The sequence below is a fragment of the Paraglaciecola sp. MB-3u-78 genome, from assembly GCF_002835935.1.
In the GTDB taxonomy this organism is placed as follows: Bacteria; Pseudomonadota; Gammaproteobacteria; order Enterobacterales; family Alteromonadaceae; genus Paraglaciecola.
The window spans coordinates 1-57,671 of sequence record NZ_PJCF01000004.1; the positions used below are offsets into that span (position 1 = coordinate 1).

The window sequence follows — 57,671 nt, forward strand, 5'->3', positions numbered from 1 at the left end:
CGATTGTTCTGTACCGCAATCACCTTTTTGCCTGATCCTGTAGGATAAAAAATCATGTGGTGGGCGCCGGCATCTGCTTTGATGTCGGGGCCTGAACTAACCAGTTCTGGCAGGCTCGCCAAATCATAACGCTTAACAATGCCAGGCACAGCATGACTAATAAATAGTTCAGACTCATTGCCATAAAACTCTAGTGGCACCCCTGTACCTTGCTGCGCCCCGTCATACAGTTTTACCGGAGTAGCAAAAGTTTTGCTGGCTTCATCGTAGGGGATTTTCCATGTTTCAAAGCCAAACATGGTGTTGACGAGTACCGCTGGTGTTACGTCTTTGACTATGGCCGGACGTAAAAATAACACCTCAACAGGAGATGAGGGAAAACCAACGGGTTTGCTATCCTCCACCACTATGTTTTGAATTGCAGTAAAGCTATTCAAATCAATGACGGTAATGCCGTTGCCTACGCCGGTAGCCAGGTCAGGGTGCACAGTGGAGGAGACCACCATACGATCGCCAAAGGCAGATATACCGTGGGGATACATAATAAAGGGCTGCCCCTCTTCCACTTGGCTTTTCCGGGCTTCAATGATTTTGATTAAGGCATTACTCTGTGGGTCAAATACGCCGACAGAACCACCATCTGCTTGCTCGACTCCTGTACCGCCCATAAAGGTCACAAACATATATTCGGTGCCATTGACTGTATGCCACATCATATCTTCACCCACCTGTTGACCGCCGGTATCCAGGCAATCCAGACCCTTGACCACAGCAGAACCTGAAGCATCCCTTGTGAGCGCTATTTCAGATAAGCTGCAGGCAGGATCCAGGGCAGTAGCGTAAAGCCGACCAGTCGGACTGTAATAAAGGTGATGCAAAGGGGCGTTAGGATTGATATTGGGTGTTTCAAACTCGCTGAGAATAGCACCAAAATTTTCTGATTCAGGATCTAACTCAATAATGGCAATACTACTGATGGTATTCAAAGTCGGCAATCCACGCAATAAGGCGATGGCCTGGGTTTGTTCGCCAGTAACAGTTTGTGGCTCAGCAATATCTGCTGCGCCAGCGCTTGCTTGTTCAACTTGTTTTGAACAAGCAGACAGTCCACAGACCAATATTGAACAGAGGAAAGTACTCGCTATTTTATGCTGCATGTAAGACTCCTTCGTAGTTTTTTATTTTCCAAAAGTGCTAGGGCGGTTTTATCTTGTGCATACTCAACAGTGGTGAATATGAAAGACAAATACGCTCTAATACCCTCACAATTTATAGACTAGTTTGTGGGTATTACAAGCTGAAGAAAGCCAGCAGTGGCAGAAGTATGTCTTATTAGAAATAACCGGGGTTAGGGTTGAATGGCACTAACAAGCGCCAGATAAACGGATCGGCAATTGCTTGAGCAATATTGTATGGTCAATGGACTCATAATAGCGCTTCACATCGGTTTTCATCACTTAGCGGTAATCAGGTAAGGCTGAGTGCAAGGCACTCACGGTGGCTTTTAACCCGCCATTTCCTTTGATATGAGTACAAAGTGGGGACAATGCAAAGGCAGCGGGTAAGGCCATGGCTAACATCTTTAATACCAGCGCATCTTGTGATGACCACAAATGAAGGGTTTCACCATCGGCTTTGGTGATCACGCTCAACGGCATGAATGTATAATCTTGTTTGTTGAGTGTTTGCAGCATCTCACCACGGATAGTGTGCCAGTGAAAACGCAGGTGCCAGATATCGGCATTGGCGGGAAAGTTACGCCGCTGCTTACACAACCATGAATAAGCAGTATCGAGAGTGGTTTCAGTGAACACATGTTTAGCATCTAGCATGGCTTAAGCATAGCTGAATGGCGGCTAAGGGAGAAAAATTAGGTTGTTTTTAGAATAGCTGAATGACTGGTGTTGGCACAAACTTCCCGTACAAATTTGAACGACGTATGACGGTTATGGCCGTATTTAAGACCGAGTTGACCAGGCAAAAATTGGAAGATAACTGCCTATTATTTTTCACATACAAACTGATGGTAGGCCTTGTGTTACCAAACAAAATTCAGTGTTGCTAAAAATAAACCACCTCAATTTGAGGTGGTTTAAAATCGCAATAGACTCCTATTGAAAATTATGGCGCAACAGGCAAAGGCAAACAACTAGCGAAACGATCGCCACTCACATGACTGTTGTGATCCTGTATTGAACTAACAATGATATTACTACGGTAATGGTTGTCAGCACTATTAACGGTGGCGCGAGGAGCCAAAATTGATGCTCCCCAGTCAGCGTTGCTTATCGTTAAGGTATCGGCTTGTGCAAAATTAAACAATATATTGCGGCTGGCAATACCAGTAGATTTTACTTTTATACCACTTAAATTCACTTCATCCCCAGTTACGTTGATTAACACTGTGGCGGTTTTGGAAGCGCGTACTTCAATCATTTTCACGCCGCTAAAATCTGCAGGGCTTACATTAAACACGTTTAGTTCATCATCTCCCTGAAGCACAAGCTTGCCATTTTTTTTCAGTGTGCTTTGCGCCGACACAGACGTTGGTAAACTGGCCCATAATTGCGAACGCAATTTAATTTGCGCATGTTCAATACCAAAAGCAATCGGATATGCTTGTAGCACGCTGCCTTTTATCTGAACATTATCGATTTGCTTCAAGCCCGCATATACAATATTACCTCGATTAACCGAACCTTTGTTATATTGCACGTTACTGCCTACAACCAATGCGTTGATATCATTTGCATTTTTATTGCGTGGATTGCCATTAAGGTGCACTTTATTCAACAGTGCATTTCCTCCCACAGCAAGTTGACCCTTAGCGTGATGATTGGTCAGCTCGCTATGGCTATATGACAGCAGCGCAAAATCAGTTGCAGACATCAAGGGTCTGTCAGAGCATTGGCCAATATCCAGCGTCACAATATCAATACTACTGTAGACGATGTCAGATTCGTTGCCATTTGCATCGCGGAATTTAGCGAAAACCTTAGCTGAGTTATTATCTGGTAGTAATGTCCACAACTTGGATGTGCTATAGGGCTCCCAGCTTGCATCTGCTAGCGTTGGATTGTTGCTGATCATCATGTCACTCACGCCGCTATTAGGAGCATCGGCAGGGAATAATGTCTCGTAAAATACTAACTCGCTTTCAGGATCAACCGCATCCGACGCCCATAATGTTAAATTTACGTTTACACTAGCGCTTATCGCTTGGCCATCGTTAATTCGAATGTAACCGTAAGGGGCGAAAGGATCATCACTAGGTGTTGCACAGGACGGATTCAGTGGCGCAGAACGGGCACCTTGGCTGTTTTCGGCCACTACTAAGTAACAGTATTGCTGGGAGTTAATAACGGTTTTATCAGAATATAGCCCTTCACCTGTATATAGCGAGTCGACCAGTGTATAAGGTCCCGTCGCAGAAGGACTGCGGTAGATATCGATTTGTATATAATCAGGACGATTAACATACAGCAGATGCACGACATTCACCCCAGGATAGGCTTTGCCCCAAGTCGCTTGAATACGATCATCGCTTGGATTGTTAGGATCAATATCAGTATTGTCACCTTCACCGCCATCATCTGAATCTGGGTCGAGTGGCAAAGTACCTTTTTCAAATTCTTTCCAATTAGGCGCCCCATCATAGTCTGGGTCAGCGTTACCATCTGCAATAGTCACATCAAGATGTACCCACAATCCGCTCATTTGGCGGCAAAGGAAAATACATATCCATGCGCGTTTCGCTGCGCAGCGCCGCATGAACTAGATAAGGAGATAGGTATTCAGCAGATTGCGCATAAGCAGGTGAAATAATTAAACCGAAAAAGTTTTCGAGCAATTTCAGAATAATAGGACCTTCAGGTTTCGCCAGTTCTAAGGTCCAGTTGCCACCAAGCGGGTTGCTTACGCGCCAAATTGAATGTCGTAGATTCGATTTAAACTCAGGCACGGGAAAACCATTGGGATCACGAAGCACAATATCAGCATCTGTCACGCCATCAAAACTGAGTGACAAGACTAACTCAGCCCCCCCATTTTCAACCGGTATGGTCACTACATCTTTGTCTGGATTGCCATCTGCAAGCATGGGTCCAACCAAATTAAATATCTGTTGTAAATTATCCATTTTTGACGCAACTACACGGTAGCGCTGATCAAAATTCAACTGCACGCTGCTTGATGTAATCGCAGAGGATGTGGATGATGCCATAGTAGACCTAGATGCTGCCGCTGCTGATGCAGGAAGTGCAATGTATTGATAGGTGCCATTAGTAGCAGTCGCTGCCCGCTGCATTTCACGCTGATCAGCATCAGGACCTACCGCCACTGCGTGGATAACCGGTTTACTGCCGCTGCTGCCTCTAATCGCTGATACTACATCTGGGAAATTAGCGGCACCGGACGTTTGTAATCCATCACTTAATAATACAATGGCCCAGTCATGGGCAGAATCCCCATTGATATCGAGTTCATCCCAACTATCTTGCAGTGCATCGCCTAGCGCTGTGCCACCATCAGGAAGAAGTAAATCTATTTGATCAAAAATAGCTTGACGTGAACCGCCTCCGGGGGCGTCTGTCCAAGGTGTTAATGAGCCCACTGTTACCCCATCTGCGAATGACACCAGAGCAATTTGATCGCCGCCACGCCAACTGTCGATGAACAGTTTTGCGGCATCTTGAGCACTTTCAAATTTGTTAAAGTCATCCATGCTGCCTGAGCGATCTAGGGTGATCACAGAATCCACATCATTACGCGATGCGTAGTTTACTGAATCATCTTCCACATCAGTTTGGCCGCCAGCATAATCGGCTTGAAGATCAAATAAACCATTAGTGGTTTGTGCCGGAGCACGTATCACGAACCAATGCTGGTCCTGAACACTAGAGGCTGTGATGATATCGGCAGGCGTTACCGCATTGCCGCCCACAGTAAATGAAAAATCGTTTAAATCTACGCCTGTAATAGGCTCTCCGGCACCATCGATTAGTTCAAGCGCGACTAAAAACTTATCTGGGGCAGCGGGGTCGCCAACTGCAACCGAATTTCCAGTGGTGGGGCGCTTAATTACTAATACAGGATCAATACCATTAATACTTATCCGGTAATTAGCTAATTGCTCCAGCGCGGTGACAATCACCACGACTTTATCGAAACTGTCGTTGGGTAAGCTTATTTCAAAGTTTCTACTCTGATCATGCTCTTCAAAGGTGATATCGCTACCTTGAATGCCTAATACGGTAAAATAGAGCGTTGATAGACTATCTTGGGTAACTTGAATATCAACATTTACTACTGACGGATCAGGCTGAATTTCGTAATAGTTCGCCCCCCACTGCTCCACAAACTCACCCGTTCGAATGATCTGGTCAGCGTTAGTTATTGCTTGATTGACGGTCAACATTACGGGATCATAAGTGCCGCCGGCTTCTGCCATATCGTCGTACTGATATTTGCTGTTGACCCCAGGCCCAGATAAATCCTTTGCGTAATTAGCAACACTGAAATCTTTCCAGACATCCTTAAATTTCTCAGTATGGCCAAGAGTGGCCAAGGCTTTGTTAAGTGCGGATATACCGTCAATCTCACCGTCAGCTTCTACCTCCTCCCAGAATGTCACCATCAAATTCATACCGTTTTCGACCGTATCAGAATCATCGGGATCGTTACCATATTTCTCAGTAAGATAGGTCCAGAAAAGAGCTGCATCATAGGAAGACTCGTTGATGGCCCTGAAGGTTGATAACATATAACCATCAACCTGCGGTACGTAACCTGCGTAGCCTGTGTCGATATCGTCAAAATCATAACAAGTTGACCGATTTTCTCCCATACAGAATTTATCCTGGGTGGAGCGTGCCTGACCTTCCGTTACCCATGCACCAGAGGGATCTTTCAACCCCGGATAATCCCGTTGCAAAAAATGAAATACTTCATGAAGAGAGACAATGTACGCTACCGGATCGCCAACACGACTTGTAAAGTCGAATGCTGTTTCTAGCAGTAATGGCGACAAGCCTAATCCACCACCACCAGCGCAGCCACCACCGTCACACCACACTACATTAACCGGAATTCTATCTAGGTCGCCGGGAGCTTCGGTGCCTTTACTAGTCCCAAATCCTACTCGAGGAAAGGCTTCAAGTGAATCTTCCATGGCATCACCAGCAAGCTTCACATAGCGGTTGGTGCTGCCATCATTAATATTATCTAAACATACATCGTTGCCATCTATCTGCGGGCAGTCATCAGATGTGCCACGCAAGCCATAAAAAATACGGAAATGCTCGGTAGTGTAGATTTTTCGATTATTACAAATGGCGCTTGTGGCGGAGGTGTCATCAACATCGTTGAAAGCGGTAACGCGATACCGATGATTCTTTTCAGTATCGATTCCGGTATCAAAATATCGTTTGTCATCATCTGATGCGACCGTCGTTACGGTATTCCAGCCGGCGCCATCAACATTTTTTTGGACTCTGTACTCGGTGACATTTTCACCGTCGTGCGCCCAATAAAAACGCGTTGTATCAGCTTCCCAGCCTTGACAAGATATATTAAAAGGAACGGTTGGTGGATCGGCAAAAGCCAAAAAAGAAATTAACAGTAAACTTATGCAAGCGCTGGGCAGCCTAAGAAATGAACGAATAGTCCAATTACACATAGCTATCTCCTGATATTTTCAGTGTAACGCCTAAACGGCTCAGGGGACATGGGGTCAGATTCTTGAAACATTTTAATGCCCAGCTATATCGGGAATTGGCTCGGAACAGCCCTACACTATGTGTCACCTTAACTTATGTTTATGAATCAAACTTCTCACACAATTTTGAACGGCGTGTGACTATAAATGCCGAGAAACTGCCTTACCTGATCAGGCAAAAAATGGCATGAAGGAGACGTAGCTATTTTCGCGTATTTAGTCTCCTTTGAGCGAAAAGCAGACAAACAAGTAATCATCTTAAGGACGGCAATTCCGACAAAGCAGACATACGAACGAAGAATTATATTGCTGTATTTTGCTGCTAAAACCTTCAATATCAACTTCCACTATCCGTCAGCAAATGTGCCATTAGGGGACGTAGCGGTGGCTCGAAAAAAATGGTTTTGACGATCTTTTTGCCGCCATAGCCGCCGTTGGGAATTTTTGTCTTAATCTATCGGGCATCGCAAAAGCGGACGGTTGTTAATAATTAACATGGATGTCTTGTTAACATTAGATGTCTTGTTAACATTATTCTAAAGGATACGGTTCAATGTGCGAGCACAGAGTCCTTGTTCTAGAAGAGCAGGAAAGCACTCAATAACCCCAAAAGAATAGGTACAATCAATAGTGACGCGGTAGTATTGGGTTGACTAGGTCACTCTTTTGAATACTTCTTACGTGATGTCATTACCTATCCCCACCAGTTAAGGGTATTATGTCCTAACTTAGGTAGTCGGATCTATTCAACCACGTCACTTCCGTTTGGTCCGTCATTCGTGGTGGGCTTTTAATATGCTAAGAAATATAAATCAAGGTCCTGACATGCCCACCCGTTACCTATACTTACTGACAATATTATCTTGCTGTTCATTCGCGAACGATTCAACCTATAACAAAATTAGAGACAAGGTTTTCTGGCCTGTACTTTACAACAAGGACTATAAGACCCTTTATTGTGCTGTAACAAAACATGGCGGTGATAAGGTGACACTTGAACACGTTTACCCAGCAAGTTGGATTGCGAGCGCCAATGGCTGTCAGAATCGAAAGACGTGTGACGTTGACTCATACTTAAAGGCAAGTTCAGACTTGCACAACCTTTGGCCTGCTCTTGGCCGATATAAGTCTAGCCGTGGCAATTTACCATTCACTGAATTGGAGGGGGAAACACAAAGGTTTCCAGAAGACCAATGCGACTTTGAAAGAAATAAAGCAGGCGTAGAACCTAGAGATTGGGCTAAAGGGGAAATAGCTCGTTCGTTCCTCTACATGGTGAAAACGTACAATCTACCAGATCATGAGCTAACAGCATTAATGGAGAAGTGGTCGACGATAGACCCTGTATCCAAAGTGGAGAAGTTACGGAATGAGCTGATTCATGTGATCCAGGGGACCGGTAATGAATTTATCAAGTGACGATTGAATAACCATAGTGTGGGAGCATATTAATGTTTGAAACTCAGTCTTGCCTGAAAAACTGAATAGCGGGTCTGAGTGATCACCGGGCAGTCAACATCATGACTGACATGCCATCAAACGCCACACTTTCACCGCCTTATTAGCACACCACGGCAAATCAAGTGATGGCAGTGCCCTTGGATGGCACGCGCAATCTCATGACAATTTAATCCAAATGGATGAGTCATGTTTTTTTACACTTCTATATGTTGGCAATATTAAAATTCAGCTAACACATTGTTTTATATTGAATAAATATTTCTGGCGTGATTGTTGCCTTACATTTATGTAGGCTCAGTATCAGTATATTGTACCTAATATGAAGGTATAGGCTGTTGCCTCTTGAGGAAAATAGCGCTCATTCACTTCACATCATGAGCGTTGATTAATAGGCAGTTGTTACCTCACACCTTGGTCACCCCTCAATGGGGCTATCACATGACATTAAACGGAAGTAGATAATGAAAAATATAGTGTTAAAAACCTGCTTAACCGCTTTGGCTTTGTCTGTCGCTGGTTTAGCCAATTCACAAGCTGCAGACATGACCCTTGACGATATGCTCACGTATTCTGTCATTTCAGGAGGTGCGGTGAATATAGCAGCGCAACCTGATTATGTGACAGCCCCCAATGTTGGCGGACATCTCGCTGGACAAGCGGCCGTTACTATCGGTGCCTTTACGACCGTCAATGACATTTATGCTGGCGCTGCGGTTACTACAGGTGCCTCGTCAAGAGTTAAGCAAATCTACGCTGGTGCTGCCGCTGGAGTGGGGGCTAATGCCTTCGCTCATGACATTACGGCGGGGACCGCAGTGGTCGTCGGTGCCAATGGGCAAGTCGGCACAATAACAGCTGGCGCAGCCATCACATTGGGCGCTGGTGTGGGTCATAAGGTCGGGAACGATTATACAGGCGTTGTCACTCGTGGTGCGGGTAGCACAGTTATGCACTATTTAGGCGACTATTCAGACACATACCACGATTGGGCAACGGCAGCAGGTACATCAACAGGCAAAATAAAGAAAGCCGACGATATGGCAATTGCTAAGCAGAATATTGAGACTATGCTCGCGAAGACCGCACTCGTCACTCCGGGGAATGTCGATACGAATACGGACCTGTCCAGCTCTTCTATCGGAAATGATGGGACTACTGAAACTTTTCACTACAGTGCGATAAATCTGCAGGCGGATACTGACCTGACGATAAGAGGCAACGTCACTGTCATTATCAGCGAGAATATGACTATCGGGGCTGGGGCAGAAATCGTGCTGGCTCAAGATGCGATTGTGACATGGATATTGGGCGGTTCGCTCAATCTAGGCGCAGGGTCAACGTTTAGTGGCGAGACGTACGTGGATGGCGCGATAAACGGTGCCACGAGCGATATTGAATGCGGCAATTTATACGCGACGGGCGCGGTAAGTGTCCGTACTATCGGCGACAGTTGTGCGCAACCCGCCCCGGACGCCGTTTGCCCCGCGTGGACGTTAGCTGAGTTAAATTTAATATTTTCGGCCCAACAACAGCGTACGCAAGAGGCGACGTATAAGCACTCCCGTAGCAGAGGCGTTGGGGGTTTTGCAGAGGGTAGTTTACGTAATATCGAAGACAATCGCAAATATCCAATGATATGGAGAGTAACAACACATGCATTCGATAATCGAATTAATTACGAAGAACAGATAGGTGATTTTGTAATATTTAAGCGGCAATACCACGTGTACCCGGCACATCCACTGCACATCCCAATTACGAGCAGCCAATATTCCGCATGTCAGGAGATTGTCGGCCAAGCATGGCTTAACCTACCGTAGCGGGGGGGGTCGTAGTTTAAGGTATCTAGGTAGAACGACCCAACTGAGTTAGTGCTCCCCAAGGTTACCCTTGGTCTTAGGCCAGCCTTGACCCATTGCTGCCAACGTTTCACATACTGACCTAAGGCTAAAGCCATCTCATCTGAGGTGGCTTTTTTCTTTCTTAGTTGCTCATAAAGCTGCCTGTAGTGTAAAACGTGTTTTTCTACCGTCTTTGCTGCGACGGTTAATTGTTTGCCATCAAAATGATAACCGAGAAAATCACCAAATTGTCGGGAGCAATTTAGAACATATTTAATACCAGCGCATCTTGTGATGACCACAAGTGAAGGGTTTCACCCTCGGCTTTGGTGACCACGCTCAGTGGCAGGAAGGTGTAATCTTGTTTGTTGAGTGTTTGCAGCAGCTCACCACGGATAGTGTGCCAGTGAAAACGCAGATGCCAGATGTCGGCATTGGCGGGAAAGTTAGTACGCTGCTTACACAACCATAAATAGGCTGTATCGATAGCGTCCTCAGTGAAAACATGTTGGGCATCTAGCATGGTTTAAGCATAGCTGAATGGCTGCTAAGGGAACAAACTTAGGGTGTTTTTAGAAAAGCTGAATGATTGGTGTTGGCACAGGCTGTATAAAAAATCCAACGGCCAAATTAATCTTTTACTGCTGCGTGAAATGAAAGTCTGATTGGTTAGAAAACACGGGTAATGACACCGTGATTATCAGTATCATGAGTGTGCAATGGGATTGATGTTCCTGCAGGGTAAGAGGCAAATAAAATATTATACCAATCCGTATAAAGAAGTGACCACTCAGCGATTCTTTATACGGATTGGTATTACTTTCTTTTGCCTCAAGTTTATAAGCATCAAAATGTCCATCATATAATGGAAGGGTTTTAATTTTATCTGGATATTTTCCTGGCACTAGATAGTCCTATTTGAAAATATATTTATCGTAATTGGTTGTTTAAGCCTGTGGCAATTTTCTAATTTGATTAGCGCAGTCGGCTAAGACAATCGCGCCAGCAGTGGAAACATTCAAAGAATTGCCCATGCCAAACATTGGAATATGTATGTGTTGGTGGCTTAACTTCAAGGCAGCTTCACTCACGCCCTTACGTTCATTACCTAAAACTAATACGCACGGTGACGGGTACGTCACATCACTATAATCAACAGACTCATGACATAACTCAATACTGTAAAGCGTATACCCCTCATCCAATAGAGTTTGTAAGCTTGATGTGGTGCTATCACTGTATTCAACACAAACCCATTTCGCTTCATTTCTTGAGGCTTTATTCAATTTTTTATCTGAAATGGTGAGCTCACCACAAACAATGACTTTTTCAATAGCAAACGCATCAGCCAAGCGAATAAAAGCCCCAATATTGTGGCTGCTAGTGACATTATCTAATACCAATACTAACGGGATTTTAGGCTGTGTTAGGTATTCATCTCGAGCGGGCTTGGTTTTTCTAAGATCTTGTTTGGTTAATTGTATTTTTAAATCCAAGGTTTTTACTCTTTTGACTAAATTGACATGCCTGTATTACTTATCTTATCAAGAGAGGAAGTCACCTCCATAATTTTTGCTGGATTATTTTAGTGTATAGCGTGTCTGTATCATTATTACGGAATAGGGTTTATTTTCTAATAGTTTGTAAGATCAATGAGTATTATTGTAGTTTCGATAAATGTCCTCGCAACCGAGGACAGATTAATTTTACAGGGTACTTCAAGCGTTGCCTTCACAGGTTTAATAAATCTATTCGGTAAAGCAACGTTTGAGGCAGGTGACATTTGGTTTTTATCTCAAGCCTTTCTTAATGGTTTTGCCTTTCTTCTATTACCCAATCCGATTAATCCCATTAGACCTAAACCCACAAGGGCAATACTATTTGCTATAGGTGCTGCAGTAATGGCTGAAACTAAAGAACTAGAACTTAAATAGACAGGTTCTGCATTGTTAAAAGAAAACCTAACAGTGTTAGGTCCATTGCAACAAGATTCAGCCCAAAATAAATTCACCACGTTTTTCCCTGCAGAAAGTACTGTATTCTCTAATTCAACCACACTTTTGTGGCTCCAATTGTTACTCCACCACAAGTCCTTATATTCTAACGCGTCGTTAATATAGATCTCTGCGCCATAATGAGCATCTAAGCCAGCAAATACGTTAAACAGTGATGTTGATTTTAAATCGAATTCGATGGTTAACAGATTGAAGTTGTCTCCCCCTGATCGGATGTTTTCAAAAGCATCAACTTCGAAAACATCTGGCGCATTAAGTCCTGTTGCATTTGCATTCCAATATGTTTTGAAACCGTCTGAATAGTCAAAGGAGCGATTAATATCCAATGACTGAAGGGTGACTAACGAAGCGTTAGCCTGACTACTTAATCCAATCCCACAAGCCAAGGGAAAAATCTTCAAATAAATTAATTCCGAGTGCTGACTTCGCCAAATAAACAATCACTAAACCCAATGCGCAACTAAATAGTAAAAAGATCATCGTTAGTAAGAACATGGATGTAATTGCAATTGATTTCTCTTGTCTTGATAGGCTACGAACGTTGCGGCCCATGAGTAATACAAAGTAGATACGAGAAGGATAGAAGGGCACTGGTATAGTGCCGCGTAAATCGATTTTATGTTTGCGATATTGACCGCTACCAATGGTCACTTTTAAATGACTGAGTTGTGTGTCCGTGAGCGTCAACGCCGTCTCCTGCGGTAAACGGCTCAAGAGGCTCATAATATCTGGATCTTTGCGAATGGTGTGTATTGGTTTCACGGTCATTTCACCTATTGATGATTGTGAGTGGGATGAGATGGCAACATACGAATCGCAGTCTGTTCAATCATTCGATAAAGGTTGTGCGGTAACATCGACATCAGTGCACATCCATAGGTCGCTAAAGTTCGAGCTGGTTCTTCAATGATGATTTTAGGCTGGGTAAGGAGTGCTTTGTGCACTAGTTTAATGGCTTGCCAAGCGTCACCTGAGCGAATAGCTCGACGTGCTAAATATCTGAGTTGATAGGCTCTGGCTAAGGGTAAGTAGTGTTTAAAAAAACGCTCGTGTCCTGCTTGGTTTTTCTGCATGGCTAAACACCAACTTGCATATTGTTTACTGAGGTTAGAAGACAGGCCTCCATCGTTAACGCGGTAAAACGTGAGAGGGGTTTTGATCCCTTCGAATTTCCAGTTGCCGAGTAGAGCAATGCGCAACCATAACTCAATGTCTTCAGATTGGCGTAAATCTTCATCAAAAATACATTTTCGGCCGGTTTTATAACTAACAAAGGCGACTTCTTTTAATAACCGCCTTCTGATCACTGGTGCTGAGCCATTGCCAACTGGGTTTCGGCAAAACACGTCTTTGGCAGTTATATTTTTGAGTTTTGGGTATTGCCCTATACTCATAGAATTGCCATGTTCGTTAACAAACAACGATGGGCAGTAACTCACGCCCACATCTGAACTAGTGTTGAGGTGATTAATATGCAAGACTAGTTTTTCTTTGGCCCAAAAGTCATCGGCGTCAAGCAGAGCAACATACATACCTCTTGAAGCTAGGATGCCAGTATTTCTAGCACCCGACAAGCCTCGATTAGATTGCTGAATCAGTTTGATTCTGGGGTCAGAAAATCGTGCAAGTTTATGTAATGTATCGTCTGTGCAGCCATCATCAACACATATTACTTCAAAGTTTTTAAATGTTTGTGCTAACACTGATTGTATACATTGCTCAATATATTGGCCGACGTTAAACATTGGAATAACGACAGACACCAAGGGTAAAGATGATTTTTTCATAGTTAGCTCCTACTAAATAATGGGGATGTAAATATGTGTTCTAATTTGTGCCAAGGGATCAAAGCTAGCAGCCACAAAAAGCTACACGTTAAAATAGTTAAAACAAAGTTTTCAGGGGTAGCTGCTTGAACGACTAACAAGCCAACCGTAGTAACAATTAAGCAAAATAATCTAACGTATAGTTCTTTTTGATATTCTGCCCTAGCGCGCAAAAGGTTGCATTGAGTGTCTATAAATACCGCGGGTAATGCCGCTAAACATAACACCATCACTATCATATAATTCTGTTGCCAAGCTTGGCTGAACAATAGAGGCACGTAAATAGGTACTAAAAACGCTTGGATTAAGAATAATATGCTTACCGAACACGTAAATAGGTACACCATCGGGATATGTTTTTTGAGTTGACCGCTTCTGTGTTTGTCGCAAAGATAAGGATATAGCGCGGTATTAAATGCATTATTGATTGACTGGCTGAGGCCCACACCAGCACTTTTTGCAAAGCTATATAACCCAAATAACTCGGGGCTTAGTAAACGTGCACCAATTAACATATCTGACTGCATCCGCAGTGCTCTTACCAATTCGGTAGATAATAATTGGCCTAATGTTTTGGTGAGTTTAAGAAAAACCTTCCGCTGAAAGCCGATCCCAAAATGCTGCACTGGCGTGAAGTAAAATAAACCTATCCAAAGTAGCGCGAATACCCATTTGCCATAAACAACCGACATGATGCCACAATCCAAAACAGCAAATAATGCAATGCTAATATTTTCAGCCACGATGCACATTGCATTGCGTATGCTGTAAAACTTCATATCCCCTTGGCGCTGGATAAGGAATACTTTGATGCTGACTAAGGGGTAAAACAGGTAGACAACAGCCATTAAGCTTATCAAGGGAATGAGTGCTGGGTTGTCATAAAAGTCAGCTATGGGTGACGCCAGGCCTGCTTGTGTTGCAGCCAGGAATAAACATACCAGCCACTGCAATAATGCTCCGTTTCTTGCGTATTTAGGTAACTGTTTTTCGGTGCATTGAATAATCTGCGCGCCCGCGCCAGAGCGCAATATCAGTTTAAATATTTCATGGCAAGCCAGTGCAAGCATCACTGTGCCGTACTCGACAATACCCAAGCTTGCCGCTAATGCTAGTATCACTAATACTCTTGAAATTTTTGCTGCTATCTCAGTGGCAAGGAGCCAACTGGTATTATTAAGTAATCGTTTAGTTTCATCTTGCAGAGTTGTTAACATCGTTTTCATCGCCTAATCAAAAAACACAACTTAGTATCTTCAAGATTTAGGCCATAAAATAAAAATTCATAACATGTTGAAATATATGGCTATATTTTTATATTTTGGGAGGTGAAGTGTTGAATTTGCATCTTGCGACAGTTTTATTCGCAAGATGCAAAAAAATAAAGGTTAAATTATCAATCTTGCCATTGTTGCACTTTACGGTACAAGGTGGACGGACTGACCTCAAGTAAGCTGGCCGCTTTAACAACATTGTCGTTACACACGGCTATGGCATGTTCAATCGCGGCTCTTTCTACTTCCGCAAGACTGCGCACTGCACTGGTGTCATGCATTATGTTGTCTTGAAGATGATTGATAGTGTTACCAGAAGCTTGAGATATTGACTCAAGCTCAGCGGCTGGGCTTTTCTTATGCAATAACTCCGTCATTTGTGTTTGGTTTAACTGTAATTGCCTAGCCAATATTTGTTCAGTTAATAAGGGCCCTTCTGACATCACCACTGCACTGTGTATGGTGTTTTCTAGTTGCCTGACATTACCTGGCCATGGGTAGTTTTTGATGAGGGTGCCTGCATCCGACGACAAACCAACAAACACTTTTTGTTCAATATCACTGAAGCGATTCAGAAAATACTGGGCTATTTGACAGGCATCGTTTTCCCTATCTTTCAAAGGCGGAATATGAATAGAAATAACATTGAGTCGATAATAAAGGTCTTCTCTAAGACGGCCTTCTTCTATCGCTTTAAAAGGCTCTCGGTTGGTGGCACTGACAAAACGAATATTGACCTTTTCTTCTTTATTGCTGCCAACTTTTTTAAAGGTCCCTGTTTGTATAAAGCGTAATATTTTGGCTTGAAGGCCTATGTCCATCTCACCCAATTCATCTAAAAATAATGTGCCACCGTCGGCCAAGGTTGCTGCACCATCTCGATGAGCAACTGCGCCTGAAAATGCGCCTTTGATATGGCCAAAAATCTCTGACTCCATCAACTCACTCGGAATAGCCGCGCAATTTAAACAAACAAGAGGGTGATCTTTGCGCGAGCTGAGTTTATGCAGGGCATCCGCCGCTAACTCCTTACCGGCTCCACTGGGTCCAGTAATAAATACAGAGGCATTGCTAGATGCACAGTTTTCAATGGCATCATAAACAAATTGCATGGCTGTTGATTGGCCAATGAATTTCATAAAATTGCGTTTACGTTTGGTTTGTACTTGTTCTAGGGTATGTCGCAATAAGCTTCGTTCGGCTAAAACCTCACTGTAGTTGAGAGCCTGCTGGATATTCAGTTTGAATTCTTCATTATCCCATGGCTTTTTCATATAACTCCAGACTCTCCCGGAGTTGATGGCAGCGATAACATCGTTTAATTCGGTATAGGCGGTGAGCATAATACGTACTGTTTCTGGCCACTGCTCAGCCACTTTCTGTAAAAACTCGTTGCCATTCATGCCTGGCATGTTTTTATCGGATACAACAATATCAATGTTTTGTTGTTCCAGTATTTGTAACCCCTTTTCACCAGAATTGGCGGTATGCACAGTGATATCTGTGCTGCGAAGTAAACGGGTTAAGGCAGTTAAAATTTCTGATTCATCATCAACAAACAAAATGCTGGCATGAGTTTCATTCGGCATCGTTAATATTCATCCTAAACAGACACAATTAATAATGTGCAGCATGGCAGATTTTTTCGCCATTTTCACTCATCAATAAGTATTAATTTACCGTGATGTTTTTATCTAAATATTGGAAACTGTTGGTCTTCGATTCAATATTTTTCGTGGTGTAATGGTAAATCTATTAATACAAGTAAGGCCGCTTGACCTCCCCATTCTTTTGGTGCTTGGTGAAACCCCATTACTGCTGGGTGTTGTATTAACCAATTTGGGATAGATTTCTTGAGCGCGTAAGTGCCTTTGCCGTGCATGATGGAGACACAATAAACGTGTTTTTTTTGGGCTACATGAATAAGTGCCGCAATTTCGTGTTTGGCTTCTTCTTTTTTAACCCCGTGTAAGTCCAGAATAAGATCGGGGGGATAATCACCTCGGCGCAGGCGTTTAACTTCGTGACTGTCCGTTTCTGGTTTGACATATTTGAGTGGTTGGTCGATATCAAAATGGCCTTCAAAACCATCTGAAAACTCAAATGCAGCAGCAGCTTGTTTAATTATTGCTAAATCTGTCTTATTTTTTTGCCTAAGTCCCGAATTCTGCTTGCTGGAAAAGCGCTGAGGCGGTATTTTGTCCTGCTTAATTGGCGCTACATCTTTGAACTCATCTTTAAAGAGATTAGGTTCATCAATCTCTTTTTGAGTTCTTGGGTCAAATGGCGTGTTTTTCATTCATTACAAGTACATATTTGCTATGGCATCAGCATAACAAAATTTGCTAACAGAGAATATGTATTCAAGGTCTGCGGGCCTAGATTTATTAAGCGATATTATGACCACAGTTACTTTTTCCAAAATAGACGCCGAACAGATTGCAGAAGACTTACACACTATCTTGGATATGGTGAGATGGTCGGTGAGTTGTTTTAACCAAGCAGGATTATTTTATGGTCATGGTACCGATAACCCTTGGGATGAAGCGGTTAGTTTAGTGTTACAGCTGTTGCATTTGCATCAAGATTTGACGTTACAAACCGGCGATCAATTATTTCATAGTCGCTTAACCAAAGCCGAAAAATTAAAAATTATCAAAATAGTGAAACGCCGTGCTGATGAACGCATTCCGGTGCCTTATTTGACTAATCAAGCATGGTTCTGCGATCTCCCTTTTTTTGTGGATGAACGTGTGCTTATCCCGCGTTCACCTATAGCAGAATTGATTCAAAACCACTTTGAAGAGTGGCTTGGCGATAGGGAGCCACAGCATGTATTGGATTTATGCACCGGTGGCGGCTGTATTGCTATCGCTTTAGCCTATGCATTTGAAGAGTCTCAAGTGGATGCAGTGGATATTAGTCAAGATGCCCTTGATGTAGCAGAACTGAACATTATTGAACATGAATTGAGCCACAGAGTTTATCCCATTAAGTCTGATTTGATGGCGGCCTTACAGGGACAGAAATACGATTTGATTGTAAGTAATCCACCTTACGTAGATGCTGAGGACATGGATGATTTACCAGAAGAATTTCAGCATGAGCCAGAGTTGGCTTTGGCAGCAGGCCAAGACGGACTGGATTTAGTTGACAATATTTTACGTCAGGCGCCAAGTTATTTAACAGACAATGGTTGGTTATTTGTTGAAGTAGGTAATAGTGAAGTGCATATGTACACACGTTATCCAGAGTTGCCTATTCAATGGGTAGAGTTTGAAAATGGTGGTCATGGTGTGTTTGCTATAGGCAAGAATGATTTACTTGAATACTGGCGTTCGGTGGATCATTAAACTGACCACATTAAATGTGTATTAGATTAAGCATAAGTTTCCACTACAAATTAAATAATTAAGACAATAGGACTTTAAGATTATGGCAGGTAACACCTTCGGTAAACTATTCACCGTCACCACCTTTGGCGAAAGCCATGGCATTGCTATTGGTGGCATTATCGATGGCTGTCCTCCTGGATTAGAGTTATCTGAAGAAGATTTACAGGGTGACTTGGACAGACGTAAACCTGGCACGTCCCGCTACACCACTGCCCGACGGGAAGAAGATGAAGTGAAAATTTTGTCTGGGGTGTTTGAAGGTAAAACCACAGGTACCAGTATTGGTCTACTCATTAACAACACCGATCAGCGCAGTAACGATTATTCAAAAATAAAAGATACCTTTAGACCTGGGCATGCAGATTATACCTATCAGCAAAAATATGGGCTCCGTGATTATCGTGGAGGCGGCCGTTCGTCTGCGCGGGAAACGGCAATACGTGTTGCTGCTGGTGGTGTCGCCAAAAAATATCTTAAACAACGACATGGCGTTGAAATCCATGGTTTTCTGTCGCAGTTAGGGCCGATTAAAGTTGACACTATTGATTATAAATTCATTAACACCAATCCATTCTTTTGCCCTGATGAGACCAAGATAGAAGCCCTTGAAGCTTATATGCGTGATCTTAAAAAGCAAGGCGATTCCATTGGTGCGAAAGTATCAGTGGTGGCTACTAATATGCCTGTTGGTTTGGGCGAGCCTATTTTTGACAGATTAGATGCCGACTTAGCCCACGCCATGATGGGCATTAACGCTGTTAAAGGCGTAGAAGTGGGTGATGGTTTTGCTACCGTCGAGCAAAAAGGTAGTGAACATCGGGATGCCTTGACCCCAGCAGGATTTGCTTCAAATCGTTCTGGTGGTGTGTTGGGTGGCATATCAACAGGTCAAGATTTAGTGGTGCATATGGCACTCAAACCGACTTCAAGTATCAGTGTGCCCGGCGAAACTATAGACGTACATGGCAAAACTGCTGAAGTGATCACTAAAGGCAGACACGATCCTTGTGTGGGGATCAGAGCAGTGCCTATTGCTGAAGCTATGATGGCTTTAGTTGTGATGGATCATTTGCTTAGGCATCGCGGTCAAAATGCTGATGTTAAAAGCGCTACCCCGATTATTGCTGCGCAAGTCCCGCCTCGCTAGGTCATGCCTATTGCCTAGAAAGACTTGAGGGTCTTTCTAGGCTTGATTTGATGTTTTTCTATTACTCAATTTAAGTTTTCTCATTGTCTAAATCTGCATTTTCCACCTCTAACTTAATTTTACTCGCGATAACCTATCTGTTTTATTTCGGACAGTTTGGGGTGCTGATGCCATACCTCGGTGTTTTTCTTGATGGAAGAGGGTTTTCATCAAGTGAAATCGGCGAGCTGTTTGCACTGATCACTGTTGCCCGAATAGCTGGGCCTAATTTGTGGGCGGTGCTTGCTGATAAATCGGGTAGGGCGCTCAAAGTATTACAATTAGGCGCATTGTTAACTTTTGGTACGTTTTGTTTAGTATTGTTCGTTGATGGCTTTTGGGCGCTGACTCTTAGCCTTGCACTGATGATGATGTTTTGGACCGCTATATTGCCGCAAATTGAGGGGTTAACTCTAAATTGTGTCCGAGGTAACGCCAGTCGTTATGGGCGAATAAGGTTATGGGGTAGTATCGGATATATTTTGCTGACTATCTTTACCGGCAAAATGATCGATGTATTTTCTAGCGATGCACCTATTTACGTGGGGGCGCTAGTGTTGTTCAGCTTGTTTGCTGTGACTTTATTACTTAAAGAGCCAACACTTGAAAAAAGCACTGACCAGCATCAATCATCGATTTGGCATAAAATTAACACACCTGTATTTTATGCGTTTTTAGTTTCAGCTGCTTTGTTACAGCTGAGTTTTGGTGCCTATTATGGCTTTTTTGCATTATACGTTCTTGATTTAGGCTACAGCGGACAAACAACCGGGTGGCTTGTTGCATTAGGGGTGTTGGCAGAAGTTGTCATTTTTTTGCAAGCAGGAAAGTTGATTACAGCGTGTGGCGTAAAGTGGATTTTAGTGATCAGTATTTTACTCACCGCACTGCGTTGGTATTTGTTAGCTGTGTCTGCAAACTATCCTGCAATATTGGTGTTAAGCCAAGTATTACATGCATTTAGTTTTGGCATGACACATGCTGCGTCTATGCATTTTATTCATCACTATTTTGGTAACAAGTTTCAAAGTCAGGGGCAGGCAATATATATCAGTGTTGGTTTTGGTGTAGGTGGTGCGATAGGGGCTTACGGAGCTGGTTATTTTTGGCAACAAGGTCAGGGCGCTGAATTAACATTTACCTTAGCTGCTGTTGCTGCTGTTCTTTCCTCCCTGAGTCTGGTATTTGTTTCGTCAAAGCGTATGTAATTTACAAGGTTTTGGAGTTGGTAACTGTTTTATATTGAAGTCTGATTAAATTGTTGCCAACAATTTTTGGGCAAGATATAGGCAGGTTGATTGTTATACAAACAGTTATTCGAGTCTAATGACTCTCAGTAACGACCCTATATTTATGTCATATTTGTGACTAACTACTTGAAACAAATAGCCTTGTTCGACCAGTTTTATCGATAATAGTTGTTGACCTGCGATATGTTAGAGATATACTACTTAAGCTTGAAAGTAAGTTTGATATTTATGTACATTGTTTCGACGTTCCATAGCAGTACCCGGTCTCGTAGCTCATAAGTAATTGCAACACTCTTCAGCACAACTAACGTCTCTTAGGAGACACAATTACTCTTGAAAAATATAGGAAAGACTATGTCTGCAACTACTGGTACAGTAAAATGGTTTAACGAATCTAAAGGTTTCGGTTTCATTCAACAAGAAAACGGCCCTGATGTTTTTGCTCACTTCCGTGCTATCACAGGTACTGGCTTTAAAACTTTGGCCGAAGGTCAAAAAGTTGAGTTCACTGTAACTCAAGGCCAAAAAGGCCCTCAAGCTGAGAACATCGTAGTACTTTAATTATCGAATAATTAGAATTCTATAAGAAAAAGCAAACCTCAGGGTTTGCTTTTTTTATGCCTGAAGAAATAGCAGTTGCGAGCTACTAGCTTCGCGCTAAAAACGAAAAAAGCGAATTTGAACCACAGGGAAAAGGTGAGCACAGAGGAAAGACATCGTAATAATATGCTTTTCTTTTTCTCTGTGGAGCGAAGCGCTCTATGTCCTCTGTGGTAAAATTTTTTAATCATTTATTGTTAGCTGTTAGCTGTTAGCTTTTCTTTTATTAGCCATTGCTTTGTTATTCAGTTAACTCACCGCGTAAGTTGGCAATCAATTGTCGTTTGATATGGCTTGGTGGCATGTCTTTACTGAGTAAATAATGTAACTTGGCCAATGCGGCTTCTGGGGTCATGTCTTGGCCTGAGACAACCCCAACTTCTCGTAATACATGGCCGTTAGCATAACCGTTCATATTGACTTTGCCACGCACACATTGGGTGCAGTTTAAGACAATGATGCCTTGTTGATCTGCAATGGATAATTGTTGCAGCAAGCTTGCGTTTTGTGGTGCGTTACCTACCCCAAAGCTAAGCAAAATTAAGGCTTTAACTGGTTGCTGCAAGGTATTTTTAATTACATCAGTACTTATGCCTGGGTACAAGGTCACTACACCAATAGGCTGGGATTCAATTTGACTAACATGTAGGTTTTTAGTGGTGTCTATACCCAATAATTTTTTGTTAACCTCAATGTTAATCCCCGCTTTGAGTAATGGTGGAAAATTTGGTGAATCAAAAGCATTAAAGCCATCGGCATCAAGTTTGCGGCTACGATTGCCTCTAAAAAGCTGATTATTGAAAAATAAGGTGACTTCAGCGATAGGATAGTTAGCTGCAATGTACAACGCATTTAGTAGGTTTACCTGTCCGTCAGAGCGCAACTGGGCAAGGGGGATTTGCGAGCCCGTGACGATAACAGGTTTCCCCAATTCTTCTAGCATAAAAGACAACGCTGAGGCAGTGTAAGCCATAGTGTCTGTGCCATGTAGAATAATAAAACCGTCGTATTGTTGGTAATTTTGCTGGATATCATTGGCGATTTTTTGCCAATCAGAGGGACTCATATCGGAAGAGTCAATTAGGTTGTCGTATTCTTGGATGGTAAAATTGGGCATTTCGCTGCGATGAAACTCAGGCATCTTAGCTAAGGTTTCAGATAAAAAACCTGCGGCGGGAATAAAACCTTGAGAAGAGGGGCGCATTCCAATGGTGCCGCCTGTGTAAGCCACATAGATGTGTTTTTTCATAAAGTATGCTTTTTATTATTTTGAACCACTGTAACCCTTGCTCTCGAAATTAACCAATAATTCCATTAAGTTATAGGTTGAGAGATTAATTTACAAATATGATTAATATAAGCGAAGTGCTCATAATGGAAAATAAGAAAAGTGCGATGAAAAATAAGATAGTTGGATTGTTGTTATTCGTCTTTTGTACAAGTAGTTTGGCTGCTCCCAATGTATTGCCAATGCGCGAGCGAGCGCAGCTTATCAATCAGATTTTAGACGATAGGTTACAACACTTATTACCAGGCCTGATGCGCCGCGAAGGCATAGATATGTGGGTGCTGATATCACGTGAATATAATGAAGATCCAATTCTTAAAACCATGCTTCCTGCTAACTGGCTATCAGCTCGAAGGCGCACAATCTTAGTGCTTTTTGACCCTGGCGAAGGTAAACCAATCGAACGCTTAGCTGTTGCAAGGTATGCAGTAGACAGTTTATTTAGAAAATCTTGGGATAAAGAAAAACAACCCAATCAATGGGATAGTCTTGTCAAATTGATTATGCAAAAACAACCCAAGAAAGTGGCTATTAACAAATCTCAGCATTTTGCATTAGCAGATGGGATCACGGCTACAGAATACGAGGAATTTAGCCAAGCATTAGCTAAACAAAGTGGGGCTCAGCTGATGTCGTCGGAAAAACTGGCGATCGCTTGGCTTGAAACACGTAGTGAGATGGAAATGCAGGTTTATCCTAATTTGATTGAGTTAGGTCATCAGGTGATAGCTGAAGCATTTTCAAATCAAGTGGTTAAGCCGAGTGTTACCACTACCGACGATATAGTGTGGTGGCTAAGAGAGAAAGTCTTAGATTTAAGGTTACAAACTTGGTTTCATCCCACTGTTTCATTGCAGCGCTCAAGTAATCAAAAGTTTGATCATTTAAAGGCATTTAGTGAAGGACCGGAAGCACAAATCATCATGCCCGGTGATTTATTACATATGGATTTTGGTTTAAGTTATTTGCGCCTGCATTCAGACCAACAGCAACACGCTTATGTGCTTAAACCCAATGAAACAGATGCTCCTGATTATCTGAAAAAAGCCTTAGCAAAAGCCAATCGCTTGCAGGATATTTTTACCGCACACTTCAAGTTAGGCCGCACAGGTAATGAAGTGTTAAAACTCTCACGGCAACAAGCTATCAAAGAAGGGATCAAACCTTCTATTTACACCCATCCAATTGGTTATCATGGACATGCTGCAGGCACTACTTTAGGCATGTGGGATTCCCAAGGTGGTGTGCCAGTGCAAGGGGATTATCCCTTACATTTCAACACCGCATATTCTATAGAACTCAACGCCGCGACTTTTATTCCTGAGTGGAAAAAAGAAATCCGTATAATGCTTGAAGAAGAAGCTTACTTCGACCAATCTGGGGTTAATTACCTAGATGGTCGTCAGACCCAATTTCATCTAATAAAATCAGAACAATGAGACACATAATGAATAGAAAACACCTCGCCCTCGCCGTTGCTTTTTCGTTGGGGTTAGTCGCCTGCAATCAATCGAACACAGTACAAACGCAAAAAGTGGACAATGGAAGTGTGATAACAAGTTTATCTGAATCTGAAAAGGCCAATGTGCTGTTTCAAGCCTATTTTGATGAAAGTATGCAGATGAACCCTATATCGGCTACTTATGTGGGGATAAACACATACAATGACCGCTTTAGCCCTCCCATTAATCAACAAAACCTTGCTCAGTCTTTGGCTTTTGAAGAAAAGTATTTAGCTGAGATAAAAGGCATAGATGCATCCGCTTTGAGCGGACAAGACTTACTCAGTTATGAAATATTTTTGCGGGACAGAGAAATTGCCATCAAAGGTGCGCAATTTCCGGCACATCTTATGCCTATTCATCAAATGGGCGGCGCGCATAGTTATTTTGCCTCCCTAGGTTCAGGTAAAAGTGCTCAGCCATTTAATACAGCAGACGATTACCGTCACTTTATGAGCAGAGCACAAGGTTTTGCGACTTATATGGATAGTGCGATTGCGGCCATGAAGAAGGGGATAGAAAAGTCCATTGTGTTACCTAAACCCTTGATTAAAAAAGTGCTACCGCAATTACAGGTGCATATGCTGGAAGATGTGACGAAAAGTGTCTTTTATGCACCGTTAAAAACTCTTAAAGAAAATGAAAATATAGCAGATGTCGATAAAAAACAAATTACAAAAGACTACATTGATATCATAAAAAGCACCATTATTCCGGCCTATGGCCGCGTGCATCAATTTATGCAACAGAGCTACTTACCAGAGGGCCGTGATACTGTTGGTTTAAATGACTTACCTAATGGCAAAGCATGGTATGAGTATCGAATCGAAACCAATACGACCTTGCCCTTAACGGCTGATGAAATTCATACTTTTGGACAACAAGAAGTGGCACGTATTCTAGCTGAAATGACCAAGGTTAAAGACACCGTTGGGTTTGCAGGTGACTTACCGGCCTTTTTTGAATTTTTGCGCACCGATGAACAATTTTTCTTTGATTCAGAGCAAGCTTTAATTGATGGCTATACCCAAGTAAAAGAAAAAATAGATAGTCGTGTACCCCTGTTGTTTGAAGTCTTTCCCAAAGCAGACTATGAAGTCAGAGCCGTTGAAGCGTTTCGAGCCGCATCATCGGCAGGCGCCAGTTATCAGAGCCCCGCACCAGATGGTTCTAGGCCAGGCATATTTTATATCAATGCCTATAACTTAAAAGCTCAGCCTAAATATTTGATGGAAACCCTCAGTGTTCACGAAGCTGCACCCGGCCATCATTTCCAAATTGCGATTCAACAAGAAGTCGAAAGCTTGCCAGATTTCCGTAAATTTGGTGGATATACAGTGTTTGCCGAAGGGTGGGCGTTGTACGCAGAAAGTTTGGGTAAAGAAATGGGCTTATTTACCGACCCTTACATGTGGTATGGCCGTTTATCAGATGAACAGCTACGGGCCATGCGTTTAGTGGTGGATACGGGGTTACATGCTTTTGGCTGGACACGACAACAAGCGATTGATTTTATGATAGACAATTCGTCTCTTGCGCCCTCAGATATAGAGGCTGAAGTAGAACGTTATATCGCCATAGGCGGACAAGCAGTGAGTTACAAAGTGGGGCAACGACATATCCGTATGCTTAGAAATAAGGCACAAGAAGCCTTAGGTAAACAATTTGATGTGAAAAAATTCCACACTCAGATACTGATAGATGGTGCTTTGCCTATGCCAATTTTAGAGGCAAAAATTGATAGATGGATTGCGCAGCAAAAAATCTAAAATGAGGGTAGGGAGCTAAACTTGGATATTTGGCTTCTTAGTATTCAAAAAGGTCTTCGATAGACTCAAATAAGCGAATTTGGGACAGTCAGCACTTTCAAGTCATAGTGCACTGCTGAGTTTTTCACTGAACGTTTACTAAATGCAACTTGGCGTTCGTTTCTTTATTATGCTATCGCTTTAAACTCTACTGAGTTTTAAGTGCGAATTTTCAGTGATTTCGTGTTTAATTTGTGTTCATTTTGTGTTGAATTTATGGTTATTTTATGGTTATTTATGGTATTATTAGCGGTGGATGATTCATTAGCTGCCTACAATAAAAACTACAGGGAATTCCCTTAAATTTGTTTAGCTCAAAATGTTCAAAGGATGTGTATCTAAAAATGTCAATTATAAAGTATCCCAAAAAGCTAAACCCGCTGCTAAAAGAGGCTGAGGCCAGCACAAACCAATTGCCGTTCAAGTCAGTAGTATTGTCCGCCAAAGATGAACTTCTGCACGAACTCCAAGTACACCAAATTACATTGGAGATGCAGAACGAAGAGCTACAACGTACTCATGCTGAATTAGAAAATGCCAAACAACGTTATGCAGATTTGTATGAATTTTCCCCCGTTAGTTATCTTACAGTAAGCCACGAAGGGGTAATCACCACAGCGAATCTTTCTAGTGCAGAGTTGCTGTGTGAACCTCGGAAGAAATTGCTTGGTCGTACCTTCTCCCACTATATCAGCTGCGAAGACCGCGACCACTTGCATCTACGTATTATGCTTGCGTTTAAAACAGGTGAATCATTGCATTGCGAACTTAAAATGCAGAGTGCAGACAATTCGACTTCCCATGTTTTTTTAGAATCTAAAAGCAATGAGGTTGATGACAAGCCGAGCTTACTCATTACGCTGACTGACGTCACTGAGCGTAAACGAGCAGAAGAAGCGACCCAAACCGCCTCGCAATATTCTCGTAGCCTGATTGAAGCTAGCTTAGATCCATTGATCACCATCAGTGCCGAAGGTAAGATTACTGACGTAAACACCGCGACTGAAAAGGTAACGGGGGCAGAGCGTGCCAGCCTCATTGGCAGTGACTTTGCTGACTACTTCACCGATCCTGAAGAAGCCCGTAACGGATACGAGCAAGTATTCTCGCAAGGCTATGTCACAGACTATCCGCTAGCAATACGTCATGTATCAGGCAAGGTCACCGACGTACTCTATAACGCCAGTGTATACAAAGACCTCAAAGGCAATGTGCTGGGAGTTTTTGCCTCGGCACGGGATGTCACTGAGCGTAAACGAGCAGAAGAAGCGACCCAAACCGCCTCGCAATATTCTCGTAGCCTGATTGAAGCCAGCTTAGACCCATTGGTCACCATCAGTGCCGAAGGTAAGATTACTGACGTGAACACCGCGACTGAGAAGGTGACGGGTACACACCGTACCAGCCTTATTGGCAGTGACTTTGCTAACTACTTCACCGACCCTGAAGAAGCCCGTAACGGTTACGAGCAAGTATTCTCAGAAGGCTATGTCACAGACTATTCGCTAGCGATACGTCATGTATCAGGCAAGGTCACCGACGTACTCTATAACGCCAGTGTATACAAAGACCTCAAAGGCAATGTGCTGGGAGTTTTTGCCTCGGCACGGGATGTCACTGAGCGTAAACGAGCAGAAGAAGCGACGCAAACCGCCTCGCAATATTCTCGTAGCCTGATTGAAGCTAGCTTAGATCCATTGGTCACCATCAGTGCCGAAGGTAAGATTACTGACGTGAACATCGCGACTGAGAAGGTGACGGGTGCAGAGCGTACCAGCCTTATTGGTAGTGACTTTGCTAACTACTTCACCGATCCTGAAGAAGCCCGTAACGGTTACGAGCAAGTATTTTCGCAAGGCTATGTCACAGACTATCCGCTAGCGATACGTCATGTATCAGGCAAGGTCACCGACGTAATCTATAACGCCAGTGTGTACTACAATGCAAATGGTGAGGTTGCAGGTGTTTTTGCCGCGGCACGCGATGCAGAACAGGCCTTAACTGCCACCATTTTCGAGTCTCAAGAAGGCATGTTTATCACTGATGCCAATGCCGTGATCCGACGCGTTAATAAAGCTTTCACCAAGATTACTAGCTACACATCTGAAGATGCTATAGGCCAAAATTATGAGCTGCTTAGGTCAAATTTTCATGATAAAGCTTTCTACACCAAGAAGTGGGAGATTATCAATAACACCGGCATGTGGGCAGGTGAAACTATGGCTAAGCGTAAGAATGGTGAAATCTATCCACAGCATCTAAGCGTCACGGCTGTGAAGGATATTAAGGGCATTGTCACTAATTATGTGGCCACGTTGACCGATATTACCGAGAGCAAAGCCGCCTCGGATGAAATCAAGACTCTGGCGTTCTATGACATATTGACACACCTACCTAATCGTCGCTTGTTGATGGATAGACTTAAACAAGCCTTGGCTGCTAGAAGAAGAAGCGGCGCTGTACTGTTTTTAGATCTTGACCAATTTAAATCTCTCAATGACACCTTGGGACATGATATGGGTGATGTTCTGCTACAACAGGTGGCAAGTCGTCTCAGCAACTGCTTACGAAAAGGTGATACCGTAGCACGTTTAGGTGGCGATGAATTTGTCGTTTTACTAGAAGATTTAAGTGAACTGTCCATTGAAGCGGAAGCGCAAACTAAAAGGATCGCTGAAAAATTATTGAACGAACTGAACTTACCTTATCAACTGGGTACGTATGAGCATCGCAGCACCGCGAGTATAGGGGCCACGATATTTAGTGATCATGAGAAAGGGTTAGATACCATCATCAAGCAAGCCGATATTGCTATGTACCAAGCAAAAGCGGAAGGACGTAATACCATACGTTTCTACGACCCAAAAATGCAAGAGATCATCTCCAATCGCGTTAATATGGAACGTGATTTACGCCAAGCTATAGAGCAACAACAGTTTCAGCTGAATTACCAAATACAGGTAGATAGCTCGGGTCATCCATTGGGAGCAGAAGCCTTAATCCGATGGAAGCATCCTGAAGGCAATATGATTCCACCTATACAATTCATTCCGTTAGCAGAAGAAACAGGGCTTATTTTACCCATTGGACAATGGGTGTTAGAGACGGCTTGCGCCCAACTCGCCGTCTGGCAGAAAAATGCATATAGAAAACACTTTATACTGTCGGTTAACGTTAGCGCCAAACAGCTCCATCAAGCAAACTTTGTAACACAATTACAGGAAGCGATACAGCATAACGGAATTGACCCAACAAAACTCAAGCTAGAACTGACGGAGAGTATGTTGGTCAAGGATATTGATTCCATTATTAATAAGATGAATACACTAAGCAAGATAGGTGTTCGGTTCTCATTAGATGACTTTGGTACCGGCTACTCATCACTGCAATATCTAAAAAAACTACCTTTATCTCAATTGAAAATAGATCAGTCATTTGTGCGCGACATTGTTGTCGACGAAAGCGACCTAGCCATCGTAAGTACGATTATCGCCATGGCGCATAGTTTGAATTTGGAGGTGATTGCTGAAGGGGTTGAGACCGAGGAGCAAAAACAACTACTTATAGACAATGATTGTTTGCACTTTCAAGGCTATTTGTTCGGTAGGCCGGTGCCGATTGATGCATTTGAGGCTTTGCTTAGTTTACGTTGATTGGTATCTATGGTCGGATAAAAGGGCACCCACTTATTCAACTATACGTAACTTAAGATATAGAACCATCCCAATTTTCAAAGAAAATGGGGCAAAAAAGGGTCGGGTTGCTTGCTTCACAATATTCTTGTTCAATCCCTCAACTTGTTTTCTTAACTGGCTTTCTTTGCGGGTGAACTTACCGCTATGAGTAATAGATGGGGCCGTAGCAAAATTAATTTATTGAACAGAGGAGCATTTATCAAAATAGTGGATTTCAGCCACTCAACTAAGCAGCCACTTTCGCCCTCATTTAATTTTAATAGAGCAGGTTCCCAAACGGTGGTAAACGACATCGTTAAAACCCGTTTATTCGAGTCACCGCTACGGCTCCTTATGGCACAGGCGTTGTAAAAACTATTAGAAGTAATAACTTGATGAAATAATTCTCCACCGGTCCTCAAGAATTCGACTTTTCACACAGCCTAGGCACAAAGCACTCAGCCAGTTCTTCAGGTGCTGCTAGTCTATTGACTAAAAACCTCAGGGTACAACTTTTTAGCGGGGACGTTTTTGAATTCATCCATCAAGTGAGTAAAAAGCTTGTCCTCTATCACGGCATCAAGTGAGGCAAGTACCTCTTCTATAATGTTCGCTCAAGTCACCCTTTAATACGCCAGCTTGTAGCATAATCTGGTATTGCATAAAACTGGCAAAATCTTCTGATAACCAACGGTATTCTGGGCCTAAATAGGGCAGGGCCATATGCGCAAGCTCATGATAAAGGGTCCAGTCGTCAATAAATTTGGTTAGACCAAAACGCGTGTCTACATGAAAATGTACACTGCCTTTTCCACCTCTCCTTGTATAAGCCCAAGGTACAGGTTGATTGGATTTTTTTTGGTAGAGGTGCAATGACAGTGGTGTTGGGTAAATACCTAATGTGGCACGAGTCGCATTCACCCCCAGAGTTAGCCAGCTTTGTAGCATCTTGTTTTGCTCTTCATTAAAAGCTGATAACCCATGTACTTTAAATTGATCTTCTGTCAGCCAGAATTCGACACGAGTGAACCACTAAAAATATATAGATGCTTAGTTTGAGCCATTTTAATGTGTGTGATCCCGTCATTATGAGTTTATGAACCTAAGGTATGGTGAAAAAATCAATCGCCATCTTATACATTTGTATGGCTAATGCTGCGTCATATCTGTCACCTTCATCACGCATAAAGGCATGCTGGGCGTTCACTTCGTGCCAGCTGAAGTCACATTTATTTTGGCTGAGGGTTTGGTGGATCAGAGTACGCCCTTTTGCTGAAACATGAGGGTCTTGCTTACCAAATACCAACACCATAGGGCAGCGAATATCGATACTTCTGGTTAAAGTGTCATTGCCTAGTGTGCAAGGCAATGTATTGGAATGGATATCGGTGGGGTACAAACAAAAAGCCGCCGTTACTTGTTGATTTAATGCCGCCCTAAAAGCCAAGTGTCCACCAATACACACCCCCATCACGCTCACCTTATCTGTGCAGTAAGTCTGCTGTTGGATAAAAGTAACCATCGCTTGGGTATCAGAGTCATGATGCTCTAGGGGTTTTGTGAGTTTATCTGCGTTGCCTTTGTCTTTCCCTGCATCGTCATAAGCCAAAACATTTCCCTGTGGGTTCAGTTCGTGGAAAATTTCAGGTACTAACACCACAAAACCATGACTTGCCAATATTTGCGCACTGCGAGTGATAGGGCTGGTTTGTTGAAATATCTCTGAGTAAAAGATAATAGTCGGATATTTCCCTTCCTTTGAAGGGCGAAATACCGATGTACGCATTAGGCCCGTTTCAGTTTGAATATCGTTAATGTGATACTGAATAATCATGTTTATCCTTAATAAGTCCGGCAAATTCAGGTCAGTCATTATAAAGACCTGATTGAGGTAAATTTTATTGCTTGTATTTTTTAAATCTGCCTACACTTCATTGTTATGAAAGTCGTATATATCAGTCATTTATGAATCGTGGGTTAGGAATATTTCTGACCTTGTTTTTTGCGGCCTGTTTTTTGGCGTTACAGTTGCACTCAGTCGGTGAGACTCAGTCTGAGTATAATGATAAACGAATCCTTCATATTGAAGCAGTCAGTGCAAGCCTAATAGATAAGAGTATTGATAATAGATTTATCTATATTCAACATCGCTCATCAAAACAAACTTATTTATCTCAACAAAAAACAAAACTTAAACAGCAACGCCAATACCTTTCAGGAATAGAGCGACAAGTAGAACATGCATTTCAAGTGTTTATGCTCGAATGTTTCGCTGCTATTTGCCTAAATTACCAAGAAAAGTTATTCACATCATTTAAATACCTACAGAAACTTGAACTCTCTTTTGAATTTAATCCTATTTTAATCTCCAATCTTATGCAGGTTCACAACGATGAATCTGACGCGTCAATCTCTCTTAGTTAAACGTTATTAATCGGCAAATATTTTTTGCCTAATGTTAGATTATTTTGGTTCGCTGCATATCGGCTAGCCATTTATTGAGAGATATGATGGATATTTTAATTGTTTTATGGCATTTGATGAAGCCTTGGTTGTGTTTTATTGTCTTTATTTACTTATGTATAAAAATGACGGGTTGGGCAAAAAACAGGAAAGCGGGAGCTATTGCTTTTGGCCTGTTTTTTCAAATGATCTTGCCTGATCCTAGTGCGAAAATCACTATAGATGCAGTGGTAGAGCGTAAACAAGAGGCTAAAAAGCAACAGGAAGGAGACAGGGAACCAAAAGACGAAAATGATACTCAGGACTTATCCTAGTTCTTTTGCTTCTAAATTAGCTGTTGTTGGTGGCTTATTACTGTTCAAAAAACTGCTAAATTAGTCACCAAGTTAATATATATTTTAAATGAGAAATAGCATGTTTGATGTAAATGAATATTTTGATGGAAAAGTGAAGTCTATTGCTTTTGATACCGACACGTTACCCGCAACTATGGGAGTCATGGCTATTGGTGAGTATGAGTTCGCCACGAGTCAGTTTGAAACTATGACGGTAGTCAGTGGCGCTATGACTGTGCAATTGCCTGGCAGCGAACAATGGCAGACCTTTGGACCGAATGAACAGTTTACGATAGAAGCAGATCAACGTTTTAAGGTGCAAGTGAAAAGCAACACCGCTTATTTATGCATCTACGGCTAATCGTTTAGGTAGACCAGAACACATGAACAAAACCGTCAAAAAATTAGATAATAATGTGGTAAAGGCACTGACGATTGTTTGCGAGAATGCGAAACAAGACATAGTTGGTTTTGAGTGGTTAACCCACTCAGCCAATTATGCCAACTTTCCAGGGAGTTTAGTGATCACTTGTGTATTAGATCAGTCTGACTCACTAAATTCAATGCTCGTTAGCGAGCAAGATAAGGCGCTACGTAAGCAAATTCAACAGCAATTATTCAACGCTGGGGTTTTGCTAAAAGATGCGCGGCGCCATGTGTTTTTTGATACGGAACAGGCCTGTCGGTTGGAACATAATGGGGATTGGAAACGCAGGTTAGCTGTGAACTAGAGCCAATCACTCATTTTGGTGAAATTAACTAAACCATTTTTGGGATTGATGTCGCACATAGCTTACACCTGATTATTTCTCACCCCATAAGCACAAATGCACCTAGCGCCCAATCAATGCAATTCAGAGTATGCAAGCAATCTACTATTTAACGTAGGACGATGCAGCTCAATAACTTGATAGCGTCCCGTCTCTTGAAGACAATCTCGGCATAACTAACATTTTTTTGAGAGTACCTAATGTACTATTTTAAGGGATAATGCGGTTCAAAAATAAGAGACCCAGAGGGAGACAATCAAATTACAATACAAGGGTGAAATGACCTGTAGTGGGTTTTTATTTCCCATGAAAAACCAGATTGACTGACCGTGGGAATTTCATCGTATATGCCTTTTTTCCAGACATTACTATTTCAGGTAATTTAGGAATAAAATACAATTTTGAACAGAATTGCTCGAACTCTTTAGCGTGTTATGCGGCAGCAAGTGCCTGGCAAAATTTATTTGGCTCAGTTGCTGGCACTCCAGTTAATGGTGAGGATAAATCTTATCAGACCCGCTCATTTGGCCTGTATGCGGATGAGAATGGTTTGCTTCGTGCAGGTGGCTCATATTTAAATCGAAGTGGTAGCGCAAACATTTATGGGAGCGAATTTAACAGCGATTATTCTAGTGGCATAAGTGCTGCTGAAAAGCTTTATTATGGTACTTTCCTCATTAAATCGGATTTAAAAACCATGGCAAGTCTTGTGAATGTTGCTGTTGTCGACGCCCCGCATATTCATTATTATTGCTTGTATTTGGTGTTTTTTTAGTAAAAAGAAAAGTAAATTAATAACTCGTTCTCTTACTACTCATTCCGTAAGCAATGAAACAGTGCTTGGGATGGTTTAGCCTTTTTCTGAAAGAAATATCCTAAATTATTGAGTAAATTTTGTTTCCAATACTGCTTCTCTTTCTCTCTCCGTTAATATGCCAATCAGCACTGTTTGTCGACGGTATTTTGTGGTTTGTGGGCCGTTGTCTAAAAGACTTGCCATAAATAGTTCTGGTTGGTGAATATGCTCCATCAAACTCGACCAAAACAAATAAGCACCATGACGCATTTTACCGCATTCGTAACGGGCTTCTATTGTATCCAGCACTTGCGGGATATAGTGCTGGTTAGCGATAAGTTTTTCGGCCATAGCTTTATGTAAACACAGAATTTGTTTATCAATATTACTTTGCTGGGCGGTTTTTGGCCGGTCTCTCACAGGCTTCCGTGTGTGCTGGTAACCCATTAATCGTCTCTTAACAGCGGCGCCAGCATGGGCTCTAAACCATTAACCTTAACCTCATGCATCAATGCGAGTTGCTGGCCTAATTTTCCCTCAGGAAAACCTTTGTTATTGAACCAAACTAAGTAAGGTTCAGGTAAGTGCAATAATTTTATACCCGCGTATTTTCCAAAAGGCATGGTTTGATTAATTGCGTCCAAGAGCGCTTGTTTATCCATTGTCTGACTCGTGATGTTGATTTTGTTGAGTTTGCCAAAGCTGATTATAAGCGCCGTTTAAGTCTAGTAGCTGACGATGACTACCTTGCTCTAATATCCGCCCATTGCCCATCACCACAATTTTATCAGCATCGACAATAGTGGATAAGCGGTGTGCAATCACGAGACTCGTGTGGCCTTGTGATATTTCTTTTAGTGCAGTCAAAATTGCTTGTTCCGATTGACTGTCTAGAGAGGATGTTGCCTCGTCGAAAACCATAATAGGCGGACGCTTTAATATGGTTCTAGCAATGGCGACACGTTGTTTTTCGCCACCGGAGAGCTTAAGACCTCGCTCACCGACAGACGTTTGCTCACCATTTGGAAGTGAGGTGATAAAGGCGCGAAGATGGGCTAAGTCAATGGCTTGTTGTACTTCAGCATCAGACGCATCTGGCCGTCCGTAACGAATATTCTCAAAGATAGTATCATTGAATAACACCGTATCTTGGGGAACAATACCTATGGCCTTGCGCAATGAGTGTTGATTGACCTTACTGATATCTTGCCCGTCAATACTGATGCTGCCGTTTGCAGAATCGTAAAATCTAAATAACAATTTAACTAAAGTTGACTTGCCCGAACCACTTTCACCCACCACTGCGACTTTTTGCCCAGGTAGGATGTCAAAACTAATATCGTGCAAAATAGTGCGGTCGGGGCGATAACTAAATTGCACTTGGTAAAAGCTTATTTTTCCTTGGCTAATTTCTAAGTCTTTGGCACTTTCATCTATCGGCACATTAGGCTGTTTATCTAATAGGTTAAATAGATTTTCTATATTAGCTAACGAACCCCGTATTTCTCGGTAAACAAAGCCCAAAAAATTTAATGGCATAAAAATCTGCATGGTGAAGGCATTGATCAATACAAAGTCACCGATGGTCATTTTTCCCTGTGCAACGTTATAGGCGGCCAATGCCATCATACTGGTCATTGCAATCGCGATAATCGACGCTTGACCACCGTTTAATGCAAACAACGACAAGCGGTTTTTACGTCGTGCGTTTTCCCAGTTGGTTAAGTCAACATCATATCTGTTTGCTTCGTAATTTTCGTTATTGAAATACTTAACCGTTTCGTAGTTCAGTAAGCTGTCAATGGCTCTTGAGCTAGTGCTGGAATCTGCTTGATTAACTTCCCGTACATACTTAGTGCGCCAGTCCGTTGCTCTGACTGAAAAACCTATATAAACGACCACCGAAACCAAAATTATCAGTGCAAAACTTACCCCATAGTTGTAGAACAATACGCCAACAACAACGGCTATTTCAAATAACGTTGGTACAATATTGAAAACTAAAAAGCGCATTAAAAAACTGATACCGCTGGTGCCGCGCTCGATGTCTCTAGATAGTCCACCTGTTTGCCTGTTGAGGTGAAAATCTAAATCTAGATTATGTAAGTGACGAAACACTTGTAAACCTAAACGGCGCATAGCTCGCTCGGTTACTCGTCCGAAAAGGGTGTCTCTTATCTCGCCAAACAATACATTAGCTAAACGTAGCATCCCATAGGCTGCTACTAAGCCAAAAGGCACCAGTATTATAGCGTCGGGCGCGCGTTCTGCATTCAGTTCATCAACGGTATACTTGAGGATAAACGGCAGATAAATACTAGCGGTTTTGGCGGCAATTAAACAAAGCAGAGCAAGTCCTACTCTCAGTTTAAATTCAGTTAAATAAGGCCATAACTGAGAAAATATACGCCAGTTAATTGGGGTGTCGTCATTAATTGGATGTCGATTAGATCGCATGAGTTGAGTGTTTTACCTTAGGTATTCATTTCGTTTTTTGTCTAGGATTTAGCTAATAATGCAGCGATTTCGCCCTTGTTCCTTGGCTTTATAAAGGTTGGTATCTGCTTTTGTGATTGCTTGGTTAATCGTATCAGTTGCAGCAATTTGATGTAATCCAATACTAATCGAAATACTGAAGATTTTATCGTCTTGTGTATAGGGTTTTTTTTCAATTTGGCTTCTGAGTTTTTCTGCCAATTGCATCCCCTGGTTGCCATTGGTTTCAGGTAACAAAAATAAGTATTCTTCGCCGCCCCATCTTGCCAGCGAGTCTTGTTTACGCAGTCCAGATTTAAAAATAGTGCCCAAGCTTTTGATTATTTCATCGCCTTTATCATGACCATATTGGTCGTTGACGGCTTTGAAATGATCGATATCACACATCATCACAGTTAAATCATTGTTGTAGCGTTGGCTTCGTTCAAATTCATTTTGTAACTTCTCTCGCATTCCGCGGCGGTTCAATAGCCCTGACAAAGGATCTTCCATGGCCTGCCTTTCGAACTTTTGACTCATCTCTTGGATCCGATTAAATGAGTTTTGTCTAACATACTCGTAAAACGCAAATAAGCATGAAACGGTTAAAAACGAATAGATCAATCTAGACTTAAATTCAAAGGTGTAAGACGTGGCAAGCCATTCATCATTCGGATAAAACATCAAAACACTAATAATCAAAACAAATAAGCCAATATTTCGAGTGCCTTTGCGCATCCCCCCAAAAAATAACGCTACTGGCGGCACGATATAAATCCACAACGGACCTGTACCATTCACTCCTCCGGTGAACACTAGGTAAATCATCAACAACATAAGTGAGATCGTCAATAAATTTGCTGAGAATTTGTAAGGGTTGGCAAAACGCTTGGAGCGAAGAATTAGATGTGAACTAAAAAACAGCAGACTGGCAATCAGCAATACAATACCAATCAATCTATCTTGCCTAATAAATGCACTAACACCCATCAGGAAAGTGATACTGTAACCTATAAAACCAAACAAATTGGCAACAAAAATATGTTGATTTGCCTCTGTATCACTTGATTGCACTACGCCAGTATTTAAATAATTTTTAATCAGCCTTTTAAAATCCATAAACTACATCTAATTATTCGGCAAAGCCGCAATATCCTTTTCTATTTGTTTGGCTAGATTGTTAATCAACATTCTCAGTTTTTCAACTGCATGGGCATAGCCATCTTTCTGTAAATCTGATTTAAAAAAGAAGGCATGACTTGATGTAGCACGCTCTTCGTTTTTAGCCGTCTTAGGATCCTCTATAGATAACCAATATCGTCCAGAACTGACAACACTTGAATTGTCTGTGGCATGGAAATGCTCTAATTCGACCTTAATGCTAGCTGAGGCAAATACCGCGTTGGGTGAATTATATACCACGTATTCTCGCTGGCCTGTTGTATTGAGATCATTAAGTAGCGCTTTATAAAATGAAGATTGCAGTTTTTCAGCCCACACATCTTGGTGTGAGTAATATAATTGATACTTGTCTACCTGCATGACCAAGCCAGACTGATTTAAATATTCGGCGACATCCACCATTTGCAATATAACTATGGGTTTTACTTGATTACTGGTGTTTGAAATCTTGTTTTCTGGCGTATGTAATAAATAATATTTCACCATCAATGGTTTTGATGTACAGCTCGCCAATAAAGCCAAAGTTAATAAAATAAAGACTATTTTCATGTTAATTTCCCTGTTCTTTATTACTTAATGTTTTGCCTTTGGGTATTAACCTTGAGCCGCTTCCATCATTAAAAATCAAACTATTAGGTGTATTGTTTAATTGCAATAATAATGGTTGGAATTGTTGCAGGGTGCTCTGTAGTGTTTGCATAGTTTTATTGAGTTCGTCGCTGGTTTCTGAATCGGCTGAATAATCTTTGGTCAATCTTGACAGGTTTTGTAAAGTGTCAACTAAGGTCGCACTGAGGTTTTCTTCTCTCATGGAGCTGATTAAGCCATCTGCTGTATTTGCCGTTGACTGCAACGATTGTGCTGCTTGAGCTATTTGTAAAAGCATATTGTTGGTATTTTCTGAAATGACATTCAGTTTCATCTCGTTAATACTGTCTAATATGGCAGTGACTTTTGCGGTAATTTCTGAGAATTCACCTGTCATAGTAGGAATAACCTCATAGCCGTGTATATGTTGAGATGCAAAAGGGGGGGCATCTGGGTAATGTTGTAAATCCACGAACAAGGCACCGGTTAATAGGTTACCGGTTTTTAACGTCGCTCTTAACCCCTTTTCAATCCAAAGACTGGTTTGTTTGCGAATAAATGTTAAGCCTATATTATTGTCTGGTTGTTGCACGCGACCCGGTTGAATACTAATGACCACAGGTATGTCATAACCTTGCTCCAGCAAGCCATCTTGATTGTTTTCTAACGAATTGATTGATATTACCTTTCCAATAACTAAGCCTCGATACTCAACAGGGGCACCAACTTGTAATCCTCTTACGGTATCTTTAACCCAAATGACATATTTAACACTTAGCTTATAACGCTCTCCAGACGCCGAGCTATGCGTCGGATGAATATCAAAAAAACTACGATCTTTGACTTCTTCGCCTTTGGGCATCCCTTCAGGGATCCCGAATGTGACTCCGTTTGTTAGCAGGGTTTCTAAACTACCAGTACTGACTTTTACACCGCTGGCGCCCAATTCCATTTGTACACCACTGATGTCCCAAAACTTAGTGTTGGTGGTAATTAGGGTGTGGTAAGGCGCTTCGATAAAAGTGTTGTAATACACAACCCTCTCCTCAAAGTTGAAAAAAATATCTTCAAACTCACCCACTTTAATGCCTTTATAAACCACAGGGTCGCCTTTTTTGTAGGCAAATTCACTTTCACTGTTTAGGGTGACATGTAATCCTGGCGTGCCCTTTGGGGTAACAGGTGGAGCCTCAAGAGCTACAAATGTTTCACTTTTTTGTTTTTCGACCCCAGGGACCATATTAATATGAGGACCAGACAAGATTGTGCCTAAACCTGATACACCGCTTAGTGACACATTAGGAGATACAATCCAAAACTGATTGTCAGAATGCAGTATTGCGGCAACATTTTTACCCATTCTAACCGTCACTAACACACCACTTAAATCATCAGTAAGCTCTATGTTTTTGACTAGGCCTATATCCACATCCCGGGTTTTTATTTTGGTTTTTCCGGCTTCTAGTCCAGTTGCCGTTTTAAACTGAATCGTAATAAGCGGACCTTGGTTGCTCCATTGGTAATACACCATCCATATACCAATGAATAAGGCAACAATAGGCACGAGCCAAATTTTTGATACAGTTCTGACCGGTTTAATTAAGGCTTCTTGAGGCAGGGTGGGTTGTTGCTGCAGATCTTGACTCATAATGGTTTTTCTCCGCCTGTTAGTTTTTCTGTATCAACCCATATAAGTCTTGAGTCAAACGACATAGCTGCAAGCATGGTGCAAATTACTACGCCACAAAAAGCCAATGCTGCATGGCCAGGTAATACATTTATGATGTTGCCTAATTGGATTAAGCTTACCAATACCGCCACCACAAACACATCTATCATCGACCAGCGGCCGACAAATTCGGTGATACGGTACCAAAATATTCTTTCATTGTTGGCATGCTGTTGTTTGCTTTGAACTGAATAATTTAACCAGCACAAAATGACTATTTTCGCTACCGGAATAAACACGCTAGCAATAAAAATAACCATAGCAATGGGGTATGAGTCCATCTCCCAAAGTAATATTACGCCTCCTAGGATTGTACTCGGATCGTCGCTACCCAGAACACTGGTATGCATTATGGGTAAAATGTTTGCTGGGATAAATAACAATACTGAGGTGAACAACAAGGCCCAAGTTGTTTGAATGCTGCGTGATGGATTGATGGGCGCCTGTTCTTCTTTTATTTCGATTTTAAGCAACAATTTTAGCTGATATTTGTCCACATATAGCAGGGTAATAGTCATGAAAATGGTAAAAAGCAGATATGCGTAAAATGATAAACCTAATTCAATGTCTGCGATTGAGAGGATTTTAATTAAACTCACTAACACCCCAATCAAAAATATTTCAGCCATGGTCCAAGGGAGCAAGTTAAATAACGTTTTTATGACCCAGTCAGCCTTTGTTGGGCGCATACCTAAGCTTAACGGCACTAACAAATATAATAAGCTAATCAAAACAAATGCGGGAAGGATCAGGATTGCCAGTGCTTGAACTAATGCAAGGAGCCCATAGTCCTTTTCAACTAACACCCATAAGCTCCCAAGAATATCAATTGACTCATATTGCCCACTGGTACTGAACGATAGAAATTCAAATGGCAGGGATGCGAGCAAAAATATAAGTGAGGTGATCGCCAAAGCAATAATACGTTGCGATGCATGCTGGTGATAGACTGTGAGCTGCAAACCACATCGAGGACACACTGCCGCCTGCTTATGAGTCAATGCAGGCAACTTAACTAAGTAGTGGCACTCATGACACAGCATAGTGTGTTGCTTAGATATTGTGGTCCTAGTTTCGATTGTGTCGATTGTTTCACTTGGCATGGTATTGCTAATGTAATAAATTTTACTGGGTTATTAAACATTAATTTATCACAATATTCAGTAACATATTTATGAATACACTCAGATAGTTATGTTTGTAAAGCTTGCTTTCGAGCTTCTACGAATACCTTCACTGAACGCAGAATATCTTGTTTGGTTGTCGCCCAAGAACACAGACTAATACGTATGACACTTTGTTCATGCCAAACTGATCCACCACACCAACATTCACCTGATTGCTGCACTAAAGATAAGGTTTTTTGAGTCAGTTGTTCGGTTTCACAATTTAGGATCACTTGATTAAAGACAACTTCATTTAATATTGTGAACCCATTATCCGCTAATAAATCTGCGAAAAACTGTGCGTGACTATGAAGTTGTTCAACCAACTCCGCTATACCAGCACGTCCTAAGTATTTCATGGCCGCCCAAAGTTCGATGGCTCTGGCGCGTTTTGACATTTCAGGGGTATACAACAAACCATCCCGCTGTTCACTGAGTTGAATATAACTGCCTTGTTGATGCAGGGCGCTCGTTAAGGCTTCGGCATCTTTGCATAATACAATGCCACAATCATAAGGAGTGTTAAGTGTTTTGTGGGGATCCACTGACCATGAGTCTGCTAGCTCCATGCCTTTAGTTTGTTCATCAAATACATTGGATGCTTTAGCCCATAATCCAAATGCGCCATCTATATGCACCCAAGCTTGAGCTGTATTTGCCAGCTGACACAATGTAGTAAAGTCATCGAACGCACCTGAATTTACGTTACCGGCCTGCAATACCACAATACAACTCTGATCTAATTGAGGCAGATTTTCGACAATTAATCGACCTTGTTTATCACAGTCAACCCACTCAATAGAGGTGTGTCCAAAACCTAATAAACTGATGGCTTTAGCCACTGTGCCATGGGTTTGTTTACCTAGTATTAAGCGTATTTTTGGAGCACCAAATAATCCTTGTTGATTAACATCCCACCCTAACTTTTGCAGTTGACGATATCTAGCTGCAGCGAGCCCTGATAAGGTCGCAATTGATGTACCGCTGACAAACCCTGCCACAGTATGTTCAGGTAGACCAAATAGTTGATTAAGCCAAGTTTGACAAATACTCTCCAACTTAGATGCGATAGGTGACATGACATATAATGCTGCATTTTGATCCCATACGTCTGACAACCATTTAGTGGCCAAAGTAACGGGTAGGGCATTACCGTTCACAAACCCAAAATAACGGCCTCCAGTTTGAGCAACTGTATTAACTGAGCCTACAGTGTTAAGTTGCTCTAATAATAAAGCTGGGTCGCTGCTTGCCTCGGGTAAGGACTCATCAAAGAGAGTGAGTTTCTCAAGATTTGAAGCATTGGGGAATACCCGTTGGTTTGACTGACTATCAATATATTCAAACGCAGCTTGCTGAGCTTGTTTTAATAGATCTTTACTGTTTTGTTGAGCAAACAATTCGTCTTGCAGTGTAGTCATTTTGGCTCCTCTGATTTTATGCGTATTATAGGTTTACTGCTGTGCTGTGATAGACACAGATCGTTTTGTTTGAGGTATGCCTTTTAAAAAGGTCATGAGACCAGCATGGACAAATTCCTTTACATGGATAGAGTGACGATAGGGCTCGTTTATCTTTTCAATGAGCCAAATATAGGTTATCAACGTTCTAGATAAAATGATTTTAATTTATAAATTAACGACAGTTGGAACATTAATGAAAAAAACTATAATCAGTGCCGCTATTGCTTCAGTATTTTTACTGGGCGCATGCAGCAAACAGGTAGAACAACAAACCAATATGGCTGAAAAAACAGCCAGTGCAGAGACTGTTAAAGGTTCTGCAGAATTAGGTAGCTTTGGTGTTGAGCTTGATGCCAGAGATGAGTCCGTTAAGCCGGGTGACGACTTTTTTAAATATGCAGGGGGTACTTGGTATAAAAACTTTGAAATACCAAGCGATAAAACCCGTTTTGGTGCATTTGATAAGCTAGCAGAACGCAGCAAAACACAAATTAAAGAATTGGTAGAAGAAATGTTTCTTCTTAGCTTGGGCACAGGTATGGCGTGAAAAACGCACTGAACAACGCACTGAACAAAGTATGTTGTCGCAATTAAAAGGGGGGACTCATGCTCCGGGTCGTTACCGCGCATTGGCACCACGTAATCATGATGCTTGGTATGAAGCCTTTAACGTTCAACCTGAAGATGCGCTTTACTTAGCGCCAGAAGACCGTGTACGTATTTGGTAAGTAAGTTATCTACACAAAAAAAGGGCGCTGTATGCGCCCTTTATTGTTTTAAGCTTTTGACGGGTTAATTAAGTATTTTTCACCGGTCTTTTTAGCGTTGTATTTGAGTACAGTTTTAGGTTGCATGGCCTCTTCTAGGCTAAGTTCTTCGGTAAAAGAAGAAGCAAAAGTAGTATTAATTTCATTTGCCACTTTTTTGTGTAATTCACCCACTTGAGCGGGAGCCAATTTGCCCAAGAAACGCATTAACAACCATCCGCCTATTCCCCATGTCATACCATAAGCACGGTTAAGCACTGTTGGGGAAAAGTCTAAACCACCATAGATATACACTTGTTTGTTTGCTTCTGAGCCGTAGGTATTAAACCCCACTGCGTCTTTACTGCCCACTGCTTCCATTGCAGTCAAAATGTCGCTGACTAGATCGCCGCCACCAATAGCATCAAAGGCAAGGGTGGCACCTGTTTCTTCAATTGCTTTATATAAATCAGCTTTAAAGCTGGGGCTAGAAGAATCGCAGATATGTTTAGCGCCAATCTCTTTTAAGATATCGGTCTGTTGTTGGTTTCGCACAACATTGACTAAAGGTACGTCTTCAGCAAGGCAGATTTTATTCAGCATTTGACCCAATGCCGACGCTGCAGCGGTATGCACCAAACCAGAATGTCCTTCCATGCGCATCGTCTCGACCATACCCAATGCGGTGAGTGGATTCACAAAAGATGATGCGGCATCTTTAGCTGTGGTGCCTTCATTATGCACAATACATGCTTGCATAGGCACACAACAATACTCGCTATATACTGCACCTGATAATACACCTACTGTTTTACCCATTAATGCTTTTGCAGCAGGGTGATCGCCAGCCGCAACTACCACTCCGGCACCTTCATTACCTATAGGTAACACTTGATCTAAACGTGACTTAATGCGCGGTAACATACCTTTGTGCACAGGTGCAGTCATGACTTTATTGTCTGCGTCATAAGTTGCTTCAGCTAAATTAGCTGGACCAAACATCGGCCACATATCTGATGGATTGATAGGAGCTGCTTCGATGCGAACTATGACTTCATGAGATTTAGGTGTAGGTACATCCCGTTCAATTAGGGACATTTTAAGTTGTGCATCTGAAGTTATTTCGGTAAAGAGTTGTTTTGATTTTTTCACTGTTGTTAATTCTCCTATTAAGGTAAAAATACCCAACAACCCCGCACATTTTTTCGAAGATGGCGCAGTTGTTGACGTGGTGTATTCAGGTTTATTTTTTATAGATGCCTTATGACTTATTTTTGATAAATATAGTATGGGTTCAAGACTAACGTATACCAAGATGTTGCAACATTTTATTAGTGAACATATCTGGATAATTGAAATGTATGCTAAGTGTAGGTTAGGTTAGGTTAGAACTTAGATAATGGCATTTGACTATTGGCTTAAGCCTTAGCGTAAGTAATAATAGCTTAAAAATTTTTGTAGGTTTAGCGATGCGATTATACCTTGTGTTTTTCATTATAGTATTAGGCTTTTTCTCCCCTCGTTGTTTTGGACAGGAGGTCATCCGTACTTCTGTATCCGAAGAATTTGTTAATGGTCTGCACGCCAAATACCTTAAAAATATTGCAAAACATATGAATATGGAAATTGAACTTACACCCATGCCCTTTGCGAGAAGGCTAAGAGAGTTACGTAAAGGCAATTTAGACCTGTTGGTTGGGTTGCAGCATGAGGATGACATACAAGATGAAGTGGTTTACATCAAACCAAGTTATGAAACATTAAGACATACGTTTTTTGTCAGCAAAAATAATATAGATAACTTACAGAGTTTTACTGATTTAAAAAAGTTGAATATTGGTGTGACTCGCCACGCAAAATATTTTAAACAGTTTAACCAAGAGCCTAGCTTGATAATGGTTCCTGTATCGACTCTTAGGCAAAAGATAGAGTTGTTAAAGAAAGGGAGAATTAATACGTTTATTCATTATCAAGAAAGTGCTTTGCCACTGATTACTGATATGGGGCTGCAAAATGAGATTGTTTTAGCGGATTATCAACCTACAGAAGTGAATAAATATTATGTGACTATAAGTCAAAATTCACCGCTTATTGATAAGAAACACCTGTTTGAGACTGCCGTTAGAGCTGCTATCGCGGATCAGGAGTTTGCTACTATTCGTCGTGAACACTATCTTTCTCTTCGAGGTTCAGAGTGATTTCCCATATCCCTCACACAGAGCCCAAAAAATAATAAGTTTGTCACAGCAACTTACTCGATAACAAGGTTAATTAGGACTTTACCGGAGCCAGATGAAGATAAAACTATACCAAGTGGATGCTTTTGCAAATAAAGTGTTTGAAGGTAATCCCGCTGCGGTTTGTCCATTAGAAAACTGGTTGGATGATCACCTTTTGAAAAAAATTGCAGAGGAAAATAATTTATCAGAGACCGCATTTTTTGTTCAGACAAACAAAAATATTCAACTTCGATGGTTTACACCTTTAGAGGAAGTGGATTTATGTGGTCATGCGACTTTGGCCGCTGCTTATGTATTGTATCAACATTGCCATTATTCAGCGCCGAGGGCTATTTTTGATACCAAAAGTGGCCAATTGGTCGTGACTAAAATTGATACCGGTTTCAGTATGGACTTCCCCGCTTCTATGCCCCAAGCCGTTGATTCGCCTGCTGCGCTATTATTAGGACTAGGCAAAATCAAAGCCCAAACAATATTGGCGGGATTTGATTATGTGGTGGTGTTAGATAGTGTAAAAGAGGTCATGGATCTTAGTCCTGATTTTTCTCAGTGGTTAAACCTTGATTTAAGGGGAGTGGTTGTCACGGCACAAGGCACAGATGTTGATTTTGTCAGTCGCTGTTTTTTCCCTAAATTAAGCGTCAATGAAGATCCCGTCACTGGTTCAGCACATTGTGAATTAGCTCCTTATTGGGGGCGTCGCCTCGGTTTAACTGTTCTATGTGGACGACAATTATCCAAAAGAAGTGGGGTGGTGCACTGCAGATTAGTCGAAGACAGAGTTATTTTGACTGGCAATGGTGTGGAGTACATGACGGGTGAAATAAACATATAGGACTTCTCAACCTTGGGTTTGATTCTTGTTCTTTTTTTGGCAATAAGCTACATTAAACGGCCTATCTAACCTGTTTGAAATTTATTCGATTAAGTAACAATGCTTGAAACACTCTCGTCGATCTCTTCCAAAGTCCGTTGGTTAAGACCTATAGTTGTAATGATAGGTTTAGCTTGCCTCGCTATATTCTGCTCTTCTTTATTTAATATTGGATACTACATTGAAGAGGTGTACCTGATCCCAGTTTGGCTGGATACATAAAAAAGCCACTTTAAAAGTGGCTTAATCAAAACATAACAATTACCTTCGTTTTATTAGTAACTAGCGTTACCCGGTGTTCTTGGGAAGGCTATTACGTCACGCACATTCTGCATGCCTGTTACATAAGCAACTAAACGTTCAAAACCTAAGCCAAAGCCAGAGTGGGGCACAGTGCCGTATTTACGTAAGTCTCTGTACCAGCTGTAGTCTTCTGGGTTAAGGTTCATTTCAGCTAAACGACGGTCGAACACGTCAAGACGTTCTTCACGTTGTGAGCCACCTATGATTTCACCAATGCCCGGTGCTAATACGTCCATGGCTGCTACCGTTTTGCCATCGTCATTAATGCGCATATAGAACGCTTTAATGTCTTTCGGGTAGTTTTGCATGATAATAGGTGCGCCAATATGTTCTTCTGCTAAGTAACGTTCGTGCTCTGAGGACAAATCGACTCCCCAACTCACAGGGAACTCAAACTTTTTACCGCAGTTTTGTAAAATCTCAATGGCTTGCGTGTAGTCCATACGCACAAAATCTTGGTCTATGACTTTTTCTAAACGAGATATGGCTTCTTTATTGATACGCTCGGCAAAAAACGCCATATCGTCTGGTCGTTCTGCAAGTACTGCTTTGAATACATATTTTAGTAAGTCTTCAGATAGCTGAGCTATGTCGGCTAAATCAGCAAAGGCTACTTCAGGTTCGATCATCCAAAACTCGGCCAAGTGGCGACTCGTGTTGGAGTTTTCGGCTCTAAAAGTAGGACCAAAGGTATAAATTTTTGACATGGCAGTGGCGTAAGTTTCGCCGTTTAACTGACCTGATACAGTCAAAAAGGTTTCTTTCCCAAAAAAGTCTTGGCTGTAATCAACTTCGCCTTCCTCAGTTTTAGGAATATTCTGCATATCTAAAGTCGATACTCTGAACATCTCGCCAGCGCCTTCGGTATCGCTTGCTGTCAAGATTGGGGTACTTACCCAGCAATAACCTTGTTCATAGAAAAAACGATGAATGGCTTGAGATAAACAGTTTCGCACACGGGTAACCGCGCCGCCAACATTGGTTCGGGCTCGTAAATGAGCATGTTCACGTAAGTATTCAAGACTATGGCGTTTAGGTGCCATAGGATAAGTGTCTGGATTTTCTACCCAACCAATTATTTCAACTGTTGCTGCTTCAATTTCTAAGGATTGACCTTGACCCAGTGATGCCTTCAAAGAGCCGGTCACTACCAGTGAACAACTCGTAGTAAGTTTTTGGATATCAGAGTAGTTTTCAATGGCGCTAAGTGCAATTACCTGAATAGGGTCAAAACAGCTACCATCGTGAAGCGCAATAAAAGACAAACCTGCTTTTGAATCACGGCGAGTACGAACCCACCCTTTAACTGTAACTTGGTCACCAACTGAATATTTACCGGCAAAAATGTCTGCCACCGGGGCGTGCGCCATTTACTTCTCTCCAATTATTGGGATATCGATCCCGCCATTATTTATTATATAAACTGTTTTCCAAAGCATAAGCAAAAGTACAATTTGTAAAATCAAACCCTCTGAATTTTACTGGAAGCCACGAAGGAGACAAAAAATACTATTGAAAATTTGAATACAGCCGAAAACAAGCACAAATTGACTGCAATTCTACATGCAGTTTACTTGGCTAATCACGCAAGGTGTGTAATCTTACTCAGGTAGCGCCTAGACTCAAGAAAAATCGACAATAAAGCTAGTATAATTAAGTATATGAAAAACATAGAATACACATCAAAATCGGTTCCAAACAGAAGAAAGTCACCAAGAGAAACTGATAGGTTTTTTCAATCCATGGTATTTATCAATGTTTTGGGTTGGTTTGTGTTTATCGGGGCACTGTTGGTGTTTCATGATGCCCGCCCTGAATTTGTTTCTGGGGTGCAATCATTTTGGGGCCTAGAAGGGCGTCAAGGATGGTCTAAAACACTGACTTTGTATTTAGCCGGATTGTTGGCACTGTGTTTAATTATCAGTGTGACGGTATTGATTATGAAGCGCCGGCGCAATCGCCGTGACAAAGATCATTTTGGTATTAACGGTTATGTATTGATGTTGACCGCAGTGGCGAGTTTAATCATTTTATATTTCGAATTCACTGCATCTTAAATATACAGGTTTTAAGCATTTTAAAATTGGTTAATACTTGCCCACGTATTGGCACTGCTTGCTGATTGATTACTTTAAAGCCATTAAACTCGAAAAATGACTTTGCAGTTATACTGACGTCAGCTGAAAGTTGAGTGATATTTTGTTTTTTAGCTAATGTATGAATATGTGCCATTAATGCTGTGCCTATACCTTGTCCTTGATAGATGTAATGGCAGAAAAAATGGTCGATATAACCACTTGGTTGTAAATCACTATAACCCACTATTTTTTCCTCTTTAACGCAAACAAAAGAGTTGAGTCTAGCTAGCTTGTTACTCCACAAGGTTGTGTCGAATACTGCAGGTGCCCAAGCGTCTAATTGTTTATGGGAGTAATGCTGAGCATTAACATGATGCACGGTTTGATTGAAAAGTTGCCATATTTCATGTTCTTCACCAAGATGATAAGCTCTTATTTTCATTGATAATTTCACCTAAAGTCAGGACTATATAATGCCTCATTGTATTATTGAATATTCTAAAAACCTAGAAAACAGCATGCCTATAAATGAGTTAGTGCGTGTGGTGCACAGTAGCGTATTTGCATCGGGATTATTCGAAGAATCTTCGATTAAGGCGCGGGCTATTGAATTTATTCATTTTCAAACAGGTTTATCCGACACACCTTTTATTCACATCACATTGAAAATATTGCAAGGTAGAGATCATCAACAGAAAAAAGACCTGACAAAATTAGTCTTGGATACACTCAGTGAGGTTATACCAGCACCTCTTTCACTATCTGTTGAAGTCATGGATATTGAGAAAGTGAGCTACAAAAAAATAGTGATTAAGTGATGCTATTTGAAAAACACTGTTTATCCTAGATTAAAGCGTTCGCAACTTCTGCTTAAAAATTTTGCCACTGTCTTCCCTTGGGAGCTTTTCATGTATATCGAGTTTTCTAGGAAATTTGAAACGAGCCAGTTTGCCATCTAAATATTCATGCATTTGCGCAAGGGTGATTTTTCTTGTTGGTTGACACTGAACTGCAGCCACAACCATTTCGCCAAACTCAGGATCTGGTGCACCAAAAATAGCACAGTCGACTATGTCATCCATTTGTATTAATACAGACTCTATTTCGAGGGGAAATATATTCGCGCCACCTGAAATAATCATGTCTTTTTGACGATCATTAATAAACAGATAACCCTCATCATCTAAAAATCCAATGTCACCTACCGAAGTATAGTTTTGATAAGAATAGGCACTGCTTTCGCCGTCAAAGTTGGTGTAGTCAAATGTTCCAAACATAGGTAAGTCGACATAAATCAATCCTGATTGTTTTGGCGCTAATTCTTGTTTGTTTTCATCTAGTATCTTGATGGCACCACCTGGGACTATCTTACCCACAGACCCTGGTTTCTCTAATGCCTCAGAGGATGATATTAAAGTCATAAACCCAATTTCGCTGGCGCCATATGATTCATAGAATATTGGACCAAACCATTCAATCATGGCACTTTTAATGTCAGCAGGACAAGCTGAACCAGTGGATAGTGCATATTTCAGGGAGCTTACGTTATATTTTTCACGAATAGTTTGCGGTAGCTTTAACAACCTAATCATCATGGTAGGTACTATATAAATATGGGTGATTTTGTATTTATCTATGGCGTCCAAAAAGTGTTCAGGATCAAATTTAGTAGAAAGATAAATATCTATGTCTGATGCTGCTAGGCTGCAGACGCTTAATGTATTGGGAGCGCTATGGTATATAGGTGCGGCGACATAAAATCGGTCGTTTGCAGTTAATTGCATTAAGGAGCGCGCAAGCCCTTGGTAAACTGCATATTTATCGCCGTTGCTGTCATCTACTTTGCGCTTAATGCCTTTAGGTCTGCCGGTACTACCAGAGGTGTAAGCGAACATACCTCTAAAGGGTCGGGGCTCAGAATCAATTTGTTTTGCTGTTTGTAATGCCAATTCAAGATCCAAGGCCATATCAGATGTATGGCTGCGTGTAGTCACATCAATCTGATAACTTTCTGCCACTTCTGTTGCTGTGGGGAAAATGGCCACTAATACTTCTGGCAAATTTTGATCATTAAGTGGGTGAACTAGATCTTTATGTGCAATAAGAATTTTTGCACCAGAGTCTTGCACTATATGTTCAATCTCAGTGGCGACAGAATGCCAGTTCAGAGGCACAAAGTAACTGCCTAAGTACCGACAAGCTTGAATAACTTCTAAGTATTTAACATCGTTACGCATTAATACAGCAACTGTATCCCCTTGCCCAATGCCTTGCTTTTGTAAGATGCTCGCTAACTTTTTAGATCTGGATTCAAAGTCAGATCTAAGTGTTAGGTTACCGTCTAAATACAAGTTTCCGAGCATTTCTTACTCCAAATTGTGGGTTGCTGTTGACTATACTTTTACCCACACTGAGATAGGTATTGATAGTCTTATTGGTTTTTAAAAACTTACATGCATACTCAATTTCAATTTTTGATTATTATTTATTATGAATAACCAAGAAAATAAGCCTAACATATTCAATTTGGCAAATGCCAATTCAGATTAAAAACTGGCTGATGTGACTTGAGAGTCGATGTTGCACTCGTGAGTTATATGAGTAAATATATTCTTTGTTTAAGTTAGATGTCGTGAAAAAAGGATTAGATATGGATGAAAAATTTCGGAAGTTGATCGAACTAGGTGCTGGGGAGTTTGAACACGTAGATGGTTTACTCATTGCCCACCTTGAATCAACAAGATGTCTTTTGAAGGCTTGGAACGCATCAGAAGTATTGCAAGACGCTGGGTTGTATCATGCCGCTTATGGCTCCTCTGCTTTTGCACAAAACATATTTGAGTTATCACAAAGAGCAGAAGTGGCAGTGGTTATTGGTAGTGATGCAGAAAATATCGTTTACTACTATTGCGCTTGTGACAGAGAGGCTTTTTTTGCTCAGTTTGGGCTGGTCGATAAACCTGTGTTTTATGACCGCATAACCACTAAACAATCAGTAATATCCTTTGAGTTGCTGCAACAATTATGTGAACTTACTGCCGCCAATGAAACTGAAATTGCTATAAACAATCCTAATTTCGTCCTTCAACATGGCGCTGAGCTTGTGGACTTGTTTAGCCGCATGCAAAGGTTTTTAAGTGCCAGCGCGCAGCGAAAAATTCACCATGTTTTTGCATCTCATTTTTAGAGTCGTTTCATTATTGCTACACACCAAACAGTCAACATGAATATGCTGGGACGAATAGCATAAAAGTACCAGCCCAGTAATGTATTACCCATTTGTTTAAATCCAAAAATAATTTAGTACTAAAATAGCGCTCTGCGTTATCCGCAAAAGCGTCACAATATTTTTGGAATCGAGAGGCCTACATTGCTGATGGTGGGTAAAACAGAGATATTTTGAGCTAATGCATTAGCGTGTGCATTCATGAGGTAATCCTCATTTTAATGGGTATGCTGAATATTTTGACATGAGAAACTCGGAATAAAGTTGCATATTATTCTCCCGATTTTAGTAAAGTAGAAAATAATTCCACAAAATCCTAATAAGTGATAATAAAATCCATGGATAAATTGGATAGTGAAATACTTAGATTATTGCAGAAAGATGCCACTCAATCGGTGGCACATATTGCAGAACAAATAGGTTTGAGCACTACACCTTGTTGGCGACGTATTCAGTCTTTGGAAAAACAAGGCATCATTGATAAACGTGTCGTTTTGCTTAATCCAGAAAAAGTTGGCTTAGGTATGACAGTTTTTGTGCAAGTTAAAGCTGCGAAGCATGACTCGCTCTGGCTAAAAAAATTTGCAGAGCACGCTGCAAACATCGAACAAATTGTGGAATTTTATCGAATGAGTGGTGAATATGACTATATGCTCAAAGTAGTAGTCGCAGACATGAAAGCCTTTGATGTATTTTATAAAAAATTAGTTGCTGGCGTGGATTTGTCTGATGTGACATCAAGTTTTGCCATGGAGCAAATTAAGTACACTACGGCTTTACCTGTATAGTGTTTTGCGTTTAGGCTAATAGCTTATTTAAAACCTAATAAAAAACGTGTCATCAAAATAAGGTTTCTGTATGCATTGGTATTCTATTTTACCCCCCATAATTGCCATTATTATTGTGTTTTGGCGCAAAGAAGTCATTTTAGCTTTGGTTGCGGCAATATTGTCTGCTGAGTGGCTATTGGCTTATCAAAATCAAACTGAAGTATTATTTACCGGCACAATTGGCTCTATTGAGCGAGTGATTGAAATTGTGGTTTCAGCGGGTAATAGTCGCATTTTGTTATTCAGCCTTTTGATTGGGGCCATGTTAGCTTATATGCGTTATTCAGGTGGAGTGACAGCCACAGTTGAACTGTTGATCAATAAAGGGGTGGCTAAAAGTAAAAAGCAGGTTGGCTTACTCACTATGTTTACCGGTATTGTTGTGTTCATTGAATCTAATCTCAGCGTACTGGCCTCTGGTATTTTAGCCCGAGGATTATTCGATAAATTTAATATGAGCCGCGCAAGGTTGGCGTATGTTATCGATAGTACCAGCGCACCTATTTGTATTCTTATTCTGCTCAATGGGTGGGGAGCATTTATTCTGGCTTTGTTGAGTAACTATGAATTTGAGCAAAGTGCCGTCTCAATTTTATGGGGAACTATTCCTCTTAATTTTTACGCGATTATTGCCTTGGCTTTAGTGTTATATACGATATTAGGTGACAAAGTTCATGGGCCAATGAAAGAAGCGGAACAAGAGTTAACCAAGCTGGAGGGGGAGCAAGTGGCTGTTCACGCTACTAAAGCGCGTTTTATGTTACTGCCTTTGGCCAGTATGATTCTTGCCATGATTGGTTTTATGTTATGGACCGGAAACGGTGACTTGGCTAGCGGCAATGGCAGCAAATCTGTGCTTTACGCAACCGTGTTTGCGTGTTTTGTGGCCTATATTCTATTGCTAAGTTCAAAACAATTTTCTCATAAAGAATTGGTCGATACGGGCTTTAAAGGTATGGGTGAAATATTACCATTGGTGACGATAGTCTTGTTTTCATTAACACTAGGGGCAAGTTTAAAAGAGCTAGGTACTGGGGTTTTTGTGGCCGGTATGGTGGGAGATTATTTGCCTGTTAGTTTGATAGTGCCGGTGCTGTTTTTAGCAGGGGGCATGATGTCTTTTAGTACCGGGACTTCTTGGGGCACTTTCGCGATACTTATTCCAATCGGGGTTCCACTGATCCAAACACTGGGTTTGCCACCATCACTGGTGATAGCCGCTATTTTAGGAGGGGGGGTATTTGGTGATCATTGTTCACCTATCTCTGACACCACAGCAGTGTCTTCTATCGCATCGGGTTGTGACTTATTAACCCATGTACGTACCCAAATGCCTTATGCGCTGTTCGGCGGCGCCTTGGCTTTGGTTGGATATTTTATCGCTAGTCTAATAATGATTTAAACATTGAGGAAAAAAATGATGCCTATCGGGTCAACATCAAATAAATTTATGGGCCACGTTTTTCTTTCGCTGATGAGTATATGTCTGTTTGCATGCTCAGAGCAGGTTGACGAAGCACAAGTAACATCTCTTACACCCACACCCATATTGCAACAGGCCGCTATAGCAATGCCTGATAGCTACAGCGCAGAGGTAGCCAAAGATATTTTACAACAAGGCGGTAACGCGATCGATGCCGCTATTGCTGCGCAATTTGTCTTAGCCGTGACCTTGCCTGAAGCCGGTAATATTGGCGGGGGTGGTTTTATGCTGGTGTATAAAGATAAACAAAGTGACTTTATCGACTATCGCGAACAAGCGCCTTTATCCGCCCATAGGGATATGTATTTGGACAAAAACGGTGACGTTATCCCTAATCAGTCAGTGATAGGTATTTTGTCATCTGGGGTACCGGGCACTGTAGCAGGTATGTGGTTAGCCCATGAAAAATATGGCAGTTTACCTTGGAAAGAATTAGTCCAACCAGCTGTTAATCTAGCCGGGCAGGGATTTAAGGTTCACCCTAAACTTGCACAATCTATTGAAAGACATATAGCTAGATTAGAAAAACGTGGTTTTGAATTGAACTTCAAAGATTATTTCGCCACTGCAAAAGCAAATGAAATTTTTCAACAATTAGAATTGGCAGACACCCTAAAGCGTATTCGTGATCAAGGACGAGACGGTTTTTATAAAGGTCAAACGGCAAAAATTATCAGTGATTTTATGCGTCAGAATAAAGGCTTAGTGACTGAACAAGACTTATTAACTTATGAAGCTAAGTCACGCCAGCCTTTAAGTGCTAAATGGCGGGAATATCAATTACTCACGTCACCGCCGCCCAGTTCTGGAGGTATCGCTATTATACAATGGCTAAAAATGTATGACCTATTAACACGAGATCAAGAAAAGCTTACCCACAACTCTACCCCATACCTGCATTTATTAGCAGAAATAGGTAAACGAGTATTTGCTGATCGTGCAGAATACCTTGGTGATCCTGACTTTGTTGACGTACCAGTTGCAAGCCTAATTGACGATAAATATATCGCGATGCGCAGTCAAAGTGTATTGAGAGATAAAATTTCAGTGACGAAATTGGTCAAACCTGGGCTAAAAGAAAGTGAAGAAACTACACATTTTTCTATTATGGATAAATGGGGTAATGCAGTCTCGAACACCACCACAATTAATCTAGGCTATGGCAGTAGTGTGGTAGTGGAGGGGGCAGGATTTTTATTAAATGATGAAATGGATGACTTTAGTTCTAAACCCGGGGTTGCCAACGTATTTGGCGCAGTGGGCGGTCAAGCCAACGAAATTCAACCGAAAAAACGTATGTTATCTTCTATGACACCAAGCATGGTCTTAAAAGACGGAGAGGTAACCTTTGTAACCGGTTCGCCTGGGGGCACCACTATTATAAGCTCGGTGTATCTGTCTATTCTCAATGCCTTGGAGTTTTCCATGAGTGCAGAAGACGTGGTTAACACTCCTAGGTTCCATCATCAACTCTTGCCAAAAGATGTTATTCGTTACCATGACGGCATTGATCCTGCGGTGATTTCTGAATTAGAAGAAATGGGCTACACCATGAGTAACCGCGGCTTTGGTGATATGCAGGTTATCTTAAATAAAGACGGTAAAGTTGAAGCCGCTTCAGAGGCAAATGGTCGTGGAAAATCCATTGTATTCTAGCCCCTTAACGGCACTATTATTTTTGTTTTGTGGATATTGCTGAGAACGTTAAATTTGGTTAGATTAATCAATAATTGGCATAGGTTTACATTATTATGAAGATAAAGCGTTAGAAAGTGTCCCTGTGTTTAGTGGAACATCAACAAGTTATTTATTGCCCAGATAATATTTCTGAATTTTGGGGGGGTTGGATTAATTATACTGTTTTTGTTCATTTTTACAGGAATTGAACTGGAAAAAAACTGCGGTAACACTTATGGTTACCGAATATGAAGCAAATACAACTTTTTCCTCTACTCCCTATTCTAAGAGCCGCATTTTTTGGCTTTTTTTTTGTTAGCTATTCACAATGTGTTTTAGCTGACAAAGTAGATGACTTTATTCAAAGTATTCAAGTGGCTACCTATGATTGTCCTGATGATCAATTTATGCCCCAAGTCGATCAATACTTAAATGCGCGCAGTGTTTTACCCGAACAGCTTATCGAGTTAAAAGTGCACAAAGCCCATTGGTTGATCTGTGTTGGCAAGAATGATGAAGCTCAAATTATACTTGAAAATCTACTCGCAGATCCTGTGATGGACAAAAGCTCACAGAGCTATGCCAATGTGAATTACCAATTAGGCTTTATTTTTGATATACAGGAAAAACCAGAAAAATGTGACTTTTATCGCAAGTCTGAACAACTGGCAAAAGATAAATTTAGTGATGTTTATTTAAGTTCGCAACTAGGCCTCATCACTGTTTGCGGGCAAAATGGTGATAATGTTGGCGTAAAACTAGGTCGTTTATTTGCATTACTGAAATTATATTCGTTGCAAGACGATCAGAAAGCACTGGCTCACATTCATAATAATGTCGGGATATTATACAGTTCTATTGGTCAACGGTCACTTGCGGCAGAACAGTATGAAAAATCTTACCAGATTGGTTTAAAAGTTTATGAAGAGAAGAATCAACTTAATACGTTAATCAGTCTTATTACCGCTCATTCTGGCAGTGGTGATTATGAGAAAGCAAAATTGATGATTGACGAGTTAGGTAAGCGCAACTTAAAAGTGAATACACCCTTGAGTAATAGCTTGTTTCACTTTGCCGAAAGTCGCCAAGCATATCGGACAAACGATTATGAGTCTTTTCGCAACAGTATGCGCAGTTGGGATGTATTCCTAAAACAAACTTCTAGCCAGACTATGGAGATGTTATATGAATGGTATGCTGCTGCGCTGTGTTTGAATGATGAAGACAGAGTATGTGTTAATGAATTTTTACAAAAACAAAATGATACGCGTTCAGCTATGCCTGCTAGTTTGTCTAAACATCTTTATTACATTGCTTTTTTAGTAAAAGCTAACTTGTTTTTGGGAAATGTTGAAGCGGCACAACTTAGTTTTGACAATTACTTCTCCATCTCTTTAGATAAGCTAAAAAAA

Annotated in this window: 51 protein-coding genes and 1 pseudogene (1 of these 52 running past the window's edge); 25 read left to right on the forward strand and 27 right to left on the reverse strand. The window is 41.4% G+C overall.

Going from position 1 to position 57,671, the window contains the following annotated elements; all coding sequences use genetic code 11:
* The 4 genes from CXF95_RS06735 to CXF95_RS06750 all read right to left on the reverse strand — a co-directional run.
* Positions 1–1,157: hypothetical protein (locus CXF95_RS06735; protein WP_198556517.1), on the reverse strand; the 1,157-nt coding region annotated here is incomplete at its 3' end.
* Between the two features lie 300 nt (positions 1,158–1,457).
* Positions 1,458–1,832 (reverse strand): hypothetical protein, encoded by a 375-nt coding sequence (locus tag CXF95_RS06740; RefSeq protein WP_101197988.1) that lies wholly within the window; start codon positions 1,830–1,832, stop codon positions 1,458–1,460.
* A gap of 289 nt (positions 1,833–2,121) precedes the next feature.
* Positions 2,122–3,717: a choice-of-anchor A family protein gene (locus CXF95_RS06745; RefSeq protein ID WP_198556518.1), complete on the reverse strand. Its 1,596-nt coding sequence runs from the start codon at positions 3,715–3,717 to the stop codon at positions 2,122–2,124.
* Complete coding sequence (locus tag CXF95_RS06750) at positions 3,692–6,676, reverse strand: VWA domain-containing protein (RefSeq protein WP_101197990.1); 2,985 nt, start codon at positions 6,674–6,676, stop codon at positions 3,692–3,694. Before CXF95_RS06750 ends, CXF95_RS06745 begins: the two co-directional genes overlap by 26 nt.
* 834 nt (positions 6,677–7,510) lie before the next feature.
* On the opposite strand from CXF95_RS06750, the gene CXF95_RS06755 reads away from it, so the two are divergent.
* Together CXF95_RS06755 and CXF95_RS06760 are read left to right on the forward strand one after the other, a co-directional pair.
* The gene (locus CXF95_RS06755; RefSeq protein ID WP_101197991.1) at positions 7,511–8,134 is read left to right on the forward strand and encodes an endonuclease; all 624 of its coding nucleotides are present in this window, start codon (positions 7,511–7,513) and stop codon (positions 8,132–8,134) included.
* Between the two features lie 503 nt (positions 8,135–8,637).
* Positions 8,638–9,996 (forward strand): hypothetical protein, encoded by a 1,359-nt coding sequence (locus CXF95_RS06760; protein ID WP_101197992.1) that lies wholly within the window; start codon positions 8,638–8,640, stop codon positions 9,994–9,996.
* 283 nt (positions 9,997–10,279) lie between these two features.
* Here CXF95_RS06760 and CXF95_RS06765 read toward each other — a convergent pair whose 3' ends face one another.
* The 8 genes from CXF95_RS06765 to smrB all read right to left on the reverse strand — a co-directional run bounded on the left by CXF95_RS06765 (position 10,280) and on the right by smrB (position 17,431).
* On the reverse strand, positions 10,280–10,540 hold the full coding sequence (locus CXF95_RS06765; protein ID WP_101197993.1) for a hypothetical protein: 261 nt from the start codon (positions 10,538–10,540) through the stop codon (positions 10,280–10,282).
* Between the two features lie 424 nt (positions 10,541–10,964).
* Positions 10,965–11,513: a TrmH family RNA methyltransferase gene (locus CXF95_RS06775; protein ID WP_101197994.1), complete on the reverse strand. Its 549-nt coding sequence runs from the start codon at positions 11,511–11,513 to the stop codon at positions 10,965–10,967.
* 299 nt (positions 11,514–11,812) lie between these two features.
* Positions 11,813–12,433 (reverse strand): CCXG family PEP-CTERM protein, encoded by a 621-nt coding sequence (locus CXF95_RS06780; protein ID WP_157828095.1) that lies wholly within the window; start codon positions 12,431–12,433, stop codon positions 11,813–11,815.
* Positions 12,393–12,800 (reverse strand): hypothetical protein, encoded by a 408-nt coding sequence (locus CXF95_RS06785; protein ID WP_232787694.1) that lies wholly within the window; start codon positions 12,798–12,800, stop codon positions 12,393–12,395. Before CXF95_RS06785 ends, CXF95_RS06780 begins: the two co-directional genes overlap by 41 nt.
* Positions 12,801–12,805: 5 nt before the next feature.
* Positions 12,806–13,819 (reverse strand): glycosyltransferase family 2 protein, encoded by a 1,014-nt coding sequence (locus tag CXF95_RS06790; protein ID WP_101197996.1) that lies wholly within the window; start codon positions 13,817–13,819, stop codon positions 12,806–12,808.
* 2 nt (positions 13,820–13,821) lie between these two features.
* Positions 13,822–15,075, reverse strand: coding sequence for an oligosaccharide flippase family protein (locus CXF95_RS06795; RefSeq protein ID WP_101197997.1), 1,254 nt, complete (start codon positions 15,073–15,075; stop codon positions 13,822–13,824).
* 179 nt (positions 15,076–15,254) lie between these two features.
* The gene (locus tag CXF95_RS06800; RefSeq protein ID WP_101197998.1) at positions 15,255–16,721 is read right to left on the reverse strand and encodes a sigma-54 dependent transcriptional regulator; all 1,467 of its coding nucleotides are present in this window, start codon (positions 16,719–16,721) and stop codon (positions 15,255–15,257) included.
* A 134-nt stretch (positions 16,722–16,855) separates the two neighbouring features.
* The gene (gene smrB / locus CXF95_RS06805; protein WP_101197999.1) at positions 16,856–17,431 is read right to left on the reverse strand and encodes an endonuclease SmrB; all 576 of its coding nucleotides are present in this window, start codon (positions 17,429–17,431) and stop codon (positions 16,856–16,858) included.
* Positions 17,432–17,531: 100 nt separating this feature from the next.
* On the opposite strand from smrB, the gene prmB reads away from it, so the two are divergent.
* From prmB to CXF95_RS06825, 4 genes are all read left to right on the forward strand, one after another.
* Positions 17,532–18,485: a 50S ribosomal protein L3 N(5)-glutamine methyltransferase gene (gene prmB / locus CXF95_RS06810; protein WP_101198000.1), complete on the forward strand. Its 954-nt coding sequence runs from the start codon at positions 17,532–17,534 to the stop codon at positions 18,483–18,485.
* 82 nt (positions 18,486–18,567) lie between these two features.
* The gene (aroC, locus tag CXF95_RS06815) at positions 18,568–19,674 is read left to right on the forward strand and encodes a chorismate synthase (RefSeq protein WP_101198001.1); all 1,107 of its coding nucleotides are present in this window, start codon (positions 18,568–18,570) and stop codon (positions 19,672–19,674) included.
* An 83-nt stretch (positions 19,675–19,757) separates the two neighbouring features.
* Positions 19,758–20,921, forward strand: coding sequence for an MFS transporter (locus tag CXF95_RS06820; protein ID WP_157828096.1), 1,164 nt, complete (start codon positions 19,758–19,760; stop codon positions 20,919–20,921).
* Between the two features lie 396 nt (positions 20,922–21,317).
* A complete protein-coding gene (locus CXF95_RS06825) occupies positions 21,318–21,524 on the forward strand; it encodes a cold-shock protein (RefSeq protein ID WP_007617424.1) in 207 nt (68 codons plus the stop codon).
* Positions 21,525–21,804: 280 nt separating this feature from the next.
* On the opposite strand, the gene ansA is transcribed toward CXF95_RS06825, so the two are convergent.
* Complete coding sequence (gene ansA, locus CXF95_RS06830; RefSeq protein ID WP_101198002.1) at positions 21,805–22,812, reverse strand: asparaginase; 1,008 nt, start codon at positions 22,810–22,812, stop codon at positions 21,805–21,807.
* A 146-nt stretch (positions 22,813–22,958) separates the two neighbouring features.
* On the opposite strand from ansA, the gene CXF95_RS06835 reads away from it, so the two are divergent.
* From CXF95_RS06835 to CXF95_RS06845, 3 genes are all read left to right on the forward strand, one after another.
* Positions 22,959–24,290, forward strand: a complete 1,332-nt coding sequence (locus tag CXF95_RS06835; RefSeq protein WP_101198725.1) for a M24 family metallopeptidase — start codon at positions 22,959–22,961, stop codon at positions 24,288–24,290.
* An 8-nt stretch (positions 24,291–24,298) separates the two neighbouring features.
* Positions 24,299–26,122, forward strand: coding sequence for a DUF885 family protein (locus tag CXF95_RS06840; protein WP_101198003.1), 1,824 nt, complete (start codon positions 24,299–24,301; stop codon positions 26,120–26,122).
* Positions 26,123–26,505: 383 nt separating this feature from the next.
* Positions 26,506–29,814 (forward strand): PAS domain S-box protein, encoded by a 3,309-nt coding sequence (locus tag CXF95_RS06845; RefSeq protein ID WP_101198004.1) that lies wholly within the window; start codon positions 26,506–26,508, stop codon positions 29,812–29,814.
* A gap of 600 nt (positions 29,815–30,414) precedes the next feature.
* On the opposite strand, the gene CXF95_RS30450 is transcribed toward CXF95_RS06845, so the two are convergent.
* Positions 30,415–30,783, reverse strand: a complete 369-nt coding sequence (locus tag CXF95_RS30450; protein ID WP_232787695.1) for a hypothetical protein — start codon at positions 30,781–30,783, stop codon at positions 30,415–30,417.
* Between the two features lie 154 nt (positions 30,784–30,937).
* Entirely contained in the window at positions 30,938–31,669 is a 732-nt protein-coding gene (locus CXF95_RS06860; RefSeq protein ID WP_101198006.1) for a dienelactone hydrolase family protein, read from the reverse strand.
* Positions 31,670–31,800: 131 nt separating this feature from the next.
* On the opposite strand from CXF95_RS06860, the gene CXF95_RS06865 reads away from it, so the two are divergent.
* The 5 genes from CXF95_RS06865 to CXF95_RS06885 all read left to right on the forward strand — a co-directional run bounded on the left by CXF95_RS06865 (position 31,801) and on the right by CXF95_RS06885 (position 34,178).
* Positions 31,801–32,259: a hypothetical protein gene (locus CXF95_RS06865; RefSeq protein WP_157828097.1), complete on the forward strand. Its 459-nt coding sequence runs from the start codon at positions 31,801–31,803 to the stop codon at positions 32,257–32,259.
* An 86-nt stretch (positions 32,260–32,345) separates the two neighbouring features.
* A complete protein-coding gene (locus CXF95_RS06870) occupies positions 32,346–32,612 on the forward strand; it encodes a hypothetical protein (protein ID WP_101198008.1) in 267 nt (88 codons plus the stop codon).
* A 100-nt stretch (positions 32,613–32,712) separates the two neighbouring features.
* Entirely contained in the window at positions 32,713–32,994 is a 282-nt protein-coding gene (locus CXF95_RS06875; protein WP_101198009.1) for a pyrimidine/purine nucleoside phosphorylase, read from the forward strand.
* Between the two features lie 22 nt (positions 32,995–33,016).
* Complete coding sequence (locus CXF95_RS06880; RefSeq protein WP_101198010.1) at positions 33,017–33,364, forward strand: Fis family transcriptional regulator; 348 nt, start codon at positions 33,017–33,019, stop codon at positions 33,362–33,364.
* A 358-nt stretch (positions 33,365–33,722) separates the two neighbouring features.
* Positions 33,723–34,178: a hypothetical protein gene (locus CXF95_RS06885; RefSeq protein WP_101198011.1), complete on the forward strand. Its 456-nt coding sequence runs from the start codon at positions 33,723–33,725 to the stop codon at positions 34,176–34,178.
* Between the two features lie 105 nt (positions 34,179–34,283).
* On the opposite strand, the gene CXF95_RS06890 is transcribed toward CXF95_RS06885, so the two are convergent.
* The 8 genes from CXF95_RS06890 to CXF95_RS06925 form a co-directional block, all read right to left on the reverse strand.
* Positions 34,284–34,646: a hypothetical protein gene (locus CXF95_RS06890; protein ID WP_101198012.1), complete on the reverse strand. Its 363-nt coding sequence runs from the start codon at positions 34,644–34,646 to the stop codon at positions 34,284–34,286.
* The gene (locus CXF95_RS06895; RefSeq protein WP_198556519.1) at positions 34,646–34,861 is read right to left on the reverse strand and encodes a DUF3820 family protein; all 216 of its coding nucleotides are present in this window, start codon (positions 34,859–34,861) and stop codon (positions 34,646–34,648) included. Before CXF95_RS06895 ends, CXF95_RS06890 begins: the two co-directional genes overlap by 1 nt.
* Complete coding sequence (locus tag CXF95_RS06900) at positions 34,854–36,656, reverse strand: ABC transporter ATP-binding protein/permease (protein ID WP_101198013.1); 1,803 nt, start codon at positions 36,654–36,656, stop codon at positions 34,854–34,856. The genes CXF95_RS06895 and CXF95_RS06900 overlap by 8 nt, the downstream gene beginning before the upstream one ends.
* 48 nt (positions 36,657–36,704) lie before the next feature.
* Positions 36,705–37,793 (reverse strand): sensor domain-containing diguanylate cyclase, encoded by a 1,089-nt coding sequence (locus CXF95_RS06905; RefSeq protein WP_101198014.1) that lies wholly within the window; start codon positions 37,791–37,793, stop codon positions 36,705–36,707.
* A 9-nt stretch (positions 37,794–37,802) separates the two neighbouring features.
* Complete coding sequence (locus CXF95_RS06910; protein ID WP_101198015.1) at positions 37,803–38,405, reverse strand: membrane integrity-associated transporter subunit PqiC; 603 nt, start codon at positions 38,403–38,405, stop codon at positions 37,803–37,805.
* A 1-nt stretch (position 38,406) separates the two neighbouring features.
* Positions 38,407–40,092: an intermembrane transport protein PqiB gene (pqiB, locus tag CXF95_RS06915; protein WP_101198016.1), complete on the reverse strand. Its 1,686-nt coding sequence runs from the start codon at positions 40,090–40,092 to the stop codon at positions 38,407–38,409.
* A complete protein-coding gene (locus tag CXF95_RS06920) occupies positions 40,089–41,276 on the reverse strand; it encodes a paraquat-inducible protein A (protein WP_101198017.1) in 1,188 nt (395 codons plus the stop codon). Before CXF95_RS06920 ends, pqiB begins: the two co-directional genes overlap by 4 nt.
* 89 nt (positions 41,277–41,365) lie before the next feature.
* Complete coding sequence (locus CXF95_RS06925; RefSeq protein WP_101198018.1) at positions 41,366–42,760, reverse strand: aminotransferase class V-fold PLP-dependent enzyme; 1,395 nt, start codon at positions 42,758–42,760, stop codon at positions 41,366–41,368.
* A 319-nt stretch (positions 42,761–43,079) separates the two neighbouring features.
* Here CXF95_RS06925 and CXF95_RS06930 point away from each other — a divergent pair, with 319 nt between their 5' ends.
* Positions 43,080–43,349 carry a hypothetical protein gene (locus CXF95_RS06930; protein ID WP_369809304.1) on the forward strand — a complete coding sequence of 90 codons (270 nt, stop codon included), beginning with the start codon at positions 43,080–43,082 and terminating at the stop codon, positions 43,347–43,349.
* Positions 43,318–43,530 (forward strand): annotated as a pseudogene (locus CXF95_RS06935) (M13-type metalloendopeptidase); the annotation flags it as partial. The gene CXF95_RS06930 and the pseudogene CXF95_RS06935, both read left to right, overlap by 32 nt.
* A gap of 48 nt (positions 43,531–43,578) precedes the next feature.
* Here the strand turns inward: CXF95_RS06935 and CXF95_RS06940 are convergent.
* On the reverse strand, positions 43,579–44,700 hold the full coding sequence (locus tag CXF95_RS06940) for a zinc-binding dehydrogenase (RefSeq protein ID WP_101198019.1): 1,122 nt from the start codon (positions 44,698–44,700) through the stop codon (positions 43,579–43,581).
* A 254-nt stretch (positions 44,701–44,954) separates the two neighbouring features.
* On the opposite strand from CXF95_RS06940, the gene CXF95_RS06945 reads away from it, so the two are divergent.
* Together CXF95_RS06945 and CXF95_RS06950 are read left to right on the forward strand one after the other, a co-directional pair.
* Positions 44,955–45,746 (forward strand): ABC transporter substrate-binding protein, encoded by a 792-nt coding sequence (locus tag CXF95_RS06945; protein ID WP_232787698.1) that lies wholly within the window; start codon positions 44,955–44,957, stop codon positions 45,744–45,746.
* 94 nt (positions 45,747–45,840) lie between these two features.
* A complete protein-coding gene (locus CXF95_RS06950) occupies positions 45,841–46,623 on the forward strand; it encodes a PhzF family phenazine biosynthesis protein (RefSeq protein ID WP_101198020.1) in 783 nt (260 codons plus the stop codon).
* Between the two features lie 314 nt (positions 46,624–46,937).
* Here CXF95_RS06950 and asnS read toward each other — a convergent pair whose 3' ends face one another.
* Positions 46,938–48,335 (reverse strand): asparagine--tRNA ligase, encoded by a 1,398-nt coding sequence (gene asnS / locus CXF95_RS06955; protein WP_101198021.1) that lies wholly within the window; start codon positions 48,333–48,335, stop codon positions 46,938–46,940.
* Between the two features lie 291 nt (positions 48,336–48,626).
* On the opposite strand from asnS, the gene CXF95_RS06960 reads away from it, so the two are divergent.
* Positions 48,627–49,022, forward strand: a complete 396-nt coding sequence (locus CXF95_RS06960) for a hypothetical protein (protein ID WP_232787699.1) — start codon at positions 48,627–48,629, stop codon at positions 49,020–49,022.
* Here the strand turns inward: CXF95_RS06960 and CXF95_RS06965 are convergent.
* Positions 49,009–49,485, reverse strand: coding sequence for a GNAT family N-acetyltransferase (locus tag CXF95_RS06965; protein WP_101198023.1), 477 nt, complete (start codon positions 49,483–49,485; stop codon positions 49,009–49,011). The two genes, CXF95_RS06960 and CXF95_RS06965, sit on opposite strands and share 14 nt — an antisense overlap.
* Before the next feature lie 31 nt (positions 49,486–49,516).
* On the opposite strand from CXF95_RS06965, the gene CXF95_RS06970 reads away from it, so the two are divergent.
* The gene (locus CXF95_RS06970) at positions 49,517–49,861 is read left to right on the forward strand and encodes a 5-carboxymethyl-2-hydroxymuconate Delta-isomerase (RefSeq protein WP_101198024.1); all 345 of its coding nucleotides are present in this window, start codon (positions 49,517–49,519) and stop codon (positions 49,859–49,861) included.
* Positions 49,862–49,891: 30 nt separating this feature from the next.
* Here the strand turns inward: CXF95_RS06970 and CXF95_RS06975 are convergent, their stop codons facing one another.
* Positions 49,892–51,406 carry an AMP-binding protein gene (locus CXF95_RS06975; protein ID WP_101198025.1) on the reverse strand — a complete coding sequence of 505 codons (1,515 nt, stop codon included), beginning with the start codon at positions 51,404–51,406 and terminating at the stop codon, positions 49,892–49,894.
* Positions 51,407–51,693: 287 nt separating this feature from the next.
* On the opposite strand from CXF95_RS06975, the gene CXF95_RS06980 reads away from it, so the two are divergent.
* From CXF95_RS06980 to CXF95_RS07000, 5 genes are all read left to right on the forward strand, one after another.
* Positions 51,694–52,230, forward strand: coding sequence for a DUF6817 domain-containing protein (locus CXF95_RS06980; protein ID WP_232787700.1), 537 nt, complete (start codon positions 51,694–51,696; stop codon positions 52,228–52,230).
* 377 nt (positions 52,231–52,607) lie between these two features.
* Positions 52,608–53,057 carry an Lrp/AsnC family transcriptional regulator gene (locus tag CXF95_RS06985; RefSeq protein WP_101198026.1) on the forward strand — a complete coding sequence of 150 codons (450 nt, stop codon included), beginning with the start codon at positions 52,608–52,610 and terminating at the stop codon, positions 53,055–53,057.
* 70 nt (positions 53,058–53,127) lie between these two features.
* On the forward strand, positions 53,128–54,501 hold the full coding sequence (locus CXF95_RS06990; RefSeq protein WP_101198027.1) for a Na+/H+ antiporter NhaC family protein: 1,374 nt from the start codon (positions 53,128–53,130) through the stop codon (positions 54,499–54,501).
* 18 nt (positions 54,502–54,519) lie between these two features.
* Positions 54,520–56,238, forward strand: coding sequence for a gamma-glutamyltransferase (ggt, locus tag CXF95_RS06995; protein ID WP_101198028.1), 1,719 nt, complete (start codon positions 54,520–54,522; stop codon positions 56,236–56,238).
* Positions 56,239–56,507: 269 nt separating this feature from the next.
* A protein-coding gene (locus CXF95_RS07000) for a GGDEF domain-containing protein (RefSeq protein ID WP_101198029.1) crosses the window boundary here: on the forward strand, positions 56,508–57,671 show its 5' portion. The gene runs 633 nt beyond the window's last position; 1,164 of the gene's 1,797 nt are visible here — the first part of the coding sequence; the start codon lies at positions 56,508–56,510; the stop codon falls past the right edge of the window.

Coding starts and splice junctions, on each gene's coding strand:
- CXF95_RS06975 (WP_101198025.1), bottom strand. CDS start 51,406: ATGCTCGGAAACTTGTATTTAGACGGTAACCTAACACTTAGATCTGAC.
- CXF95_RS06980 (WP_232787700.1), top strand. CDS start 51,694: ATGGATGAAAAATTTCGGAAGTTGATCGAACTAGGTGCTGGGGAGTTT.
- aroC (WP_101198001.1), top strand. CDS start 18,568: ATGGCAGGTAACACCTTCGGTAAACTATTCACCGTCACCACCTTTGGC.
- CXF95_RS06985 (WP_101198026.1), top strand. CDS start 52,608: ATGGATAAATTGGATAGTGAAATACTTAGATTATTGCAGAAAGATGCC.
- CXF95_RS06875 (WP_101198009.1), top strand. CDS start 32,713: ATGTTTGATGTAAATGAATATTTTGATGGAAAAGTGAAGTCTATTGCT.
- CXF95_RS06880 (WP_101198010.1), top strand. CDS start 33,017: ATGAACAAAACCGTCAAAAAATTAGATAATAATGTGGTAAAGGCACTG.
- CXF95_RS06930 (WP_369809304.1), top strand. CDS start 43,080: ATGGCTGAAAAAACAGCCAGTGCAGAGACTGTTAAAGGTTCTGCAGAA.
- CXF95_RS06950 (WP_101198020.1), top strand. CDS start 45,841: ATGAAGATAAAACTATACCAAGTGGATGCTTTTGCAAATAAAGTGTTT.
- ansA (WP_101198002.1), bottom strand. CDS start 22,812: ATGAAAAAACACATCTATGTGGCTTACACAGGCGGCACCATTGGAATG.
- pqiB (WP_101198016.1), bottom strand. CDS start 40,092: ATGAGTCAAGATCTGCAGCAACAACCCACCCTGCCTCAAGAAGCCTTA.
- CXF95_RS30450 (WP_232787695.1), bottom strand. CDS start 30,783: ATGCTACAAAGCTGGCTAACTCTGGGGGTGAATGCGACTCGTGCCACA.
- smrB (WP_101197999.1), bottom strand. CDS start 17,431: ATGAAAAACACGCCATTTGACCCAAGAACTCAAAAAGAGATTGATGAA.
- CXF95_RS06800 (WP_101197998.1), bottom strand. CDS start 16,721: ATGCCGAATGAAACTCATGCCAGCATTTTGTTTGTTGATGATGAATCA.
- CXF95_RS06970 (WP_101198024.1), top strand. CDS start 49,517: ATGCCTCATTGTATTATTGAATATTCTAAAAACCTAGAAAACAGCATG.
- CXF95_RS06990 (WP_101198027.1), top strand. CDS start 53,128: ATGCATTGGTATTCTATTTTACCCCCCATAATTGCCATTATTATTGTG.
- CXF95_RS06865 (WP_157828097.1), top strand. CDS start 31,801: ATGAATCGTGGGTTAGGAATATTTCTGACCTTGTTTTTTGCGGCCTGT.
- CXF95_RS06900 (WP_101198013.1), bottom strand. CDS start 36,656: ATGCGATCTAATCGACATCCAATTAATGACGACACCCCAATTAACTGG.
- CXF95_RS06895 (WP_198556519.1), bottom strand. CDS start 34,861: ATGGATAAACAAGCGCTCTTGGACGCAATTAATCAAACCATGCCTTTT.
- CXF95_RS06890 (WP_101198012.1), bottom strand. CDS start 34,646: ATGGGTTACCAGCACACACGGAAGCCTGTGAGAGACCGGCCAAAAACC.
- CXF95_RS06860 (WP_101198006.1), bottom strand. CDS start 31,669: ATGATTATTCAGTATCACATTAACGATATTCAAACTGAAACGGGCCTA.
- CXF95_RS06755 (WP_101197991.1), top strand. CDS start 7,511: ATGCTAAGAAATATAAATCAAGGTCCTGACATGCCCACCCGTTACCTA.
- CXF95_RS06745 (WP_198556518.1), bottom strand. CDS start 3,717: ATGAGCGGATTGTGGGTACATCTTGATGTGACTATTGCAGATGGTAAC.
- CXF95_RS06870 (WP_101198008.1), top strand. CDS start 32,346: ATGGATATTTTAATTGTTTTATGGCATTTGATGAAGCCTTGGTTGTGT.
- CXF95_RS06840 (WP_101198003.1), top strand. CDS start 24,299: ATGAATAGAAAACACCTCGCCCTCGCCGTTGCTTTTTCGTTGGGGTTA.
- CXF95_RS06905 (WP_101198014.1), bottom strand. CDS start 37,793: ATGGATTTTAAAAGGCTGATTAAAAATTATTTAAATACTGGCGTAGTG.
- CXF95_RS06845 (WP_101198004.1), top strand. CDS start 26,506: ATGTCAATTATAAAGTATCCCAAAAAGCTAAACCCGCTGCTAAAAGAG.
- asnS (WP_101198021.1), bottom strand. CDS start 48,335: ATGGCGCACGCCCCGGTGGCAGACATTTTTGCCGGTAAATATTCAGTT.
- CXF95_RS06910 (WP_101198015.1), bottom strand. CDS start 38,405: ATGAAAATAGTCTTTATTTTATTAACTTTGGCTTTATTGGCGAGCTGT.
- CXF95_RS06790 (WP_101197996.1), bottom strand. CDS start 13,819: ATGAAAAAATCATCTTTACCCTTGGTGTCTGTCGTTATTCCAATGTTT.
- CXF95_RS06835 (WP_101198725.1), top strand. CDS start 22,959: ATGAAAAATAAGATAGTTGGATTGTTGTTATTCGTCTTTTGTACAAGT.
- CXF95_RS06765 (WP_101197993.1), bottom strand. CDS start 10,540: ATGCTAGATGCCCAACATGTTTTCACTGAGGACGCTATCGATACAGCC.
- CXF95_RS06825 (WP_007617424.1), top strand. CDS start 21,318: ATGTCTGCAACTACTGGTACAGTAAAATGGTTTAACGAATCTAAAGGT.
- CXF95_RS06965 (WP_101198023.1), bottom strand. CDS start 49,485: ATGAAAATAAGAGCTTATCATCTTGGTGAAGAACATGAAATATGGCAA.
- CXF95_RS06795 (WP_101197997.1), bottom strand. CDS start 15,075: ATGTTAACAACTCTGCAAGATGAAACTAAACGATTACTTAATAATACC.
- CXF95_RS06750 (WP_101197990.1), bottom strand. CDS start 6,676: ATGTGTAATTGGACTATTCGTTCATTTCTTAGGCTGCCCAGCGCTTGC.
- CXF95_RS06920 (WP_101198017.1), bottom strand. CDS start 41,276: ATGCCAAGTGAAACAATCGACACAATCGAAACTAGGACCACAATATCT.
- CXF95_RS06925 (WP_101198018.1), bottom strand. CDS start 42,760: ATGACTACACTGCAAGACGAATTGTTTGCTCAACAAAACAGTAAAGAT.
- ggt (WP_101198028.1), top strand. CDS start 54,520: ATGCCTATCGGGTCAACATCAAATAAATTTATGGGCCACGTTTTTCTT.
- prmB (WP_101198000.1), top strand. CDS start 17,532: ATGACCACAGTTACTTTTTCCAAAATAGACGCCGAACAGATTGCAGAA.
- CXF95_RS06785 (WP_232787694.1), bottom strand. CDS start 12,800: ATGACCGTGAAACCAATACACACCATTCGCAAAGATCCAGATATTATG.
- CXF95_RS06960 (WP_232787699.1), top strand. CDS start 48,627: ATGAAAAACATAGAATACACATCAAAATCGGTTCCAAACAGAAGAAAG.
- CXF95_RS06740 (WP_101197988.1), bottom strand. CDS start 1,832: ATGCTAGATGCTAAACATGTGTTCACTGAAACCACTCTCGATACTGCT.
- CXF95_RS06760 (WP_101197992.1), top strand. CDS start 8,638: ATGAAAAATATAGTGTTAAAAACCTGCTTAACCGCTTTGGCTTTGTCT.